We start from the raw sequence: 57,671 nt of genomic DNA, 5'->3' as shown, positions 1-57,671 counted from the left end.
CGTTTTGTCGAGCCATCAATTGCGGGAACCACCCAGTCGGCCAGCCTTGGCTTGTTGTTGGTGATGGTTTTCAGCCCCTCAGCGCCAGTGATAGTCAAAATGCTGGTCGCCACAGTATTTGCGATGGGCGGCACTGCGCTGTTTATGCTGCTACTGGCACGAATGAGGATGAAATCGGCGCTCATGGTGCCGCTAACCGGCATTATGCTGGGGGCGGTATTTAGTGCAGTAACCACCTTTTTGGCGATGGAGTTCGATCTCCTGCAATCGCTAGGTAGCTGGGAATCCGGTGATTTCTCTGGTGTGCTACAGGGCCGTTATGAGCTGCTGTGGATAGTGGGCGCTCTGACGTTGATTGCCTGCCTGATCGCGGATCGCTTTACCGTTGCCGGAATGGGCCGGGACTTCTCGGTCAATGTTGGCTTGAATTATCAACGCGTTATGATGGTCGGGATGTCCATTATTGCCATCATCAGCGGTGTGGTCGTGGTGGTCATTGGTGTGCTTCCTTTCCTCGGTTTGATTGTACCCAATATTGTCAGCATGGCGATGGGGGACAATCTACGCCGAACCATACCTTGGGTGGCGCTGTGCGGCGGTGGGCTGGTGGTTTTATGCGACATTATTGGCCGGTTGATCAGTTATCCATTTGAAATACCTGCCAGCGTTATTTTAGGGGCCATTGGCGCACTGGTTTTTCTGTTATTAATTGTTGGGACGAAACGCCATGCAGGCTAGTGAGTATTCTGCAAAAGAGGGCCAGCTTCAGGTAAATAGCCGGGCGCTAAGCATTCCTGCAAAAAGGTTAGTGTTACTGAGCCTAATTGCCCTTGCCGCTATTATCATCTTCATGACGATTAATCTTAAGGGCAATATTCAGTATATTTTGGTTCACCGTGGTCTTATTTTAGCCACTATGCTGTTGGTGGCATTTGCCGCAGGTATCGCCACCATATTATTCCAAACTGTCACCAATAATCGAATCTTAACGCCGTCAGTGATGGGGCTTGAGGCGCTATTTATCCTCATTCAGACAATGTTGATATTCTTTATCGATGCCAATGGTTTCAAAGTGTTGGGTGTCACCGGTAAGTTTCTTTGTGAATCGGCATTGCTGCTGCTGTTTTCGGTATTTCTTTACCGCTGGTTACTGAGCGGGGTGGGGATCAATCTGCACAAAGTGCTGCTGGTGGGATTGGTGTGCGGCACCTTATTCCGCAGTTTATCCAACTTGATGCAGCGCCTGCTCTCGCCGGGGGAATTTGCCATCTTACAGGGGAGGCTGTTCGCTACTTTTACGCGAGCTGCCCCGGAAATTATCGCCCTGTCCACTGGGATAATTGTGATGGTGGGTATTATCGTTTGGCGCATGCGCTATTGCCTCGATATTATCGCCCTTGGCAGAAATACCGCGATTAATTTGGGTGTCGCCTATCAGAAAAAAATAACCGCGATCCTCCTCTTGGTCTCGTTATTGGTGGCTATCTCGACGGCACTTGTTGGGCCGCTGACATTTTTAGGCTTGCTGATTGCTAATCTGGCTTATCCCATTGTGGGGTCATTCCGGCATCAATATTTGCTACCGGGTGTATTTCTGCTGGGGACCATTACCTTGGTCGGTGGCCAATTGATCCTCGAACGTCTACTGAACATGTCGGGAACACTGTCGGTGGTGATTGAGTTTATTGGTGGCGCGCTATTTATTTATCTTTTAATAAAAAAGGCTCCAGTGTGATTGAAATTAATGACATTAATAAAAAATACCAGGACACAGCGGTGCTCAATAATATCAATGAGAGCATTCCTTCTGGTGGAATTACCTCAATCATTGGGCCAAATGGTGCCGGTAAGTCTACGTTATTGTCGATCATGAGCCGTTTGCTGATGCCGGATCTGGGCCGCGTACTGTTTAATGGGCTAGATGTAGCGAAAACGTCCGGGGATAAGCTTGCAACTATCCTCTCTGTTTTGCGCCAAGAGAATCACTTCACTAGCCGCCTGACAGTGTCGGATTTAGTTGGATTTGGCCGCTACCCCTATTCGAAAGGGCGACTTAACGAGAGTGACCGCCAGCATATTGATGCCGCGATGGAGTTCCTCAATCTGATGGCGCTAAAAGATCGCTACCTTGACGAGCTTTCCGGCGGGCAGCGGCAACGGGCATATGTCGCCATGGTGCTTTGCCAGGATACAAAATATATCTTGCTGGATGAGCCATTAAATAATCTTGATATGAAGCATTGCGTGGCGATGATGAAGCAATTGCGGCGTGCTGCCGATGAGCTGCACAAAACCATCATACTGGTTATCCATGATATCAATTTCGCCTCAGCTTACTCCGACCATATGATCGCCATGAAAAACGGTGAGGTAATATATCGGGGCGCGCCTGAAGAGATGATGAAACCTGATATTCTGGAGGAGATTTTCGATATAAAAGTCAGCATAGAAAAAGTGCAAGAGCAGCATATTGCGGTGTATTACCGCTGAGTCATTAATAACCTAATTTATAGCTCGGTGACTGGCGGGGCGACTGCACCGATGGGCGCTCCGGCGGCTCACGCCGTTACGACCCATTCGGCACATTTCCCCGTTAATCAACTTTGTCCACAGTCTGAAGGCTTGAGTATTCTCTACTTAAGCCTTTTTGCTCTATTTGTGGCAAATAGATCCGCGGCAAATAAGCATCGCGTTATATTGCGGCGTACTCTCCGGTGCCTTCCGGCCACGGCGTTAGTAAGTCATATCCGGACTCGGTAACGGCAATAGTGTGCTCCCATTGTGCCGACAGAGAGCGGTCTTTGGTGACCACAGTCCAGCCATCAGACAGTACGCTGGTTGCGGCTTTGCCGGCATTAATCATCGGTTCAATGGTAAAAATCATGCCCGGTTTGAGGATCATGCCAGTCCCTGCAATCCCATAGTGCAGCACTTGTGGTGCCGTATGATACTCCTGACCCACGCCGTGACCACAATACTCCCTGACGACAGAGAAGCCCGCCCCCTCTGCGACATGCTGAATGGCAGCCCCAATATCACCGAGCGTCGCTCCTGGGCGCACAACTTTAATACCCTCGACCATAGATAAATAGGTGATATCAACCAGACGTTTGGCCCTGACTGATGGCTCACCGACAAAATACATTCTGCTGGTATCGCCATACCAACCCTCTTTAATAATGGCCACATCAATATTCACAATATCGCCATTCTTGAGTTTTTTATCTGAGGGAATGCCGTGACAGACCACATGATTGACGGAGGTGCAAACAGTATGAGCATAACCGTGATAACCAATGTTGGCGGGAGTGACCTTCAGCTCATTAATAATGTAATCGTGGCACAAGCGATCAATTTCATCCGTCGTAACGCCAGCAAGAACATAAGGGGTGATTATTTCTAATACCTTAGCCGCTGCGTGACCTGCGGCGCGGGCCATTTCAATCTCAGCGGCTGAGTGGATTTTTACTGCTGTCATTGTACTTCCTCTGCTTTATTCAGAAGAGCTTCATTTTGAATCATTCTGGTAATGTCAGCTCCCCCTTGTAATTCTGCCTGAACCAGTGCCCGGGCAAGCTCATGATGAGTCAATTGGGGATAAAGCTCAGCCAGCATCCCCATCTTGAGCCAGTGCTCAGCCTGTGAATTGATTGAGCGACTCATCGCATTACTGGCGATACGCAGGTTTTCATGCATCAAATCGGAGATTTTTACGATACCCATAACCATAAAATGCCTATACGAAACATACATGGAACATATATTGCCACAAGTGCGGGTAAAATACATCTCTCAAAGCATTCAAAATGAGATACCCAAAGCACGCATTAATATTAAATTAAATCTGCATACCGTCGGGGATTAAAAGAGAATAGAACTACATCATAAAGCCGTATCAAAACTAAAATGTATTTAATATTGTTCTTAGTTAAATTATAAGTATTTTATGGTGTAATTATTTTCAATTTGAAACTATTAACTTAATAGGGTGCTGTGTTAATCATCCCATCCTGACTCTGTTTTTTGTTATTGAATTTTACTATATTAATATGGTTCTCATTCAGGTGGTCGCACTCCATAACATGCCTTAAACTTTTCAATGATGAAGTAAATATTCAAAAATATAATTATTTGCGTTGGTATCTTTTGTTTTTTTAACTTATTTACTTACTCATTTGTTTTACTGATTTCTTTAAATTAAATGATATTTTATTGTTATAAATCAATATGGCTGTGGTTGTTTGGTTTTTCAGGGATATTTGGGCTATTGAGGAGAGGAGGATCTCATTATTTTTTATTGACGATAAAAATAAATTGTAAATGGCGTTTTTGTAGGCATAATTCTCGAAAATAATTTTATATCTTACATTCCATATATATTTGGGAAAGGAATTCCTTGTGTCTCGCATCTGCAATTCTATATTAATAGCCACTGTTCTATTGCTGGCGAGTGCTATTCCCTACGCCAGTTATGGCGCGGAATCCCCCCCGTTGAGCAAAGTATTCATCAACAAACCCGGCAACGAGCACTGGAAGAGCGCCTGGCACCCTCAACGCCAGATGTGCGCTTATCGGCCCCTGCGCCCTCTTTGGGGCGTATCTCCTTCCCCGCAGAAAAACCCTGCTTTGTTATTGAGCGCGTAAAAATCAGTGGCGCAGAGCCGCTCCCCCGCTGGTTGCCACTGCAACGCCTCGCCAGTCAGGCGCAAGGGCAGTGTCTGGGGGGGCAGGGCATTAATCTGCTGATGAGCCAGTTGCAAAACCGCCTGATCGATCACGGCTATGTCACCAGCCGAGTGTTGGCCCCGCAGCAGGACTTGAACAGCGGCACACTGGTGCTACAAGTGGTGCCCGGCACAATACGCCATGTGGCGCTGACCCCCGACAGTGACCGCCATGTCACGCTGTTCAGCGCCTTCCCCGCCCGCCCCGGTAACCTGTTGGATCTACGTGATATTGAGCAGGGGCTGGAGAATCTCCAGCGCGTGCCGACAGTGCAGACCAGCATGGAGTTGATCCCCGGCGATGCCCCCGGCGAGACCGATATTGCCCTGAGCTGGCAGCAGAGCAAAATGTGGCGGCTGGCGGCCTCACTGGATGACTCCGGCACCCGCAGCACCGGCCGCTATCAAGGCGGCGCAACCCTGTTTCTGGATAACCCGCTCTCCCTGAGTGACCTGTTTTATCTCTCTGCTGGCGGCTCAATCAAAAACCGTGGCGAAAAAGGCACCAACAACCTGACGGGCCACTACTCGCTGCCGTTCGGTTACTGGACCGTCGGCATGACCGCCAGCAGTTATGACTATCACCAGACAGTGGCGGGCCTCAATGGTGACTACCACTACAGTGGCGAAAGTGAAAATGTGACGCTGCAACTCAGCCGCCTGCTACACCGCAATGCCAGCCAAAAAACCACTTTTACTTACGATGTGCTGACCCGCGCGTCGAAAAACTACATCAATGATACCGAAGTGGAAGTGCAGCGCCGCCGCACCTCAGCCTGGCGTGTCGGGCTGCAACATCGCCACTTTATCTCGCAGGCCACGCTGGACGCGGGTATCAGTTATCAGCGCGGCACCCGCTGGTTCGGTGCCATGCCCGCGCAGGAAGAGTATGTCGGCGACGCCACTGCCCTGAGCAAAATCCTGCGGCTGAATGCGCAGCTGGATATTCCTTTCACCATCCAAAAACAGAACTTCCATTACAACCTGCAATATCAGCGCCAAAGCAGCAGCACGCCGCTGACGCCACAGGATCAATTCAGTATCGGTGGCCGCTGGTCAGTGCGCGGTTTTGATGACGAACGCACGCTGAATGCTGATCGTGGCTGGACGGTGCGCAATGATCTCGGCTGGTACACGCCACTGCCGGGGCATGAGCTGTATGTCGGCATGGATTACGGCGAAGTCGGCGGTCGCAGTGACCCTTATCTGCTCGGTCACCATCTGGCCGGTGGTGTGGTCGGGGTGCGCGGCAGTGTACTGAAGACCCGCTATGACCTGTTTGCTGGCCGCCCCTTCTCTAAACCCGATGGTTTCAAAACTGACGACGTGACGATGGGCTTTAGCCTGAACTGGCAGTACTGATGTGTCCGATCCCCCCATTCATCAAGGATGAACCATGAATAAGAACCTGTATCGTATCGTGTTCAACAAGGCGCGTGGGCTGTTGATGGTGGTGGCGGATATCGCCGCGTCCGGTCGGGCCGCCTCGTCGCCCTCGTCAGGTGTTGGTCATACTCAGCACCGCTGTGTCACTGCTTTATCGCGGCTGAGCTTTAGCCTGCTACTGGCACTGGGCTGCGTCTCGTTATCCGCTCAGGCCAATATTGTTGCCGACGGCAGTGCGCCGGGTAATCAACAGCCGACCATTATCAGCAGCGCCAACGGCACCCCACAGGTCAATATTCAGGCACCGAGCAGCGGCGGGGTGTCGCGCAACGTTTACAGCCAGTTTGATGTCGATAATCGCGGCGTGATCCTCAATAACGGCCAGGGGGTTAACCAGACCCAACTCGGCGGTTTTATCAATGGCAACCCGTCGCTGGCGCGGGGTGAGGCCAGTATTATCCTCAATGAAGTCAACAGCCGTGACCCCAGCAAGCTCAATGGCTATATCGAAGTGGCCGGACGCAAAGCGCAGGTGGTTATCGCCAATCCGGCGGGCATTACCTGTGAGGGCTGCGGCTTTATCAACGCCAACCGCGCCACCCTGACCACCGGTCAGGTACTGCTCAATAACGGCCAGCTCACCGGTTACGATGTGGATCGCGGTGAAATCATCATTCAGGGCAAAGGGCTGGACAGCAGCCGTCAGGATCATACCGACCTGATTGCCCGCTCGGTCAAAGTCAATGCCGGCATCTGGGCCAGTGATCTGAAAGTCACCGCCGGGCGCAATCAGGTGGATGCCGCGCACCAAAATATTAGCGCCAAAGCCGCCGATGGCAGCCCGCGCCCCACTGTGGCGGTGGATGTCGCCAATTTGGGTGGCATGTACGCCGATAAAATCCGCCTGATTGGCACTGAAAGCGGTGTTGGCGTGCGCAATGCCGGTGAGATAGGCGCGTCAGCCGGTGATATCACTATCACGGCGGATGGCATGCTGGTAAACAGCGGCCAGATTAACAGTGCTCAACATCTGGCAGTGAATACCGCCGTCGGCATAGAGAACGCGGGTGTGCTCTATGCGCAGGGCAATACCCAGCTCACCACCGCCGGTAAGCTCAGTAACAGCGGCACTATCGCGGCGGCGGGTGATACCTCACTGCGCGCGGCGGAGGTGAACAGCAGCCGCGACTCGGTACTGGGGGCGGGCGTCAAGTCCGACAACAGCACCATCACCAGTGGCACATTGCGTATCGACGCCAGCGGTAAGCTTACCGCGCAGGGGAAAAATGTGAGCGGCACGGCGCAGCTATTGAATGCGCACAGCATCGATCTGAGCGGCAGCCAAACTGAGAGCCGTGATCTCACACTCAGCGCGCAAGGCGGGCCAATTGATCTCAGCGGAGCCAAATTATCCGCCAGTCAGCGCCTGTCTGCCGCGACCGCTTCTCTGCTACGCACAGATAATGCCCGCCTGATTGGCGAGAAAATCACCCTCGACGCGCAATCGCTCTCCAATGTCGGCGGCGTGATAGCCCAAACCGGAACTACAGATTTAAATCTGAATCTGCCGGGTTATATTGATAACCGGGATGGCAAAATCCTCTCTAGCGGCACACTCGCGTTGCAAGCCGAGAGCTTGAACAGCAGCGGCAACAGCTTGCTGGGCGCAGGTGTGCAGAGCGATGGCAAGCTGGCCCAGAGTGGGGAGCTTAATGTCGCCACCCGTCAGGCATTGATTGCTCAAGGGCAAAATGTGGCCGCAGGTGCCATGGCATTAACAGGCAGCCGGGTTGATCTGACCGGTAGCCAGACTCAAGCTAGCAATATCACCATCACTGCCCGTGACGGCGATGTTTCTACTCAAGACGCGACCGTGATGACACCCGGAACTCTTGCGATCACCGCCGCAGCAGACCCGAAACAAACACTGAATAACAGCGGCGGTAAATTACATGCGGATAATATCCAGCTCAATCTCGCCAGGCTGGATAGCAGCAAAGGGGAAATAGCGGCCGCCACCGACATGTGGATTCGGCTGCAAAGTGATTTTACTCACCAAGCTGGCGCACGTTTAACGGCGGGGCGTGATCTGCACTTTAACACCAGTGGAGCACTGATTAACCAGTATAAACTGGAAGCCGGGCGAGATATGCAACTCACGGCGCTCAGTATCAGCAACAGCAATGCCGATAACAGCAGCGCCCTACTGGCCGGTCGGGATTTGTCATTGAACACCGATAGCCTGTTTAACAGCGGAACTCTTTATGCAACCGGAGTTGGGCAATTTACTGTTAACGGAAATGCCGAAAATCTGGGTGAGATCTACACCGAACAACAATTGACTTTAGTCTCTGCTGGCAATCTGGATAATCGCGGTGTGGTACAAACTCGCGGGAATATGCAGTTATCCACACAGGGCTATCTCAACAATAGCGGTACCCTGTACGGTGCGGGTGATCACATGGGGCTATCTGTCACCGGTAACCTGACCAATAAGGGCAGCCTGTATGCCGCCAAGGGGTACTTACACCTGTTAACTGAGGGCAATCTGGATAACAGCGGCAGCCTCTATGGCGCGGGGAACAGTGAGCTAACCGTGCAGGGTAATGCGGTTAACTCCGGCTCCGTTTATACCGCAGGCGCACTACAGTGGCAGTCTGGCGCAAGTGTACATAACAGCGGTTCCATTGCCGCACTTGGCAACCTCCAACTGAGTGCTAGCGACTTACTCAGCAGCACTCCGTCCCTGATAGCGGCGGGTTTGACAGCAGACGGTAGCCACGCCAACAGCGGTGATTTAACTATCACGACTGAACACGACTTGATTGCTCAAGGGCAAAATATCGCCGCAGGAACATTGGCGCTGTCAGGTAGCCAACTTGATTTAACTGGCAGCCAGACTCAGGCTAATGCAATCACCCTGGCGGCCAAATCGGCAGATATCACCTTAACTGAAGCGGTGGTTAAAGCGGCGACGCAGCTGTCGGCCAACACCAGCACATTGCTGCGCACCGATAAGGCTCACCTGATTGCCGAACAGATAACCCTCGCCGCGCAATCACTCTCCAATCTTGGCGGTGTGATAGCGCAAACCGGAGCGACAGATTTCAATCTGAATCTGCCGGGCTATCTGGATAACCGCGGTGGCACCCTGCTCTCTAAAGGCAATGTGGCGGTCAATGCACAGCGCCTTGATAGCAACAGCACCAGCCTATTGGCTGCTGGGGTGCAGAGTGATGGTCGCCTGACAGATGCCGGTGATCTGGCGGTAACCACCGGTCAGGACTTAATCGCGCAAGGGCAAACCCTCGCCGCGGGGGCTATGACGTTAACCGGTAGCCGGGTTAGTCTTGCCGATAGCCACACGCAAGCCCGTGAGATGAATATTATCGCCAACAGTGGTGATGTCAGCACGCAGCGCGCCAACATCATCTCCCTTGGCTCACTGACCATCAGCGCGGGCGCTAATGCAGGTCAAACCCTCAATAACCAAGGTGGTGCGCTGGCGGCGAATAACATCTCATTGAATCTTGGTCAGTTTGATGGCGGCGCAGGTAAAGTTACCGCCAGTCAGGATCTGACCATTGGTTTACTGAGTGATTTCAATAATCTGGCCGGCTCTACACTCAAGGCTGGTCGAGATTTAACCTTTACCACTCATGGTGCCTTAACCAATGATGGGCAGTTGTTGGCAGGCCGAAAACTCAGTACCGACTCCACCACTTTGTTCAACCGCGGCAGCATTATTGGCGCAGAAGCCACACTTAAAGCGCGGGAGCGCATCACCAACTCTGGCCCTAACGCCCTGATCGGGGCCACCGATGAGAACGGCACCTTAGCCTTACTGGCGCCAGTGATTGAAAACAGTGATACCGCCACCAACACAGACAGCGCCCCGAGCACCACCATTTTAGGGATGGGTAAGGTCATTCTGGCGGGCGGGCAAGATAATGGCGGAAATTACCAAACGGCGGCTCAGGTGCTCAATATTTCCGGTCTGATTGAATCTGGCAAAGATCTGCTGGTTTACGCCACGACACTGACCAATCGCCGCCATATTCTCACCGCCAATAGCAATTTCGTTGCGGCTGGAACGGAGAGTGGAACAGCTTACTGGACAGCAGCAAACCCCGACATCCCCGGCGGGCGCTATGCTGAACCACCCCATGGCGGCTCCATGAACAGCGACTATATTGGCACAAACTATACGTCGACTATTGCCAAAAACAGCATCGATAAAATCAGCCCTGAAGCGCAACTGTTAGCGGGAGGAAGCTTAACGCCTCATGTTGGTACACTGGAAAATTACTGGAGTAAAATCAGTGCGCAAGGCGAGATTGACCTCTCGAGTGTCACCCTAAACCAAGATGGTTGGGGGAGTGCACAACGGCTGATCGAAAGAACCACCTCCACCGGTGAGTGGCGCTACCGCACCTACAAAGGCAATTTGTGGGGCACCGGTTGGGGGCCAGAGGTAAGGGAGCACGCGACCAACCAATACGCCTCCACTCTTACGGCGAAAACCATTAGTGGCAGTGGGGCGACTATTCACAATGGGGCAAACTCCGGCGCAACCACCCCACCGGGTGATCGCGACAATACCGGCAAAGAGATTGCTGTCGAGTTTGACGGTATTTCGCTAACACTTCCCAGCGGTGGGCTGTATCAACTCAATACAGACAAAGGCCACTACGCGCCAAGCCCGGAAGGTGACCTCTCGCTTGGCAGTATCAATAACCCGTCGCCCCTTGATCCCAACTTGGGCGGCACCAACCTTGCTACCCCTGGTCGTGCAGTGAGTGGTGGCTACCTCATAGAGACCAACCCTGCGTTTGCCAACCTAAATAACTGGCGCGGCTCGGACTACGTGCTCCAGCAGCTGAATAACGACCCTTCAGTGATCCACAAACGTCTGGGGGACAATATTTATGAGCAGCGTCTGGTGCGGGATCAGGTGCTGGCGTTGACCGGGCAAACCGTCGCCACTGGCTACAGTGATGCGCAGGCGCAGTTCGAGCAACTCTTTGCGGCGGGCCTCGAGTACAGTAAGGCGTTCAATCTTGCCCTCGGCACTCACCTCAGTGCTGAGCAGATGGCGGCATTAACCGGCAATATTGTGCTGATGGAGACCCGTGAAGTGGCCGGGCAAACCGTGCTGGTGCCGGTGGTCTATCTGGCGGGGGTGAAACCGGGTGACCTACAGGCCAACGGCGCGTTGATTGCCGCCAATAATATCGAATTGACTGATATGCAGGGGTTAACCAATCAGGGGGCGATTAAAGCCACCAATAACCTGCAAATCAGCATGGCCAAAGATATCACTCTGACCAGCAATGGCGGCCTGCTTCAGGCGGGCGGCAATATGCAACTCAGCACACTGAACAGTGATATTGATCTGACCGGCGCGCGGCTAAATGCCACCAATCTGCAACTGGATAGCGGCCGTGATCTGATACTGCGCACTGATAGTGAACAACTCAGCAGCAATGGCGCAGTGCTGCGCAATCAAACCATCCTCGGGCCGCTGGCGAGTATTAATGTCACCAATAATGCGGTGATCAACAGTGATCGTGACTTTATCATGCAAGGCGCGGGCCTCAATGTCGGCAAGGATCTTCAGGTCAATACTGGTGGCGACTGGCTGCTGAATACCGTACAGACCCGCGACCAGATCAGTGCAAATTATGGTTATGGCCACGCCAGCAGTGAACATATTCGCCATCTGGGTAGTGAGGTGAATGTCGGCGGTGCGCTGACCGCCAAGGTTGATAATCTGACCGCCGTGGGGGCCAACATCAATGCCGGCACTATTGATGTGCAGGCGCAGAATATTAACCTCAGCGCGGCGACCGACAGCCTACAGGTCACCGGTAAAGCCACCACTAAGCGCCATAGCGACTCAGTGGATCTCTATGATGAAACCCTGCTGGGTAGCCAGTTAAATGCGAAGGGCGATATCAATTTACAGGCGGCAAAAGATATCACCCTCAGCGCCAGCGCGATACAAACTGACGGCGCGCTGAAGCTGGCGGCGGGCGGCGATGTCACCTTGACTACACAGACCGAACAGCATGATGAACTGCGCATTCATACCGGTAAGCACAAAGGTCTGGCTTCCAGCTCCACCACGCACACCGAAGACAGCCGGAGCCAGACACTGGCGGTCGGCTCGATGCTCTCGGCGGGTTCGCTTGATATCAGCGGCAAAAATATTGCGGTCAGCGGCAGCAATGTGGTGGCCGACAATGATGTTAGCCTGCGGGCGAAAGAGAACCTCACCATCGGCACCGCGCAACAGCGCGAGAGCGAATCTCACCTGTATGAGAAGAAAAAATCCGGCCTGATGAGCACCGGCGGCATTGGTGTTACGGTGGGCAGTAACCGTCAAAAAACCACCGATCAGGCGCAAACCCTAACGAATATCGGCAGCACGGTGGGCAGTCTGGGGGGCAATGTCACTCTTGAGGCCGGCGATCAGTTAACCCTCCACGGCAGCGAGGTGATCGCGGGCAAAGACATCGCCCTGAAAGGTGCGGATGTGGCGATCATCGCCGCAGAGAACAGTCTGTCACAACAGCACACCACCGAGAGCAAACAGAGCGGATTAACGGTGGCGCTGTCCGGCCCGGTCGGCAGTGCCGTCAACAGTGCGGTCACCACTGCGCAGCAAGTCACCAAAGAGACCGACGGGCGACTGGCCGCCTTGCAGGGCACCAAAGCAGCGCTATCGGGGGTGCAGGCAGTACAAGCAGGCCAACTGGTGCAGGCGCAAGGGGGCGATACTGCCAGCATGTTCGGCGTCAGTGCCTCATTAGGCTCACAAAAATCGGCCTCGCAGCAACATCAGGAACAGACCAGTGTCAGCGGATCGACAGTGACGGCGGGTAACAACCTGAGCGTGACGGCCACCGGTGAGGGGAACTCGGCGAACAGCGGCGATATTGTGGTGCAAGGCAGCCAGCTTAAAGCCGGCGGCGACACCACCCTGGATGCCGCACGAGATTTACTGCTACTCGGTGCCGCCAATACCCAGAAAACCGACGGCAGCAACAGCAGCAGCGGCGGCAACATTGGCGTCAGTCTGGGGTTCGGCAGCTCCGGCGGTGGCCTGAGCATCTTTGCCAACGCCAACAAGGGGCAGGGAAAAGAGCACGGCGACGGCACCTTCTGGAGTGAAACCCAGCTCGACAGTGGCGGCACGCTGTCGCTCAGCAGCGGGCGTGATACTTCGCTGATAGGCGCGCAAGCCAGCGGTGAAACCGTCAAGGTGGATGTCGGCCGTGACCTGTTACTGCAAAGCCAGCAGGACAGCGATAATTATGATGCGAAGCAGACCAGCACCAGCGGCGGTGTCAGCATGGCGGTGGTCGGCGGCGGTGGCTCTGCCAACCTGAGCATGAGTCGCGACAAACTGCACAGCAATTATGACTCGGTGCAGGAGCAGAGCGGTATCTACGCCGGTAAAGGTGGCTTTGATATCACCGTCGGCGAGCATACCCAGCTTGATGGCGCGGTGATTGCCAGCACCGCAGACAAGAGTAAAAACAGCCTCGACACCGGCACATTGGGCTTCAGTAATATTGAAAATAAAGCCGATTTCAAGGCCGAGCATCAGGGTGGCAGCCTGAGTTCAGGCGGCCCGGTGGGGTCTGACCTGCTGAGCAATCTGGGCAGTGTGGCGCTGTCAGGGCTGGGAGGGAGCGGTCATGCGGAAGGCACCACTCAGGCGGCGGTATCTGAGGGCAACATCACCATCCGTGATACCGATAAACAGCAGCAGAGTGTTGATGAGCTGAGCCGCGACACTGACAATGCTAACGGCAGCATCGGGCCGATATTTGATAAAGAGAAAGAGCAAAATCGGCTGAAGGCGGCGCAGCTGATAGGAGAAATTGGTGCGCAGGCGATGGATATTGCGCGCACACAGGGCGCGATAGTGGCGACCAAGGCGGCGAAAAAGCAACAGAACGACCCGGATGCACAGGCGGCGGCGAAAGCGAAACTGGAGAGAGAAGGCAAGCCGGTAACAGCAGACGCCATCCGGAAACAGGCGTATGACACGGCATACAATCAGGCGCTGAATGATTCCGGGTTCGGAACAGGAGGCTCGGTACAACGCGCCTTACAGGCAGCGACGGCGGCGGTACAGGGGCTGTCTGGCGGCAATATGGCGGCGGCACTGGCGGGGGGTGCTGCACCGTATATCACTAAACTTATCGCCGATACCCTGCCTGATGATCCGGTATCGCGCACACTGGCACATGCGGCGGTTAATGCCGCACTGGCAGCGGCACAGGGTAATAACGCGCTGGTTGGTGCGGGTGGCGCGGTGACAGGCGAACTGATAGGCATGATTGCAATAAATGCTTACGGCAAGCCGGTTAGCGAATTGAGCGAAACGGAAAAACAAACGGTCTCGGCGCTGGCGACACTGGCGGCAGGATTGGCGGGTGGATTGATTGGTGACAGTACAGCGGATACAGTAGCAGGGGCGCAGACCGGTAAAACGGTGGTGGAGAATAACTCCCTGAGTGGAGATCAAGCCCGTGAGTCTGTTAAGCAGGTTACGAGCAACCTGAAAGATCAGGTAAGAGACAAACTGGGTGAAGGCACACTCTCCGCTATCGTTAACAGTATAATTAATGCGACGGCTGACACAGGTGATGCGATATTAGGCGGAGCAGATTACGGCGCTGATGCAGCGATGGCGCTCACCTCATGTGCCATGGGAGACAGTTACTGCACTCAGGCATTAAACGATCTGGCGGGTAAAAATCAGGCTGCGGCAGATACGCTGAAAGCCCTGATGAAGAGTGAAACCTGGTCAGCGGTTGCAGGACAGGTGAAAGAAGCGGCTCAAGGTAACCAGCTTGCTCTTGAAGCAACAGGCGGAATGCTGGCAGGCCTTTTCCTGCCGGGTAAGAAATTGCCTGATGTTGGCGCTGTAATTGCCTCTGATAGCATCGTTTTCAGCACCAAACAGTTAGATAAAAAATTCAAACATGCAGTTGATTTTGATGTTGTTACCACAAAGAAAAACTCTGAAACACTTAAGCAGTATGAGACTGCAATTAAAAATCATATGGATGATACTACTACCTTTGAAAAGGGTACTTATGGTTTTGTGAAAGACTCTAAAGTATTTTTTAACCCTACTACAAATAACGCAGTTATTATTGATAAAACAGGTGAATTTATTACAGGTTTTAAAGTCATTCCTGGGACACCACAATATGATAACTTTATGAAAAATGGGGTTTTAAGATGAATTACTTACTTTTGGACTTTGCTAGATCTTTTGTTGCTGAAAGATTGTCAGCAACAGTATTTTCAGAAGCATATATAGAGCTTTGGCGTATAGAAAGAGATAACAAAAATATACTTAACTATGATGCGAAGATAAGTGAGTGTTTATCAAGTATATTTTGTCTGGCTGATATGTATAACCCAGATGAAGATCGTGAGGAGTATGAGTTTAATGATGATCAGCTACGAGATGAAATAAATAAACTCATAGTTAATTATATTTGATAGTAATAAATATCTCCCGGCATAGCCGGGGTTTTTTCATATGCGCCTATAAGGCTTTGTTACCTGCCGCGCCCTAACAGGCGCATAGCAATCTGACAATTGAAATCCCGCCCTTCACGGCGGGATTTTTACACCTAAGCCTCAAATCCTCCAACTCCCAACCGTTGCAACCGAATAACACCGGGAGCAGCGGTCACCTCCAGTTGTTCGGCATCAGTGATACTGCCAGCATGTTTGGCGTCAGCGCCTCATTAGGCTCACAAAAATCGGCCTCGCAGCAACATCAGGAACAGACCAGTGTCAGCGGCTCGACAGTGACGGCGGGCAACAACCTGACCATCAATGCGACCGGACAGGGCGGCGCGGCGAGCAGCGGCGATATCCTGATTGCGGGCAGCCAGCTTAAAGCTGGCGGCGATACCACCCTGGATGCCGCACGCGATTTACTGCTACTGGGTGCCGCCAATACCCAAAAAACCGACGGCAGCAACAGCAGCAGCGGCGGCAACATTGGCGTCAGTCTGGGGTTCGGCAGCTCCGGCGGTGGCCTGAGCATCTTTGCCAATGCCAACAAGGGGCAGGGAAAAGAGCACGGCGACGGCACCTTCTGGAGTGAAACTCAGCTCGACAGTGGCGGCACACTGTCGCTCAGCAGCGGGCGTGATACGGCGCTGATTGGCGCGCAGGCGAGCGGGGAAACCGTCAAGGTGGATGTCGGCCGCGACCTGCTGCTGCAAAGCCAGCAGGACAGCGATAATTATGACTCGAAACAGAGCAGTATCAGCGGCGGCGTCAGTGTCGCGGTGGTGGGCAGTGGCGGCTCTGCCAACCTGAGCATGAGTCGCGACAAACTGCACAGCAATTATGACTCGGTGCAGGAGCAGAGTGGTATCTACGCCGGTAAAGGTGGCTTTGATATCACCGTCGGCGAGCATACCCAGCTTGATGGCGCGGTGATTGCCAGCACCGCAGACAAGAGTAAAAACAGCCTCGACACCGGCACATTGGGCTTCAGTAATATTGAAAATAAAGCCGATTTCAAGGCCGAGCATCAGGGCGGCAGCCTGAGTTCAGGCGGCCCGGTGGGGTCTGACCTGCTGAGCAATCTGGGCAGTGTAGCGCTGTCAGGACTGGGAGGGAGCGGTCATGCGGAAGGCACCACTCAGGCGGCGGTATCTGAGGGCAACATCACCATCCGTGATACCGATAAACAGCAGCAGAGTGTCGATGACCTGAGCCGGGATACCGACAACGCCAATGGCAGCATCGGGCCAATATTTGATAAAGAGAAAGAGCAAAACCGGCTGAAGGCGGCGCAGCTGATAGGAGAAATTGGTGCGCAGGCGATGGATATTGCGCGCACGCAGGGGGATATCCTCGGGCTTGAGGAGGCTTTGAAACGCCATCCTGAGTTGAAAGGCGATGCGGAAGCCTTGCGTGAGACAAAAGAATACAAAGCCGAAATGCAGAAATACGGCACCGGTAGCGCACTGCAACAAGGGCTTCAGGCCGCGACAGCAGCCATACAGGGCTTGGCCGGAGGAAATATGGCGCAGGCACTGGCGGGAGCCTCAGCACCGTATCTTGCTGAAGTGATTAAGAAAAGCACCGGAGATAATCAGGCAGCCAACGCCATGGCGCACGCCGTATTGGGTGCAGTCACCGCCTATGCCAGTGGCAACAGTGCGCTGGCGGGTGCGGCTGGCGCGGTCACTGCCGAGTTAATGGCCCCGACGATTATCGCGGCAATGGGCTGGGACAAGGATAATCTCTCCGAAGATCAGAAGCAGACGGTCAGCGCGTTGGCGACACTGGCGGCCGGACTGGCCGGTGGCTTGACCGGTGATAGTACCGCTGATACGGTTGCCGGTGCACAGACAGGGAAGAATGCGGTGGAGAATAACTATCTGAGCAATCAACAGCGCTCAGATAGTGATAAAGAGTTTAATACTTGTAAAGGTAGTGTGTCCTGCCAATTGCAAGTGGGTGCTAAATGGGATGCTATCAGTCTGGGGCAAGATACCGCCTACAGTGCAGGCATGCTGGTTGGTGTTCCTCAAGGGCTTTACGACTCAGTCGAAAGTTTATCGAAATCCATCAGTGATCCTGCTGCGACTTATGATGCAATCAAGCAACTGATAGCGAGCGATGACATCTTTAGCACCATGTCAGATGCGGTTAGGCAAAGCTACATTGATCGCATCAACCTGATGGAGTCTGAGTATCAGAAAGCTGGCGCAAGTGGTGCGTACAATGCTGGAGTTGAAGCCGGTAAACTTGTGTCTGAGCTGATTGGTACTGTTGCAGGTGGCGTTAGTGTTGCAAAAGTGGGTACAGCACTCACAGAGAAAATTGCAGCGAAAGTGGTTGGCAAAATTGACTCACCAAACCTTAAAACACCATCTGGTAACCCTAACAGTTCAAGTGCTATTACCGATGTTGAGGCAGGCGGGTATTCTTACTATGACCAATTCAAGAATGCTAATGGGGGATGGGATTGGCCTAAGAATTTGGGGTTTGAAGGTGATCCTGTCAAAACTACAATCCCAGTAGGTGCTCGTTTGGATAGATATGGAGAGCCCAATGGTTCTTTCCTTGCACCGAAAGGGACACCTTACGAACAACGTGCCCTTGCGCCGGGCGCTAAAGCTGAAAAATATTATGAGTATGAGGTAATAAAACCCTTGCCTACTATACAAGGAGAAATTGCTCCTGCTTTTGGTCAGCCAGGTGGAGGTGTCCAAATATTACCTAATATGCAAGAGCGAGTGAATGTTGACTGGCTGGTGAAAAATGGATATCTACGGGAGATAAAGTAATATGTTGCTCTCTTTTTCTGAGATACAAAAAAAAGTCAACGACCTAGGGAAGAGTGTGGGGATTCCTGAAAGTGATTTGCACATTTTCTCATCATCACCTGGTGATGGTAGGCCACATATTTCCTATGATGGTGGGTTGTACAATTATATATATGCAGAGAGAGGGGTGGAGTTTTTTAGAAAAACAACGAGTTCAAAAGATGAGCTGTTTTATTGGATTATGTCTGACTTTATTTATAAGGTTGCCTTTCAATATGAACTGGAAAATCGTGTTGAGAACAGAGATGGACGGCAAATTGCATTTAATAAAGCACTTGATCTTATGGGGAGTATTAGTGACGAGTGGAGATTAAAGGCTCAGCATGAAATTGATGATATCCTCACTAAAAATCCGTATACAGATACTCTTAAATTAAAGTAACAAAATCCCGGCCAACTGGCCGGGGTTCGTATATCTAAGCCCTGAAAACGTCCACTTCCCACCGCTGCAACCGAATAACACCAAGCGCGGCGCTGACTTCCAGTTGTTCGGCGTCATTGATACCGGACTCGGTGAGCCTATCCCCACCAATAATCAACTCGCCGTTCTCCCGTACCACCGAGTAGCCGCCCGTGACTTGCTACTACTCGGTGCCGCCAATACCCAAAAAACCGACGGCAGTAACAGCAGCAGTGGCGGCAACATTGGCGTCAGTCTGGGGTTCGGCAGCTCCGGCGGTGGCCTGAGCATCTTTGCCAACGCCAACAAGGGGCAGGGAAAAGAGCACGGCGACGGCACCTTCTGGAGTGAAACCCAGATTGACACAGGCGGCACACTGTCGATCAGCAGCGGGCGTGATACTTCGCTGATAGGCGCGCAAGCCAGCGGTGAAACCGTCAAGGTGAATGTCGGCCGTGACCTGTTACTGCAAAGCCAGCAGGACAGTGATAATTATGACTCGAAACAGAGCAGTATCAGCGGCGGCGTCAGTGTCGCGGTGGTGGGCAGTGGCGGCTCGGCCAACCTGAGCATGAGTCGCGACAAACTGCACAGCAATTATGATTCGGTGCAGGAGCAGAGCGGTATCTACGCCGGTAAAGGTGGCTTTGATATCACCGTCGGCGAGCATACCCAGCTGGATGGCGCGGTGATTGCCAGCACCGCGGACAAGAGTAAAAACAGCCTCGACACCGGCACGCTGGGCTTCAGTAATATTGAAAATAAAGCCGATTTCAAGGCCGAGCATCAGGGCGGCAGCCTGAGTTCAGGCGGCCCGGTGGGGTCTGACCTGCTGAGCAATCTGGGCAGTGTAGCGCTGTCAGGACTGGGAGGGAGCGGTCATGCGGAAGGCACCACTCAGGCGGCGGTATCTGAGGGCAACATCACCATCCGTGATACCGATAAACAGCAGCAGAGTGTCGATGACCTGAGCCGGGATACCGACAACGCCAATGGCAGCATCGGGCCAATATTTGATAAAGAGAAAGAGCAAAACCGGCTGAAGGCGGCGCAGCTGATAGGAGAAATTGGTGCGCAGGCGATGGATATTGCGCGCACGCAGGGGGATATCCTCGGGCTTGAGGAGGCTTTGAAACGCCATCCTGAGTTGAAAGGCGATGCGGAAGCCTTGCGTGAGACAAAAGAATACAAAGCCGAAATGCAGAAATACGGCACCGGTAGCGCACTGCAACAAGGGCTTCAGGCCGCGACAGCAGCCATACAGGGCTTGGCCGGAGGAAATATGGCGCAGGCACTGGCGGGAGCCTCAGCACCGTATCTTGCTGAAGTGATTAAGAAAAGCACCGGAGATAATCAGGCAGCCAACGCCATGGCGCACGCCGTATTGGGTGCAGTCACCGCCTATGCCAGTGGCAACAGTGCGCTGGCGGGTGCGGCTGGCGCGGTCACTGCCGAGTTAATGGCCCCGACGATTATCGCGGCAATGGGCTGGGACAAGGATAATCTCTCCGAAGATCAGAAGCAGACGGTCAGCGCGTTGGCGACACTGGCGGCCGGACTGGCCGGTGGCTTGACCGGTGATAGTACCGCTGATACGGTTGCCGGTGCACAGACAGGGAAGAATGCGGTGGAGAATAATGCGCTGGGTGAGATCGTTGATCAGAAAGTCTCTGGTGTATCGCAGGCCGAGAAATACCAGAATGCACAAAAGCAAATCGAAGCAGCGGTGGAGGAATTCAAAGCTCAGAATTGTGCGGGAATAAGTGCCGATGCGTGTTCAGCCAAAATGCAGGCCAATAGCGACGAATTGCTGAAAGGTGCCGCCGGTTTTGGGATAGACTTCGTTCCCATCATCGGTGATATCAAGAGCATTGCGGAAGCCCAGAGTACGCTGGATTACCTGATTGCCGTGATAGGGTTTATTCCAGGTGCAGGTGATGTCGCGGGTAAAGCGATCAAGGCAGCAGAGACAGCACTGAAAAAAGGTGATATTGCTGAAGCGTCGAAATTACTCAATAAGGCCAGCGATGAAGTTAGTAGCGCCAAGTACTTCGGCCAGGAAAGAAAATATTGGTCTGATGAACCAATACAATTTAATGGTAATAAGGTCTATCAGCGGCATGATTTGTTCGATCCTCACTATGTGGATCCAAAGTCTGGAAAAACAAATCTCCAGCTAATGGATGCAGGTAGGGCACCAATAGGTACTGATGGTAACCCTGTGAATCTCCATCATATGTTGCAACGACAAGATGGGCCAATTGCTGAAGCCACTCAATCTTTCCATAAGGAAAATCATGAAGTTATCCATATCAACGATAACAGTATTCCTTCTGGCATTAACCGTGCTGAGTTTAATAAATGGCGTTCTAACTATTGGAAGGAAAGAGCTGCAGGACTTAAGTAGGAGAACATATGAATAGTGATATCGACAAAGTAATTAATGAGTTAAAGATTTTGTCAGGTGGTGAAATTCTTAATATAGAACTACCTGACGACGCATTAATAGCGAGCTATGAAAAAAATATTGGTTTTACTTTTCCAGAAGACTATAAAAAAGCTCTAAAAGAGGTCAGCAACGTCTTCTATGGAACAGTTGAGCTATTATCGGTTACTAAAGATGGGAATTACTACGGTGAGCTTGCTCAGGCGCTACGTGATGCGAAAGAGCAGGGGCTACCAGAAGGTTGGTTACCTATCTGTGAAGATAACGGTAGTTATTATTGCCTTGTTCCTGACGGCCAAATTAGATACTGGACGACAGATGGCTATAGTGATGAGAAATGGCCGGATTTGGCAAGCTGGATTAAACAAGTCTGGATAGAAAGTAACTAAGCAGTAACCCCGGCTTTTGCCGGGGTTACTGTATCTAAGTCCTAAAAACTCCAACTCTCGCCGCTGCAACCTGATCACATCGGGAGCGGCGGTGACGTCCAGTTGTCCCGCATCGGTGATTCCGGATTCGGTCAGGTATTGGGCAATGCCAGCATGATCGCCGGTAAAAACGTCACTATTCTGGCGGCGGAAAATCAAAGCAGCCAGACCCATAGTGTCGAGCAAAAAAGTAGCGGCCTGACACTGGCACTGTCCGGTGCAGTCGGCAGCGCGATGAATACCGCGGTCACCACCGCCAAAGAGGCCAGTGAAGAGAGCAATGGCCGACTGTCTGCGCTGCAAGGTGTTAAAGCGGCACTCAGTGGTGCGCAGGCGGTACTGCACTCAGGCATTAAACGATCTGGCGGGTAAAAATCAGGCTGCGGCAGATACGCTGAAAGCCCTGATGAAGAGTGAAACCTGGTCAGCGGTTGCAGGACAGGTGAAAGAAGCGGCTCAAGGTAACCAGCTTGTTCTTGAAGCAACAGGTGGAATGTTGGCGGGTATGTTCCTGCCGGGCAAAAAAATACCTGATATTGAGGCTGCTAAGTTACCAAGCGGACCGAGTAGCTCAATAGTTCCTAGTGGGGGATTAGCTGCTCATGAAGCGGCAGGTGGACACCTAATCGATAGGCATGTTGGAAAAACAGAAGCGGAGCTATTAAATAGAGTGTCAACGGGTAATGTTAAATCAGCGTCCTCATTCACAGATAGGGCTGCTGCTGAAGCAGTCACAAGCAAGGCAATTGATAGCAATCAGGCTAAAATCGATAGTTATCTTTCTGGTAGCCAGAAAGGATATTTAGAGATTGATTATCAATCCAATGTACCGATTGGTATTAGTGTCTCTCGTGGTTCTACAAATGTCTCTTCAGTGACGAATGCTAGAATTATCATTGCGAGAGATCCTTCAATGCCAACAGGGTATAAAATTATTACTGGATATCCAACGCCATGATTATTAACGAAAAATATCCTTCTTTGTCATATCTACTAAGGTGTTACTTTAACCAGGATTTTGAGGTGCTGTTTGGTAATGCAGATGAAACATTGGCAGCTTATAAAGCTACTGAGACTGCGGAAGAGCGGTTGCAGATGAAGGCTGAAATAGATTATCTGCTGGCACTTTCTCTGCCAGATGATGAATTACAGGACATCCTGCTTAACAAAATTGATTGTAGTTATTATTACCCTAATGAATGGTCTTCATCTGAGGAGTGGTTGAAACATATATATAAACAAATGAACTGAAAGATCCCGGCCAGTTGGCCGGGATCTTTGCTTCTAAACCTGACCATCAATGCGACCGGACAGGGCGGCGCGGCGAGCAGCGGCGATATCCTGATTGCGGGCAGCCAGCTTAAAGCTGGCGGCGATACCACCCTGGATGCCGCACGCGATTTACTGCTACTGGGTGCCGCCAATACCCAAAAAACCGACGGCAGCAACAGCAGCAGCGGCGGCAACATTGGCGTCAGTCTGGGGTTCGGCAGCTCCGGCGGTGGCCTGAGCATCTTTGCCAACGCCAACAAGGGGCAGGGAAAAGAGCACGGCGACGGCACCTTCTGGAGTGAAACGCAGATTGACACAGGCGGCACACTGTCGCTCAGCAGCGGGCGTGATACTTCGCTGATAGGCGCGCAGGCGAGCGGTGAAACCGTCAAGGTGGATGTCGGCCGCGACCTGCTGCTGCAAAGCCAGCAGGACAGTGATAATTATGACTCGAAACAGAGCAGTATCAGCGGCGGCGTCAGTGCCGCGGTGGTGGGCAGTGGCGGCTCGGCCAACCTGAGCATGAGTCGTGACAAACTGCACAGCAATTATGACTCGGTACAGGAGCAGACCGGTATTTTTGCAGGCTCTGGTGGTTTTGATATTACTGTCGGCGAGCACACGCAACTTGATGGCGCGGTGATTGCCAGCACCGCAGACAAGAGTAAAAACAGCCTCGACACCGGCACATTGGGCTTCAGTAATATTGAAAATAAAGCCGATTTCAAGGCTGAGCATCAGGGCGGCAGCCTGAGCAGCGGTGGCCCGGTGGGGTCTGACCTGCTGAGCAATCTGGGCAGTGTAGCGCTGTCAGGACTGGGCGGGAGCGGGCATGCCGAGGGCACGACTCAGGCGGCGGTATCTGAGGGCAACATCACCATCGGCGATATTAGTAAGGCTGAATATAGCAAATTGATCAAGGGAAAATAATGAATAGATTAAGAGTCAGTTTACTTAAAGGTTCATTGCAGGATGAATATCAATTAGTTGATATATCAATAAAAAATGAGACTAAGTCGACATCAGTTTTCTGTGGAAATATCAATTTATCCGTATTTATTGAATGGATATATGATAATGAATACGAAATTAAAACATCAGAATTACCGATAGATACCACAGATAGTGGCTCCTTGGCTTATAAAATTTGGCACTTCTACGAAAGTGAAGAAATAGAAAATGATATTATAGCTGATGCAATGTTTGACTATCGAGCAAGCCATTGTCTTCGATTTGCGGCACGAGGAACTGATTTCCCTGAAATTTATATTGGGAAATTAGGCTGTAAGCATGAAATATCCATGTTCACTAGTAATGACTCATGGCAATACTTTATTGATATATTGGATTTTTATGAAAGTATAGCCGTCCTTACTGATAAGAAGTAAAAATATCGATGACCTGAGCCGTAACGTCGATACCGGACTCGGTGAGCCTATCCCCACCAATAATCAACTCGCCGTTCTCCCGTACCACCGAGTAGCCGCCCGTGACTTGCTACTACTGGGTGCCGCCAATCCCCAAAAAACCGACGGCAGCAACAGCAGCAGCGGCGGCAACATTGGCGTCAGTCTGGGGTTCGGCAGCTCCGGCGGTGGCCTGAGCATCTTTGCCAACGCCAACAAGGGGCAGGGAAAAGAGCACGGCGACGGCACCTTCTGGAGTGAAACTCAACTCGACAGTGGCGGCACGCTGTCACTGCACAGTGGTCGTGATACGGCGCTGATTGGCGCGCAGGCGAGCGGGGAAACCGTCAAGGTGGATGCCGGCCGCGACCTGCTGCTGCAAAGCCTGCAGGACAGTGATAATTATGACTCGAAACAGAGCAGTATCAGCGGCGGCGTCAGCGTGGCTCAACTGATCGCCGGCCTCAAGAGTGACATTGCCCCCCAGACTGCCCACCGTGCTGCCAACATTCGTCAGGGTTTGCGCCTGATCGGTGGTTTTTTGACGGTTACTGCCCACCGTAACACCAATGCCGCCGGTGCTCATCAGGCCCGATTTTTTCTGCTCGAACAGGTGAGATTCGCTCTTGCTTTTCCGCGCAGTGCCGCATGAACATCACCTTTACCCCCGAACCGATCCCTGAACTGACACTGACAGGCGGCACGTTGGCCGCATTGGGATTTACCACTGGCACCCCGTTGCAACTGACACGCCAGCATCACATGCTCTGGATCACTGTCGTCACCGACGAAGCCACCTAGGAAGTGCTGTGCGAGGCCAGCCAAGACCGCCAAGATTTAGGGGCAGATTGGGTACGGGAGAACGGCGAGTTGGTGATTGCTGGCGACTGGCTTACTGAGTCTGGCATTACCGACGCGGAACAACTGGAAGTGACCGCCGCGCCCGATGTGCTCCGATTGCAGCGGCGTGAAGGGGAAGTTTTTAGGGTTTAGAAGCAAAGATCCCGGCCAACTGGCCGGGATCTTTCAGTTCATTTGTTTATATATATGCTTCAACCATTCCTCGGATGAAGACCATTCATTAGGGTAATAATAACTACAATCAATTTTGTTAAGCAGGATGTCCTGTAATTCATCATCTGGCAGAGAAAGTGCCAGCAGATAATCTATTTCAGCCTTCATCTGCAACCGCTCTTCCGCAGTCTCAGTAGCTTTATAAGCTGCCAATGTTTCATCTGCATTACCAAACAGCACCTCAAAATCCTGGTTAAAGTAACACCTTAGTAGATATGACAAAGAAGGATATTTTTCGTTAATAATCATGGCGTTGGATATCCAGTAATAATTTTATACCCTGTTGGCATTGAAGGATCTCTCGCAATGATAATTCTAGCATTCGTCACTGAAGAGACATTTGTAGAACCACGAGAGACACTAATACCAATCGGTACATTGGATTGATAATCAATCTCTAAATATCCTTTCTGGCTACCAGAAAGATAACTATCGATTTTAGCCTGATTGCTATCAATTGCCTTGCTTGTGACTGCTTCAGCAGTAGCCCTATCTGTGAATGAGGACGCTGATTTAACATTACCCGTTGACACTCTATTTAATAGCTCCGCTTCTGTTTTTCCAACATGCCTATCGATTAGGTGTCCACCTGCCGCTTCATGAGCAGCTAATCCCCCACTAGGAACTATTGAGCTACTCGGTCCGCTTGGTAACTTAGCAGCCTCAATATCAGGTATTTTTTTGCCCGGCAGGAACATACCCGCCAACATTCCGCCTGTTGCTTCAAGAGCAAGCTGGTTACCTTGAGCCGCTTCTTTCACCTGTCCTGCAACCGCTGACCAGGTTTCACTCTTCATCAGGGCTTTCAGCGTATCTGCCGCAGCCTGATTTTTACCCGCCAGATCGTTTAATGCCTGAGTGCAGTAACTGTCTCCCATGGCACATGAGGTGAGCGCCATCGCTGCATCAGCGCCGTAATCTGCTCCGCCTAATATCGCATCACCTGTGTCAGCCGTCGCATTAATTATACTGTTAACGATAGCGGAGAGTGTGCCTTCACCCAGTTTGTCTCTTACCTGATCTTTCAGGTTGCTCGTAACCTGCTTAACAGACTCACGGGCTTGATCTCCACTCAGGGAGTTACCGGTATCACCACCACCTACAGCGCCACACCACAAATGGATGTTATTGGTGGACTGGCTTACGAGTATGAGTTTGCTGGTGAGGCCAAAGGCACGATTGACGGTGACAACATCACCTCACCAAGTGTAAAAGGCAGCACTGGCATTGCAGAGGTTGGATTGCGCTTTACCCCAACGCAGCAAAAAAACCTGTCGGTAGATATTAAGCTGACGGGTTTCACCGGGAAGCGCGAAGGTGTGGCGGGCGGGTTAAACGTGAAGTATGCCTTCTAAATAAAATCAGGTGCGGGAGAGGATAGTTATTATCTCCTGCAATGAGTTACCTGCTGGATCTCATGCCGCCATTGATGACAATACTGGTTTTAGCCGTTAATCGGCCCCCTTCAAGTTAGCACTCACGTTGCGTGATACCCATTCTAAAATTTACCGCTAGAGCTTCTGCTAAATAAAGTGACTGACAGTTGTTATCACTATTTCTTTTATAAAAAATCTAATTATGCTGATACGACATAATAGCTTTCACGGATTTAATAGTGCTGCCACAAATGCTATTTAATTATAGTGCGCTGGTTCGCAACTATAGATAATCACTGATTTTTTTGTCATCAACAATCTACAGCTGTCGCCTAAATTTAATTTATTTATATTTGGTTTTAGCAACTATAATAGTGCTTTGCTCTATGATTGAGATCGCGCCTCTCTGATTATTGATTCGGCGAACTGTTCATACAGGAGAGATTTATGTCTCACAGGCCATTAATTCAGCTCCCCCACACTCATGGCGAAGGTTGCCTCTGTAATAGCCCTGTATTCGCGCGCATCAATACACTATTTTCCCAGAAAGCCGCGCAATCAGCACCCATTACTGCGGCGACTGTCACAGCGGCGGTGCCGGAAACATCACGACAAAAAAGAGATATCGCCGCCAATGCTGTGCCCGTCAAGGCTTTCATTAATGTTCGTGTTTTTGATGGTGTTTCGGACCAATTGCGGGATGGGTTACGAGTATTAGTGGAGGGTAACAAGATCAAGGCGGTAGAGCCTGCGGATGCACCGCTGTCGCCGGATGTGGAGCTGATTGATGGCGGTGGTGGTGTATTGATGCCGGGGCTGATTGATGCGCACTGGCACGCAATTATGGCTCGCCCGTCGATGATGACCGCCATGACGGCCGACTTTAACTATATCCAGGCACTGGCTATTGCTGAAGCCAATGCCACATTGATGCGGGGTTTCACCACCGTGCGTGATATGGGGGGGCCGGTTTTTGGATTGAAACGGGCAATCGACGAACAGGTGGCGACTGGCCCACGTATTTTCCCTTCGGGGGCATTCATCACGCAAACCGGCGGGCACGGCGATTTTCGCTTGATTGGCGAGTTGCCCCATACGCCGTCAGATCCGCTGAGTTATGCCGAGCGCGTGGGTATGACCGCCATTGCTGATGGTGTTGATCAGGTGTTATTGCGGGCCAGAGAGCAATTGATGCGCGGTGCATCGCAACTCAAATATATGGCGGGCGGTGGTGTGGCTTCCATGTATGACTCCATCAGTGTGACCGAGGGGTCAGTGCCAGAAATTCAGGCGGCGGTCACGGCCGCTGAAAACTGGGGTACTTATGTGACGGTCCACGCCTACACTGCCCGAGCGGTGACTATGGCTATCAAAGGCGGGGTTAAGTGCATTGAGCACGGCCAGTTGGTGGATGAGCAAACTGTCCAGTTAATGGCAGAAAAAGGCATCTGGTGGAGCCTGCAACCCTTCCTCGACGATGAGGATGCGGTGCCCATGGCCAGTCCGGCGTCGCGTGCCAAGCAACTCGAAATGGTTGCCGGTACAGATACGGCATACCGGTTGGCGAAAAAATATAACATCAAGACGGCATGGGGTACTGATACGCTGTTTGATGCTCGGCTGGCAACCCGGCAGGGCGCACAATTGGCTAAGCTGACTCGCTGGTATTCACCGCTTGAAATTCTCAAAATGGCGACCAGTGTTAATGCTGAACTTTGCGCCCTCTCTGGCCCAAGAAATCCCTATCCCGGTCAGTTGGGCGTGGTGGAGAATGGTGCGTTTGCTGACTTGATCCTGGTCGCGGGTAATCCACTCGATGATATCCAACTCATTGCCCAGCCAGAGAAAGCATTTCGGTTAATCATGAAAGATGGGCAAATTTTTAAAAATACCTTGGGAAACGAACAGTAGCGGCGGCTTAGGCTAATCAACCCGGTTTTCTGGTGGAGTGTCGCGTGTTAATTAAGGTTATTCAATGAATAATATGACTTCCCTCAGGAAGCCGCAGTGGTTTTTCGGCAAGTTATTAAGCACCATAAAACAGACGCCATGGTGTGGATCATGGGGTCTGTTCTCAGCTATCGCGCTGAGTGGATGCTCGGGTGCTGAGGCCCCCTCATTTTCATTAGTCGGCTCCTATTTCCCCTCCTGGATGGCATGCGCTTTTATCGGAATAATCACGGCGGTGATTGCTCGCGTTCTGTTTATTCGTGTTGGTATTGATGAGGTGCTGCCATGGCGGCTATTGGTGTATGTCTGCCTGGCGCTGGCAGTGGCATTTATCTGTTCCCTATTACTGTTTACGCGATGAATGATAATGATGAATAAACTACCAGGGAGTGGGGGCAAGCGGCAACTGGCGCTGATTGTTGCGGGCGTTATCATGGTCGCGGCCGTGATATCAGGATGGCTTTCAGTGCGGCAGACCACACTGAATCCGCTGTCTGAGGATGCTGAGCTGGGAGCAAGCGTGGTGCATATTGCCAGCTCGGTTCCTGGTCGTATTAGCGCCATTAATGTGGTGGAAAATAGCAAGGTTCGGCGTGGCGACCTGCTGTTCTCCATTGAGCCAGATCTCTATCGCCTGCAAGTCGAACAGGCGCAGGCTGAGTTGAAAATGGCACAGGCGGCCCGTGATACACAGCAACGGACTGTCGTCGCTGAACAATCCAATGCAGCGATTACCGATGAGCAGATTGTTCGGGCGCAAGCCAACCTCAAATTAGCGACGCAGACATTGGCACGGCTGCAACCTCTGCTACCCAAGGGCTATGTTACCGCTCAGCAAGTCGATGATGCCGCAACGGCAAAACACGATGCCGAGGTCAGCCTAAAACAGGCGTTGAAACAATCATTTGCGGCGCAAGCTTTGGTCAGCAGCACCGCCGCCGCTGAAGCGCTGGTCGTTGCGCGTCGCGCAGCATTGGCTATTGCCGAACGAGAACTGGCGAATACCCAAATCCGCGCGCCCCATGATGGTCGGGTTGTGGGGTTGACTGTCTCTGCTGGTGAGTTTGTGGTGCCGGATCAGGCTATTTTTACACTGATCAATACCGAACATTGGCATGCCTCAGCATTTTTCCGCGAAACGGAATTGAAGCATATCAAAGTGGGGGATTGCGCGACCGTGTATGTCATGGCGGATCGTCAGCGCGCAATTGAGGGGCGGGTTGAGGGGATTGGTTGGGGCGTTAGCTCCGAGGATATGCTGAATATCCCGCGTGGCCTGCCTTATGTGCCGAAATCCCTCAATTGGGTGCGTGTTGTCCAGCGTTTCCCAGTGAGAATCAGTCTGGAAAAACCACCGGAGGAGCTGATGCGTATTGGGGCGACTGCTGTGGTTATCGTGCGCAATGACGACGGTTGCTGACGGTACACTTGGCGGCATAATCCGTCAGGCAAAGGCGGATTTGGCCTATTTCCCCGGGCGAGTCGCGATGACCTGGCGGGTAGCTGCGCTCTGTGCATTGATGGCGATGGTTGCCATGGTGTACGGCATCCCGGAATCCGCGCTCAGTTGCTATCTTATTATTTTCGTTATGAAGCCGGATGGCGTAGAGAGCATGGTGATGGCCATCGCCATCACCCTACTGGTGTCGCTGGTTGTCGGGCTGGTATTTCTGCTTATCCACTTCACTTTGGAAGCCGCGCCGCTGCGCATGGCGGCCTTGATCGTCAGCTCGTTTTTGTTTCTCTATCTTGGCTCGGCCAGCAAACTCGGCCCGGTGGGCAGCATCATTGCGCTGGTGATCGCATTTGTGATGACGTTGCTCAGCAATATTCCGATGGGTGAAGTAGCAACGCGGGGGCTGTTGTATGCCTGGTTAATGGCGGTTTCCCCGATGTTACTGATTATTGGCTTTAACCTTCTCCTTGGCCGAGCGCCACAGCGGTTATTGCGCGCCAGTTTATCCGAGCGACTCCTCAGGGTCGCCGTGGCATTGCAGCAGCCGGACGTCACCAATATGGCGGGAGTGAGGCAACTGCTACAGGAAGGGCAAAAGGAGCATCAACAGCGGGCGCTTTTTGTCCGTATCTTTCATCTGCGGCCCTGTGCCGAGGCCATCTGGCTTGAGAGTGCCGTAACCAGCAGTTACCGATTGCTGCTGGCGACATCGGCTTTACCCCCCACCTCACCTGAGAGTGCGCGCCTTGAGCTTGCGGCCTACTGTCGTGATGTGGCGCAGGCGATTGCTGAGGGGCGGCTTGTTGTTCCCCCGCACTTTGCGCTTAAGAGTGCGAGCGCTGAAATCGATGAGATCAACAACGCGCTGATAGCACTGGCGAATGGTGATATTGGGCCAGATTTGGATGCCCCTAAATCCTCATTTTTTGCCGCAGACGCGCTGACTAACCCCGCCCATCAGCGTTTTGCACTGAAAACCACAGCAGCGGCGCTTATCTGCTATCTGATCTATAGCGCATTGGATTGGCAGGATATTCATACCGCCATGATCACCTGCTATGTTGCGGCGCTGGGGACGACCGGCGAGACCGTGCATAAACTGGTGTTACGGATTATTGGCTGCCTGATTGGGGCGCTGATAGGGGTGCTGGCGATCATGTTTATTATTCCCCACCTGAATGATATTGGGCAATTGATGGCACTGGTATTTGGCTGCACGCTATTGGCTGCTTGGGTCTCCTGTGGCAACGAACGTATTGCCTATGCCGGTGTGCAGATAGGGCTGGCTTTCCTGCTTACCGTGCTACAAGGCTTCGGGCCAAGCACGGATATGGGGGTAGCCCTCGACAGGGTGCTCGGCATCTTGCTGGGCAATCTGGTGGTGTATCTGATTTTTACTCGGTTATGGCCAGTGGCAATTGCTGACGCGGTACAAATACATATTCGTCATGCATTGACGGGGCTAACAAACTTGGCGGCACTATCAGCGGATGCACGACCTGCGGCGCTAAGAGAAGCTACCACCGTTGAGGCAGAGATTACCGATGCGCAAGAGGAGCTGGCGCTGATCCCCTTTGAGCCAGCACAGCTACGCCCCTCGCAGGAGGAGTGCGCGCGCTTACAGGCGATACTGTCAGAAATGAGTCAATTGTGCCCGGTGCTGTTTCTACCCATTGAAAAATCGGCGTCCGATGTAGCGCGATTGCGCCAGCTCTCAGCGGGTGGCGATGCCATGACATTATCGGCTGAACAACAACAGAGTAGCGCATCATCACGGCCAGAATTATCGCCAATTGATCTGACTATTCAACAACGTATAAAGCGGCTCGAGCAGCTTCTGGGAACTTGATGACATGATGACGCACACTGTACTGACGGCCCGGATAGCCAAAATAAGCCTAACTTATTCGGTGTTGAGTTTGAGCATGTTGATCGCCGGTTGTGCTACCGATCGCTTAGATCTGGCTCCTGCATCTTATTCCGAACCCTGGGCACCTGATGCGAATGCTGGGGCCACAGTGGCGGCTGGGAACTTTTCTGTACCGCCGAATCCGCTGGTGGCGGAACTTGCGCCACCACCCAGTATCAATCGCGACCACAGCTATTCGTTGCCGGAACTGATTGATATCGCTCAGAGTCAGAATCCTGACACTCGCATTGCCTGGCAACAGGCGCGGCAGGCCGCGCTGGCGGTAGGGATGGGGGAGGCTATATTTTTGCCGATCATTTCGGCGAGTGTGATTGGTGGCTATCAGAGTACCACCACGCCGCTGCCTTACGCGATCGGCAACGAAAAGGATCTGAAAACGAGTGGTAGCGCTGTCGTTCCTGCTTTGGCATTACAGTGGCTTATCTTTGATTTTGGGCAACGCAGCGCACTGCTTGATGCGGCGAAACAGACCTCCTATGCCGCCAATGTGACTTTTAATGGTATGCACCAGAAGCTCATTTACGACGTGACTCGCACTTACTTCCAATATGGCGCAGCACAAACTCAGCGCGAGATAGCAGAACAGACGCTAAAAAATAGCCTAAAGATTCAGGATGCTGCCGAACAACGCCGGAAAAATGGGATTGCTACGACGGTAGAAGTCGCGCTGGCACAACAGCAGGTTGCGCAATCTGAGCTGCGCCGGGTGATGACAAAAGGCACCGAACGCGATGCCTATCAAGCATTACTCGGGGCGATGGGGGTTTCCCCTTCGTTGGTCATTAAAGTCGGTTATGCCGAGGATCGTGCCTTGCCAGAGGTTGCCAGTCCACCGACAGAAAAGATGATTCGGCTGGCACTTTCCCAGCGGCCAGATGTCTTGGCTAGCTATGCGGCGGCAGAAGCGGCCAAGGCGGGTATCAAAGCGACTGAAGCGGATTTCCTGCCAAAAGTCTATCTTGCTGGGGCTGTCGCGGGTGGCGATGGGCACTTTGATATTCAGGGCTTGCCGGGTATCAGCCCGCAGACCTCATCCTCCAGTATTCTGATTGGCGTCAGTGTACCTCTTTACGATGGCGGGATCCGCGCAGCTCGGGTTAAAGAGGCACAATCGCGTGCGGCGGTTGCTACCGAAGGTTTTAAGAAAACACAAGATCTGGCTGTGCGTGAAATTGTGGTGGCGGCAGATACATTGCGCTCGGCGCTTGAATCCAATCAGGCGGCATTAAATCTCGTGAAAACATCATTTATTACCTATGACGCTGCGCTGGAATCCTATCGCAATGGGGTTGGCACTATCACAGTCGCCAACGAGGCGGCAAATGGTTTGCTGAATGCACAACAAATGAGTACAGATGCACATGCCGCTTCTTTGGTCGCCGCAGCCAATCTGGCTTTTGTGATGGGTAAAATGACTAACAGCCCAGAATAGGGATTACGCCAAGTATGGTAAAAGTCTCTTCTGTACTCTATAACGACGTATTTTTAGTGGAAACATGCGTCTTTAAATTAATAAAACTTAGAAATATATCGAAGTAGTCATGAAAATCAGCATTTAACTTTAAAAAGTAAATTGATATATACCCATTGAAATCCTAATTAGGATTGCTGACTTGTGATTATTTTTTAATTATATTTTTCATGTAATTAACATGATGTCTGTTTTTTATGTCAAGATTAATCTTGCCTTTTTATAGGCTCGGCAGGATAAATAACAAGAATAATCCTAACTTGGGGTGTGGCCACAAAATAATACAAATGTGATTTTGAACGCTATATTCATAGGTAAAAGAATAACTATATTAGAGTTATCAATGTGTTTATAAAAAGCTGACCGCCGATATGTGTTATTTTCTATGTGAGGCTCGCTGATATGGAAAGAGATACATCCATAAAAGAGCTAGCAGCGTTTGGTTTGGCAATAGGGGTATCCGCTGTAGGTAAAGCCTTCACCAGGGAGCATGGATTACCCGACAAAATGACCGCTATACAGGGCCGCTTGGGCGAAACTAACCGCCCCACTTTGCAACCATCATATTTAAGGAAATAAATATGTCACAGTCCCCAGCCAATCATTCAGATGTCAAACATTCCAAACAACGCCGCTCGTTATTAAAAACCGCGGTAGGGATGTCTATTCTTGGTATCGCCAGCGGATTAAGTTTAGCCACGCCGGGGATATCTTATGCAGCAGCACTAACACGTGAAGAGCGAGATAAATTAACGCCGGAGCAAATTATTGCTGGAATGAAAGAGGGTAATATCCGCTTTAGAACAGGCAAGATGCAACAGCATGATTATTTGGCTCAGAAACGTGCTAGTGCTGAGGGGCAATACCCTGCTGCGGTTATCTTAAGTTGCATTGATTCACGGGCACCGGCAGAAATTCTTTTTGATACCGGGATTGGCGAGACATTTAATGCCCGTATTGCCGGTAATATTGCAAATAATGATCTACTGGGCAGTATGGAGTTTGCCTGTGCAGCAGCCGGGGCAAAAGTGGTTCTGGTATTAGGACATACGGCCTGTGGCGCAGTACGTGGGGCTATCGATGGCGTAGAACTCGGTAATCTGACCGGACTGCTAAATCAAATTAAACCAGCCATTGAGGCCACGCAATTTAGTGGAGAAAGAACCGGTAAAAATGATCAATTTGTTGATGCTGTTGCTAAAAGCAATGTGCTGCATACGATCAATGAAATACGGAACCGGAGCAGCATTCTCAATGGATTAGAGAAGGATGGAAAAATTAAAATAGTTGGCGCTATGTATAATCTTAATGGCGGAGCAGTTGAGTTCTTTAGCTAATAGATGGCAAGCTCCGGGCTTTGTTGCTCGGAGCCTGTAATTAGGCATGATTCTGTTTTTTCTATTTTTTATCAGAGTAGTAATAATCTGATAGTACCCTGATTTGTCACTATAGCTAATCCGTGCCTCGTAAATACATTTTTTCTCCGGTGTGAAGCTAATATTCACATGCCGACTATGCTCTTGTACCCAGCCTCCAACAAACTTCCCATCGCATTTTTTGATATCCCATTGTTCCAAGATCCAAGACTCTATAGGTGATAATCGCTACATTCTCATTTGTAACAACATCCTAGAGGGTGACTTAACACTAATATATTTAATGTATGTTTATATGGCATTTAATTTTCGAATGATATGTTAATAAATAGTTGGCGTTGGTGATTTTTTTGTAAAATAGCAAAGGGAAATTGATGTGAAAATGAAACAATGGCTTGCTTTTATTGCCTTATTTGCAATTAGTTTTATCGCATCGGCCTCTGCCCTTGACTCGATAATGATTAATGCACAACAAGGTGCTCTGGGAACTATGACAATAGGTGAGAGGTTTATCTATACCAAACGATTTAATATTGAACTCAATAACGCAGGTAAAAAGACAATAGACCTGAACAATATTTGCTTTAACGTTTATGCGCCGGATGGGGAAAAGTTCAATTTTGATACTGTGGATGCATCACTGGTTGAGGGTTCACTGAAACCAAAGATGTCAGTAAAGGGATTTGTCGTGTTTTCCTCGCAGAATGATTCAGTTTATAAGGCAAAATTTGTGAAAATATCAACCAACTGCTAATGATATTGAATCACTGCGACTATATTAAAATAGCCTACCAATCTTTGTGGGTTTTATTTGTTAAGACCCTGTCTGAACAGTGATTTCATCATCTCTGCACTCAGTTAATTAAGGGGTAGGTTCACGTTTTATACGTTTTGCTAGAGAATGAATTCAGGTTTGTGAATATTAAAATGTGTGCTGGCTCACATTTATCCTACTGAAAAAATAAAGTGCCACAACTTGCATATTATTCTTGCCAGCTCAAAGTAGCCGTTTGTATTGTTAGGTTGTGCCTCACCAGGGAACAACACAGTTATGAAGTAAATAACTTAATATAGATAATATTAGCAGTTATGTCATAACAACAATAATTATAGAAGTACACCAATCAGGGTGAAAATTAATTTTCACGATTATGAAATGAAGAACAGGTCCAGTTAACGAGATTTTTAGATATGGAGAGCATGTTATGAATGAAGATGAATTGACTAGGAGTAAGGTAATGCCTTTGTAATCAAAGATATATTGAGGTGTGGCTTCTCCTTCTTATGCCCAACCAGTAGTCACGCCTCAATATAATTATATTTTCATGCCCGTTGATACATATTCAGAGATATAGCTCCCCAGCACCGTCTATCTGGTAAATGTTATATTTTTTCTCGTCATTAAATGAATCTAAATATACTTATTAATCAATAAGCTCTATGGTTATAGACCAAGGGGCTTGATCCTGTACATTATATTTTGAAACGCAAAGTCTACTACCATGGGCTATACCCAAATTACCGTTTGAGTCTTGCCCAATGCTAAGGGATATATCATCAAAAGTTAAACCGATCATCGACTTGACTCCATTTCCCCGCCAATTCATAGTAATTATTAATAATTCATTTTTTAATATAAGTATTGGTGGATCGCTATCTGGTTGACTAAGTCGATGGCCATTAATATACAAAATTTGATCGATAAATCTCGGCGAGTTATCAATAACTATATGATTTTGAGTAGAGTTTTTTACTGTTACAATGATTGTTTTCATGTTGTTTACCTATAAATCATTGTTAACTATATAAAATTGCAACAAGCCCCTCCTATTCAACTAAAACTGGATAAGAAAAGAATTTCTTACAATCTCCTTTTTAAGTATATAACCATAACCAATATTAAATATAATGAAAAAGAGTTATCGATTGGTGACATCCAGTAAAACTGACAGATTTATATAGGGTAATAATTCATTATAGAGAAATAAAATAATTGGCTCAATCAGGCGGTCATAAAAAAATCCCCACAGGGTTAGTGGGGAGCACTGTGCTTCAAATCGAAGCAAGATGGGTAGAACTGCAATGACAAAATAATTCTCTTAACGGTAGTGCATTATTGTCAACAGGTTTACCTGTGACTATTTATAAAAATTTAGTAGCCAAAATCACTGATAATGAGTCGATCAATAGGTCGACGTTTCTTGCTAGTAATAGCAGATTTCACTTGTGTATGTAGACGTGGTTTTTTTGTACTTAAGTTAGGTTATCAAATGATAACTTTTCTTCATTATTAATGAGGGTTTTACTCTGCTATGTTTGTACTTGTTCTTTGTCAACCATTTGTAATTTATAATAATAACACTATGATACTTGTTTTTTAATATTGCCAACACCAGGCTATTTAAGTAAGTTAAATAAATATAATTTATGATTCTATAAGATTTTAAAAGTTAAAGTGCCGTATTTTTGTTACATCAAATTTAATGCTTAATTCATGTAAGAATATTTTTCATTCATTTTTTTAATTTTTACTAATTAAGGAGTATCTCTCTATTCTGAGAGATAGATAATATTATGGATGTAGAAGGAAAGTGTCGTTTATCGGCTGAACATGGTGGATGTGTAGGATTCCTCGAGGGGACTTTTGTCCGTTTTTACCAACAAGGGCTATTTACATGGAACAGTTTTACAGATACCCCATTAAAAGTTTGTGGTCGACAGGTAAAAAAATTAAATGGCACCTGGCTATTAAGTGGTGGATTGCCTTTAGCATCGTTTTTGGCACAAAAAATTGATGCCAAAATATATAAATGGGGAGCTGTGCTGGATATGGCATGGGAGAATGAGAAGTATGAGTTTTGGTATCAGAAAGAAGTTAATCGGCTTAGTGTTCCAAGCTATCAGCCAACTATAACAACACAAATTTTGATGGAAGGTAATGATGAATCTCTGACGTTTCCATTAAATACTCTTTTTCATTGGGGGTTATTTACATCCACAAAAAAAGAACAGAAGATGCTTATTAGAAAAATCAGAAAAGAGATGTTAAATATCAGGTTGAAAGAGAGTAATGATATTTTCTAAATTGCGCGGGATGTTGATTCTTGCACTTTTTCCTGCATGGAGTTAGCTTTTTAGAGCCATGTCGATATTGTTTTTAGATTATTTATATGTGGTTTATCAATGAGAGATATTTCTTCTTTACATCATTTAACAAATGGCCAGAGATTCTCATTATATAAATATATGATAGCCGTTAGTAGGGCTGCTGTACTTCCACCAGAAAAAACTAATATTAGTGTTAGGCTAGCACTGTGCCAGCTATGATGAAATCGAGCTGCTATCCCCCATAATAGGATGATGAAAATGATGAGCTGTAGCCATAGATCTTGTGGCAGTAAGTAGATACTGAACTGGAGAAGAAATAACGTAATAAGATAAGCTGCCAGGCTATTTGCAGGAGAAATTCCTAATGAACGGCTCAGAAGAGTACCGATACCTGCGCCTAATCCAATTATGGTTAGCATTGATTTTCATCCTTATTTTTCACCGATATCTGCTGTTGTTATGATGTTATCGTTCAGGGTATTAGCATGGCGTTATTCTCTTCATAAATAAGCTATTTCCCAGTGTGAAAAATTTGACGTTATGAATGGTTGATTTTGACTGTCAAGCAGAATATGACCGGTCACTCGAATTTATTTTTAACAATAAGCTAGCTGGGGCTGTATAAGTATTTATCCTTTTAATCCTATTATCGAAAACGCTGATTTTTACCAGAACTTCGTGGCGAATATTTGACATAGTCGAGCTACCGTTCAAATGCTGGATAGATAGGCTCTTTCTATCAAGTAGTGATCAACTGCAACTTGCGTGCAGAGCCTTATGTCAACTGGTTGGTTTTCTTTGAAGACCAGCAATGCTTACAGGTTCTGGAGTATTTGATGATGAGAAAATTGACAGGTACACGTAAATTGTTCTTTTTTGTCTCAGCTGTTATTGCCGGTTTTTATTCATTGCAGATCGCAGAAGCTTGCACGCGTATTTTATGGAATGATAATAAATTGGGGGTGTTTGTTGCGCGATCAATGGATTGGCCGCAAAGTACAGAACCTATGTTATTTGTATTTCCCAAAGGTATAACACGTAATGGTGCTGATTTTGGTTCAGATACAGTTGTAAAGGACAACCCTGCGGTATGGACATCACAATATGGCAGTATGGTGACAGCAATTTATGGTAGGGGCACTGCCGATGGATTTAATGAAAAAGGTCTGGCAATCCATATGTTATACCTTAATGCGACGGATTATGGCCCAAGAGATAGTAGTAAACCTGGCTTACAGGTTGGAATATGGGGGCAGTATGCATTAGATAATGCTGCGACAGTGGCTGAAGCATTAGATAAACTGTCACAAATACAGCCCGTGATGGTGACAGTAAATGGATTTAAGGGGACAGTTCATTTGGTTTTGGAAGATGCGTCGGGGGATTCAGCTCTGATCGAATATATTGATGGTAAAGCTGTCATTCATCAGGACAAAAAAAATCGTGTTGTAACCAATGATCCTCCTTATACAGAACAACTGGCCATGTTGGGTAAATTGGATTTTAGTCACCCGCAAAGTACGACACCTTTACCGGGCAATATGACTTCAGCAGATAGACTTGAACGTGCCACCTATTTTCTTCAGTTACTGCCAGAACCTAATAATGAACGAGAGGCTGTCGCGAGCATAATGGCCGTTGCGCGAAATGTTTCCGTGCCCTTCGGTGCACCCTACAAAAATTTTGGTATTTATGACACAGAATATCGGACGGTCATTAATTTTAACGATCAACGGTATTATTTTGAGCTGACAACTAGCCCTAGTGTTATTTGGGTAGACTTGAAAAAGTTTAATTTATCAGCAGGAAGCAGTATTTTCGCTTTTGATCCACGCAAAACTTCCTTGTCAGGGGATATCTCTGATGCATTTGAAAAAATAGATAAGGCGCCATTTTAAATTAATTTTTTCATTACTTAATTAACGTTCTGGAGTATTTCCCGTTATAGCTTGCTTCTCAATAATCGGTTATATCACTTATTCGGAAGGTGTTATATGCCTATGATATTTTTGCGCATGTTAATGTTACTATGCTTATCTGGCTTAAATACAACTGTATTTGCAGCCACGTCTCCATTAGCGAATGATGATTGGACAATAACCGTTACACCCTATCTTTGGGCGCAGTCATCGAATGGTAATGTGTCGGCATTAGGGCACAGAGCGCCGTTGAATGTTCCTTTTGATAAGGCATTGCGTGATACTAATGCTGGCTTTATGGGGAACGTGAGCGTGACTCACGGACGACTGGGCGGGTTTATTGATGCACAATATCTTAGATTATCTGGCAGCCATAATATTGATGCCTATGGGGATCAGATAAGTGGGCGTGGTAGTTCAACAATGGTGAGTCTTGGGGCTTTTTATCGGGCCTATCAACTTCCATTGGGGGGAAATACTATCTTTAATGATCCCCGACTCTTTATTGTGGAACCTTTGGTGGGTGTTCGCTGGACTCGCTTATCTGCCCATATCGGTGCGCTGGGGCACGAGGTTAGTGACCATGCTCTTTGGCAAATTCCCTTCGTGGGGAGCCGGTTAATATATGATCTGTCGGATCGTTGGCGTTGGGGGATTGAGGGGGATATTGGTGGTTTGCACGACCAACTCGCTCTTCAAGGGCAAACCTGGCTCGGTTATCGTACCGTTATTTTGGGGGTCAATACAGAATTACGTGCCGGTTATCGAGCGTTGTACCAGAATTATAAAAAGGGTGACTTCGACTGGGATGTTACCCAGTATGGGCCTGTTGTGGGAGTGGCAATGCATTTTTAACGGGAGAGACCGGCGTATATATTCGCCGGTTTGATGCCGACTCATGAGTTGTTTCTCTCTTGGTGTGAGAAGCGTAAAGGTTATGTCGTGTTCGTTTATTACCTTGCTGCGAAGCGCCTCTTTTTAATTCCCCCGTTATAATTTTATATTTGTTATTCATCAATAATAACTTTACCGCAGCAATGTGGGCTACTGAGGGAAAGCCTATGAAAGGGTATAGATATGTGCGTGGTTTTATACTCCTTATTGGGGTGTTCTTGAGTTCGCCATTGTTGGGGAAAGGGGAAGTACATTTACTATTCCATATGGGGGCGGGCGGGGGCGGTCAATTTATTGTGGGCGGAACACTGGTTAATACCGGCGATACTGCAGTCGCCGGAGGTTATCTGGTTATCATTCCTGTCGGGGCTAACTGTCAATTGGCCACGCCGAAACTACAAACCTTTGGCCCTTTGGCCCCAGGGGAAAAAGTGGGATTTCGAGCCGCAGTGGATATACCTCTGACAGATTATCATTTAGCCAGTTTCGCGGCCTATGACGATATGGGGTTCCCGTTACCGGTCGTCGACGAAACCCGTGAAATAATAAAAGTCCGAGAGCCTGAGCAACGTAAGGCTTGCTCTGCTGCACGTCAGGCAAGTGATACGAAAAACAGTGGATGAGTGGCTACTGAAATTCAGCAGTGCGTTACATTTAAATAGGCACTTAGCTCAGGAGTTAATGCTAAGTACCCAGTTATCAGTGTGTTTCGTCGAGAGTATTATACTGATAGACAAATGTATTATTTTCCAGCGAGATGTGTAACTGGTGATAGCGCAACGCATTTGCTTTGGCCGTCAGCAAAGTGTGGCTGATCTGCGGCATAAGAGTATTCGTCAGAATAGTGTCGACCATTCTCGCCCCGGATTCTACTTCGGTGCATCGGGCCACAATCTGGCCGATTACCTCGTTGCTGAATGTACTGGTAATTCCATGATTTTCCAGTAATCGGTGTTGAATATTGCCCAATTGTAAGCGCACAATATTTTCCAGTATTACGTCGGTAAGCGGATAATAGGGTGTTATCAGTAGGCGGCCAAGTAGTGCCGCTGGGAACACTGAAAGCAGCTCTTGGCGCAACATTTGCTGCAGTGCCTTCGGCTCAGGGATCTGATCAGGCCTGCTACACAACCTGGTTATTAGTTCACTCCCTACATTGGACGTCAAGATGATGATAGTATTGCGGAAATCGATATAGCGCCCTTCGCCGTCCTCCATCCAACCCTTATCAAATACCTGGAAAAAGATCTCGTGTACATCCGGGTGTGCTTTCTCAATCTCATCCAGTAGCACCACGCTGTAGGGGCGGCGGCGTACGGCTTCAGTGAGCACTCCACCCTCACCATATCCAACATAACCTGGAGGTGCTCCTTTCAGAGTGGAAATAGTGTGTGGTTCCTGAAATTCACTCATGTTAATGGTAATAATGTTCTGTTTGCCCCCGTATAGGGTTTCCGCTAAAGCAAAAGCTGTTTCAGTTTTACCTACACCAGAAGGGCCAGCTAGCAGAAATACGCCAACGGGTTTATTGGGATCATCTAGTCTGGCGCGAGAAGTGTGAACCCGGCGGGCAATCAAATCCAATGCATGGTGCTGACCGAAGACTCGTTGATTCAATGTGTCAGAAAGTTGTAACACCGCTTCAATTTCATTTTTGACCATGCGGCCCAGTGGAATACCTGTCCAGTCGGCAACAACAGCTGCAACGACATTGGCATCAACGGCAGTGAAGATCAGCGGCGATTCACCCTGTAGCTCATCCAGTTGTTTATGACATTCACTAAGTTGTGAGCGCAATTCATCAATGGAGGGAGAGGGCGGTTCTGCTATTTTCGTGTTGGCTTTATCTGTTTCCTGTTGGTGCAATCTACCCCGTAACGCAATGATCTGTTTGGTTAGCTGCAGTTCCTGTTGCCAACGTAAAGTTAATTTTTCCAACTGCTGTTGCAGCACAACCAGTTGTGCTTCAATTTCTGCTGGACGCTGCGGGTTGCCAATACTCACCTTAATTTCACGGCGCGCGATATCAAGTTCAATCTGCAATGCTTCAATATTACGCCGGCAATGCTCGACGGAAGCGGGTTCTGCGTGTTGGCTGATGGCTACGCGAGCACATGCCGTGTCTAGCAAGGCTATTGCTTTGTCTGGTAATTGGCGAGCCGGGATGTAGCGATGAGAAAGGTGTACTGCAGCATCCACCGCTTCATCAAGTAGTAGTACATGGTGGTGCTGTTCCAAAGGTGATACAAAACTGCGAAGCATTAGCAGCGCCTTATCTTCGTTTGGCTCATAAACTTGTACTACCTGGAAACGACGGGTTAGCGCGGGATCTTTTTCGATATACTTTTTGTATTCAGCCCAGGTCGTTGCACCGATAGTGCGCAGTTGACCACGAGCCAGTGCAGGTTTCAGTAAATTAGCTGCATCGCCAGTACCTTGGTGACCACCAGCTCCCATTAGTGTGTGAATTTCATCAATAAAAAGAACTGTGGGTGTTTGGCTGGATTGCACTTCATCAATCACTGACTGTAATCGTTTTTCAAATTCACCTTTTACTCCAGCACCTGCTTGCAGCATATTGATATCAAGCAGATAGAGTTGTACATCACGCAGTTGTGGTGGAACATCCCCTGCGATAATACGCAGGGCCAGACCTTCCACTACTGCGGTCTTCCCCACACCTGCCTCGCCAGTCAGTAATGGGTTATTTTGTCGACGCCTCATGAGAATATCGATAACTTGACGTATCTCTTCATCGCGTCCGACGACCGGATCAATCTCCCCTTTGCGCGCACGCGCTGTGAGATCCAATCCATATTGTGCCAACACACTGCCGCTTGTCGTGGGCTCAGTAGTTTCTGCTATCAATGGTGCAGAAACATTTTCCGACGAGCGGGCCGTAATGACTGTGAATTGATCAACCAATTGGTCAACATTGATCTGGCTGAATAGCGCAGATATTTCGGTTAGTTGATAGCGCAAGCTATGTGTTTTCAGAAGAGCAATCACTAAATAACCACCACGGATCTTCTGTGAACCGAATTGCAGTGAGCTGTGTACCCATGCCCGTTCTACCGCATTATCAATGTGCTCAGAAAGATCGGATATGGCGCTGGCCCCACGGGGTAGACTATCAAGTGCGGCGATGATGTCTTGCGCCAATCGATCTCCATCAAGGCCGAAATGGCGAATAAGTTGCTGTAAGTCCCCTTCCGCTGACTGCATTAATTGATGCAACCAGTGTACCAATTCAACATATGGATTGCCGCGCAGCTTACAAAAAGCAGTGGCATTCTCTATGCCGGTAAATAAATGACTATTCAATTTTCTAAATAATGTCGAACGGTTAATTTCAGACATGCCTTTCCTTAATTTTCAAAATGATAGATTGGACCACTTATTGGGTTACCCCAATATGCATTGGCTAATGTGATGTTTTTGGATATGGAATACGTTTTAGATATGGAATGCGTTTTAGGGGATCACTCTTAATCCTGACGCACATCAGGCTCAGGGCTGAACGTCAAATCGCTGACATCATGCTGTGGTTTGGTGTTGCTCAGCCAACTGCTTAATCCCAGGCGCTGTGTGCCGCCAATTTGAGTGTTTTGTAATGCCTCTTTTGCCAGAATTAAGCGCAGTTCCCAAACCAACTCAATACCAAGATATTGCCGCACCCAGTCGCGTAGTTGCTCACAATATGCAGAGCCTGGTAGGAATTGGTCGTAATCTTGTTGCGACATCGGACCCAATTCGATACGAAATTTGTGCTGTATATCGCGTACCGCGACTCCGAGGAGTGTTGATACCCCTAAACGTGTGGCGTTGCGCCCTGCTCGTAGTCTGGCTCGTTCACAGGGTTCCACTCTTAACCAGTGAGGAACATTTTCCACAATATGTACTGGCACTTTAAAATAGTGGCGCAATATTTTGCCCAGACCTTCCGGATCGTGACTGTGGCGAATTAAGTGGCCAGCCATGAAGTGCTTAGCGTGAACGTTGATGCTATCGCGCGCTTGCAGTGCGGGCTGCCCGATACCAATCAGATTAGAGAAGTAGTTGTCGAAGCGTTTATGGTCTGCGCGATCCAGTGAGACGGTAGGCTGAGTATCTGCCCAGGCACGATAAAATAGTGCGATCAGCCGATGGTGAAATAGGTCGGCAAATGCAAGTAATGTGTCATCCTGATGGTGTTGTATTCTCTCGTGCACAAACTCGGTCAGGTGGAGAGGGAGTGGGCCATCGGGGCCAAATAGACCAAAGTTGAAAATAGAGACCTCATGCAGTTGTGTACCACTACGTGAGCTAACTTTTGTCAATATTGAGGGGGAGAAGGAGAGTTGGGGCTTCTGGCCCAAACGTAGTATTTCGTAGCGTGGTAGTGGTGCTTGCCCCAGCAAGAAGGGTTGACCCGATCGGGCATCAATGTGCCGTAATAGGTGAAATAGCCCATGGCGGCCAGGGCTTGTGATCAGATCCTGCCAAAAATCGAGTGACAAGCGGCATTTATTGTTGATATGAAAGGTTTTTTCCACCACAAATTCGCTCATATCAGCATCCTTTTACCTAGACGTGCTTGCCAATGGGCAATTTCGCCACACTGCGGACTGGAAAGTGTCATTTCGGTAAAGGTATTTATTGCCACCAGACGTGAAAATAGGTGCTCCAATACACTGCCAAGTAAGTAGGGGCTGCTGCCGGAGAATGCTTGATCGTCCACCGTGAGTTCAATGGCAATACCACGGGCGAATACAATTGGCCCTGGCTCGGGAATGCGGCGATAGACCGGGCGCAAGCGACAGTGACGTATTCCTTGAATTTGCTTGGCGACAGCCGGTTCGCTGAGATTACCGTATAGCCCAAGTAACTGACGTAGACTCTCTGCGCCCTGCTCGGGGTCACTATCCATGATGCTGAGGTAGTTGAGTTGTAGCTGGCTGATTAACCGCCATGTAACAACGCCCTCCGCTAACGCAGGCCGTGGCGGTGTTGGCCCTTTTCGCAATGAAACCTGCTTGATAGGGATCGAGTCCGGCATTTCAAAACTACCTTGTTGCTGCAGTAACATCAGCGGCAGATCACGATTGGTGCACAGCACGTCGGCTGTCAGGTATTTAAGATCACTATTCCAAGGCGACTGGTGCTCATCGACCAGTGAGACAAATAGTTCAGAACCCGAGTAGTTATTACGGCTACCATGTTGACGCGCATGTTTGGACAGCGTGCGTTGTTCGCGGCGTTGTGAAAAGTAGGCACCGTAATTGCCGCTGTCGGTACTTGCGGTACGGTAGAATGGGTTGAACTCTTGCGTGTAGTCCTGTTTGCTAGCCCTCAGTCGTTGAATAGAAAATATTTCATAATCAACCGGATGGATATTATCCACCACCAGATGGTATTCGTGGTTTTTATCATTAATTGTGATGCGTTCGGTCACTTTAGGGAATAGGTTGATAACCGGTGTGCAGTGCAGTGCCAAATGGTTGATGTCAACCACACGCTCCAGAAACTCACTCTGGCTATCCAATAACACCACTATCTCGAATTGGCGCAATGCGCTCTTATTGTTTAACTGCCTCGGTAGCCCGTTAACACTAAAAAACTGGAAACGTGCCGGAAAGGCAAAATATTCTTGCAGTAGGCGATAGCCCTCAAAATTGCGTTGATCACTTGGTAATAGCGCCTGCTCTGGTTCAAATCCCTCCTGGCGTAATGCCTCTTTTGCCAATAACCACCGCTGTGGCTGCTCTTCTACCGTTTGATACACAACCCCAATGTTGTGCTGCATGAGCAACTCCAACAGCTGTACTGCTTGTTGGTCAGGGCCTGCGAGAAAGAACACCAACTGGTCGAGTTTCATGTCGTTCAGCGTGACTGTCTCATCGCACTCAAGCCGGATACGCAGTGCGCTGACACAGTGCTTGAGATGTGGGTCAAGTGTTGAAAGGGGGATATCGGTTGGAATACCGGTCAGTTCAATCTGTTTCAGCCGTATGGGCTGTAAAGTGACATTATGCGCGGTGGTATAGCTACAGGTTATGCCGCTCTTTTTTAGTGAGCTGCTGTCTATCCGTGTTCCACGTGGCACCACAAAACCGCCACTGATGTCACCTTTGCTGATATCCGGCTGCAACTCTGCAATGGCTATTGATGGTGTAGGTGAAAGATAATTGGGATAGAGGATCTCCAATAAATGTTGGGAGAAATTCGGAAACTCATCATCCATCTTTAACTGTATGCGCGAGGTAAGAAAAGCAAAACCTTCCAGCAGGCGTTCGATATAGGGGTCTGCTACTTCAATTCCGTGCATACCAAGGCGGCCAGCAACTTTTGGGTAGCGTTCGCTGAACTCAGTACCCATCTCACGGAGGTAAGCCAGCTCACGGTTATAATAATTCAACAGTTTTGTATCCATCTGCTTACCCTATATCTTTTAGATCGAAGTGGCCGCTTTCCAGATCCATATCAGTACGAAACAGGAATTCGAGTGGGTGGGGTTTGCACCATAGACGGCCTTTAATTTCAATTGATAGTACATTGTAGAGTTCTAGTGAGCTGTTATTCGTCACACAACTAACCTGCAATCCATCGCGTAGAATGCGTGGCTCAAAGTTAAGGATCGACTGGGTTAGCGCATACTGAATATCTTTCCATTCGATGCCTGAGATACATTTGCCTGCCAGGGAGGCGATACCATAGTTAATAGTGGAGCGTTGCACCCAAGGAAGATCCCCTAAGGTATTATTCGACTCGCTATTGATGCAGTTGAATAGTCGTTGCAGATCGTGCAATACATGAAGTCGTAGTTCATGGTGTGATATTAAATTACTTAAGGGCGCTTCTTGTTTTTTTTGTGGTTCGTTATCGGTGAGCATGGTGAGTAGCATCGGCAGTATATTATTACGCGATGTCTGTCGTTGACTCTCTTTACGTTGAGGATAATTTGAGTTGTACAGTAGGTCGTTTTCTTGATAGGGAGTAAGTTGTTTAGCATCCATAGTTAATTATCCTGATTCAGCTAATCTTTATGATTCTTATATTTTTGTTAGATGGCGGTATCTATTCAGGTATCTGGCTACTCTTTAGATTTGGTCTGTCATGTTTTGCGTTGGTTGACTTGCTTGAATTAGCTCAGATAGATGCCCACTCTTCGTGTCGACAATAAGTTGATGATAAGATTTTACAAAGTGATCCCATAAAATTGCTTTACGATAATAGGGTAGAGGCCACCGTGATATGCTGCGTGTACTACGGACTTCTTCTATCAATGTTATTGGATTTAAGGATTGTAGAGCATGGGAAATAATTATGGGGGTTCTGTTCTGGTATATATCTTTATTGTTTAGTGCCACAGAAGGTTTTTTTTCTGGTTGTATGGTATCCATAATTTTCGGTATCATGTGCTCTTCAAAACTATTATTTTTTGGCGTATGCGGTGGGGCGATTGAGTGCTGTAGTTGTTGATTATCCTCAGCCAATAACACGCTTGGTGTCGTATCTGCCAGCAAGTTTTCATATTCAAAAACAGTACTGTTATCGAACAGTGCCATGGGGTCACTTGTTCTCTGTTGCACATGAATATGACCCGCCAGGTTCTCCCCTGGTTTATCCGTGGGTAGTTCGGGTGAGGGTTGCATAATCTTATTGCTTTCGCTGACATCCAGCAACGGTGAGGAGGCAGAAAATGGCATAGGAAACTCTTCTAATAGAGTATCCCAAATTTTATCTTCAATGAGGTTTTTATTGTATTTTTCGTCTTTGATATCGGTGAGTTCTGTCGCCTGAACTTCTCTTTCGCAAGACTGTGGTATTGCATTTGATTGTTGTAACTGACTGATTTGTAATTGGTAGTTATTGATGCAGAGGCGATCTCCGTGTAGCAATTCCATTTGTTTACTCTCTGCCAGAGGTGCATTATTTAATAATATGTTGGAAATATTGTCATAGTTTATGATATAGCATTTATCATCAGCAGATACTGTTACAATAAGCATGCGGTAAGGTGTTTTTTCATTTTTATTAAAAATATAGTTATTTCCACTGTTGTTAAGAGTGCTTCTTGAAAATAAATTATGACAGCAATTGACATGGCAGATCTTATTATTTTGTTTTTTTTCATTATGTGGTTGCATAAGTTATTCCTGCTAATTTTAGAGTAAATAAAATGTGACTAATGATTCAATTATTATATTTTATTTTTTAATGTAAAATAGAACCCCAGGTGTTACCCTGGGGAGTTTTTTATTAAACTTCAACGCCTTGTTTGATATTCCATCCAAAGTTTTTACCTACACCTTGACCCCCATCCTTTGTTTGCTCAGTATACTTTTGATCTACTATTGCAGCTTGGAAAGTATAAATCATACCAACTTGTCCGTTATGACCAGGCCCAGTATATTGCATGGCCGTAATCAAGGCTTCTTTTAAGGTGATAGTTAAATATTCAAATTTTGCTCCAGCATTCCCTGCTTTACAAGCAGATAACACAACTTGATCTATGTGTTTGCCCGTAGTGCAGAATCTCAGCATTGTTGGGCTTGCTATATCGATGAAAGCATTAACGTGCAAGTCGTGATAAACCACTTTACCAGCCCCTCCCCCACCACCACTGCCCATATTTCCCGGTTGTGTAGCTCCCCAGGAAAAAGAGTTAATAGCTATTGTTTCATTATATGATTTTTCTTTGGATTCACCTTTAACATGACTAATTTTTATAAACATATCGGTATTAAGTTCACTCATAGTGTTATCCTTTATCATGGTTGGATAGATCGATTTGGCAGTTAATTTCAGTAGTGTTAATAGGGTAGTAAATAGGATGGTCTATTCCCATTAACTCTCTGATATTACACGCCGATTTTGCCATAATCATGGCATATGAAACTGCATATTAATGTATCTATGCAGTCTTATTTTAATTAGAGTTATTAACATATATAAATATACGAGATATGAACATCTAATTAATAATAATCAATTAGAGATAGTACTTAAGCATTATTTTGTTTTAACGAAGGTAATTTTGATGTCAGGCGCAAGGATACCGTCAAACCTTCTAGCTGATAATGTGGACGCAGGAAAAATTTGGCACTGTAGTATCCGGGGTTATCTTCGTTTTCCTCGACGACGACTTCAGCTGCCGCCAGTGGTTTACGGCATTTGACTACCTGTGAGGAGTTAACTGGGTCACCATCAACATAATTCATGATCCAGTTATTGAGCCAACGTTCCATGTCTTCACGCTCTTGGAAAGAGCCAATTTTATCGCGCACAATGCACTTGAGGTAGTGCGCAAAGCGACAGCAGGCAAATAGATAGGGAAGGCGGGCTGAGAGGTGCGCATTGGCTGTGGCATCTGGGTCATGATACTCCGCTGACTTTTGTAATGATTGGGCGCCAATAAATGCAGCCACATCGGAGTTTTTGCGGTACACCAACGGCATAAAACCATTTTTCGCGAGTTCACTCTCTCGGCGATCACTGATGGCAACTTCTGTTGGGCACTGTACATTCATACTGCCATCATCACTTGAGAAAGTGTGGCATGGCAACTCCCCTATGGCACCGCCGGATTCCACACCACGTATTGCGCTACACCAACCAAACTCTTTGAATGATCGGTTGATATTGACAGCCATCGCGTAGGCAGCATTTGCCCAAACATAATTGCCCTGTGCCGCATCGTGACAATTCTCCTCAAAGTTGAAATCATCCACCGGGTTAGTGAGGATACCGTAGGGCAGCCGTGCCAGAAAACGTGGCATTACCATACCTAAATAGCGTGAGTCTTCAGACTCGCGCAAACTGCGCCAGGCGGCATATTCAGTATTCTGGAAGATTTTGCTCAGATCGCGCGGGTTGGCTAGCTCCTGCCAAGACTCCATCTGTATCACATTCGGCGACGTGCCAGTGATAAACGGGCAATGGGATGCGGCACCAATCTTCGCCATTTCGCCCAGCAGCTCCACATCGGGTGGGCTGTGGTCGAAATAGTAATCTCCCACCAGGCAACCAAAGGGTTCCCCACCAAACTGACCATACTCTTCCTCGTAGACTTTCTTGAATATCGGGCTCTGATCCCAGCCAGCACCCTTATGCCGTTTTAATGTACGACCTAACTCTTGCTTGGAAATACTCATAAAGCGTATTTTCAGCATATTATCAGTTTCGGAGTTGCGCACCAGGAAGTCTAGCCCAGTCCATGCCCCCTCTATTTTTTGAAAGTCTTCGTGATGAATTATCTGATTGATTTGTTGTGATAGTTTTTCATCAATCTCAGCAATTAATGCCTGAATGGTGTGATAAGCATCTGATGAAATTGAGACCGTTGTTTTCAGCGCCTGTTGAGCCAATATTTTCACCGCATTTTCTACTGACTCTTTAGCCTGATCAGTTTTTGGTCGGAATTGTTTACTCAACAGCGCGTTGAAATCATCACTGGATAGAATATCCGTCGCTTGCTGAAATGGCTGTTGCAACTGTAAATCGTTCATTAATTACTCCTCAGATTTATTGTCGTCACTATTGTTGTCTTCGGTTTCAGGTTTGGGAGCACTAACAAGGGACTTCAGCATCTCGGGATTTTGCAGTATTTGTGAGATCAGTTCCTCTGCTCCATTCTTGCCATCCATATAGGAGAGCAGATTGGATAATTCAGTCCGCGCATCAAGTAGGTGATTCAGTGCTGGAATTTTGCGGGCGATAGCAGCGGGAGAAAACGCGTCCATACTTTCGAAACTCAGATCGATATTCAGCTTACCTTCACCGCTTAAGGTATTGTCTACCTGGTAGGCGACTCTCGGTTTGAGTGATTTCATGCGCTCGTCAAAGTTGTCGATATCGATTTCGAGGAACTGGCGTTCACCAACACTTGACTGAGGTTCGGTAGATTTTCCGGCCAAATCGGCCATAACTCCCATGACGAATGGTAATTCAACTTTGCGCTCTGCACCGTATAGCTCAATATCGTATTCAATTTGTACACGTGGTGCACGATTACGGGCGATGAATTTTTGTCCGGACATAATTCACTCCATCTAACATCAGATAATGATTAAAAGTTTATCCCGCCGTCTGCTGGTCGGGGTTACGAGAATTGAGCATTTAGCTCGGGCACTGATAAGCCAAAAAGGATCATCATAAAAATGATGATTAGTGATGATCCTCGCCATAAGTTTGGCCCAGAATGGTCTCCAACTGGCTAAGGCCATTGGGGATCAGGTTTTGAATGATTTGTATGAAATCCAGGGCTATCAGTTTTTGCGCCCGATCGATCATCAATGGCGCCGGATGACTGGGTTCATAAAGGTAAAAATAGTTTTTTACCTTCTCGAGTAGCAGTTGCGCATCATCGCGTGATTGAACTTGCAAACCGTGCCAGTCGAATGCTGCTGGCGTGGCTTGTGGGGTTAATATGGATAGCTGCTGTGTTGCCATTGGCGGCTGTTGGCTGGTTGGAGGCGGATGGCAGGCTTGAGCAATAGTATTGAATTTTTTCAATAAATTATTAAATTCTGGTTGCGCCGCTTCCCCTAAATGTTGCGTTACCTGCTTGTGGATAGCGACAAGATATCGAGGGATGTCGGTAATCAGTTGAGTTACAGATTGCTGTTGGCGCATTAATTCGCTCTGTAGACGTGTGCGCCCCCCTGGGAAATTCGGATTATCTTGATTATTGCCATTAAGTAAGTCACTCGCGGCTAGCAATGAAATTTCACTGCCCGTCTCTTTTAATAGAGTGCTGTTATACACACAGGTTGCCAGGATGGATTTATCACCCAATTCTGCCAGCACATTGGTGCGTAATAGTGGGTCGATTTCCCCCCCAAACTCCAGTGATGGAAATAGAGAACTCCAATAGTTTTCCAGTGTTTGATAGATTAGCTCCAGCCCATCGGCATAACCCTCTAGGCCCCGTAATTGAGTCCAGGCTCGGGTGAGATATAACATGATGCGCAAGTCTTTAGTGCGTGTCAGTAGACTGCAGGCCAAACCTTCAACCAACATCCAATCTGGTGTTTGTGCGGGGATAATCGTATCGCCAAATTGTTGTTCGGCCTTGCCTATAAAAGCCTGCTCCAAGGCCAAAAAATCAGCATCATACTCTAAGTTTTCCCCACAAGGATTTGCTGTATTTATGGGGGATAGCAACTTATTGATTAATTCAGACGTCATGCTTTAAATCGCCTTTATCAGGTGGTTAGTCGGTTAGGTTTCATATGTTGTCGCAAGAGGCAAGTTGCTTTAAGGGCAGGAGAAAGCCGGTAATTGAAAGGGGCTATAGATACTGTTTGCGATGAATTCCAGTGTGACTCGATGACCGTCTATATTGAAGGTGGATTGTTTGCCATTGAAGGCCAATTGATTATTGCTGCCCTCAGAGGGTTGCGCCATATCAACCATACGGTTCAGCGCCCACGGACCGCTGGTGGTTAAATTAGCACTAGAGCCATTAGCCAGCGTTAATTGTAGAGATACCATGTCAGTATTACGTGTACCCGGCCAGGTCACTACCAGTGGCACCAGTGGGCCATGGCTATACTTGAACAGCTGCCCGTCAATATCCAATGTTAGCTTGAGAATGTCGCTATCCATCCGCACCGGGCGTACTGTTACGCGATAAGATGGTGCAGGAGTGCTGCCGGCAAAAAAAGTATTACGGATCTGTTGTGCCTGTTGGAATGATTGCAGGATATTGCCGCTGCTAGGGAGTATTTTGCCATCCACTCCTGGGGTAAAAGCCCAGTTATTTTGTCTGGTATCCACCTTCCCTTGTAAATTGTCGCGAAAGAATTTGTCCATCAGGCCAATATTGGGGGCGAATATATGGGCCAGATCGTCAGGCGTGATTTCCTGTTTGGCGTGAGGGGATAAAGGATAGCGTTTGGCTATTTCCTGTTGGCAGAAACTGCTCACTTCGAAGTTAATACGCTGCTTGAGATTTTCCATCTCTTTATGTTGAGTGTCGCTACTCGCGCCCACTGCTAGCGATAACAACATTGATTTGAGTGGCTCGGGTAAACGCCCTGAATCTGCCTGTAGACGTGAGATAATATCGCTTGGTGGAACTGCGATACCACTGTTGGTCGCCCCTTGCACCGCAGTCAGATAGTTATACAGTTCATCCACTTGTTTGAGTATATTATCGAACGGAATGGCTTTATTACCCTGCTCCTGACTGCGAGACAACTCTAACCATGGGGCGTAATGTGCCCTAATGGCCTGCACAGGCTGAGTCGCGATATCATCACCAATATTGGCTGTTGTGGAATTAAACAATACATCCAATGTTGGGTTGTTACTCTGGTTCAATTTGCTTTTGGTTTTATCGAGTAGTCCGTTGCGGGCGTCAGTGCGCAACAGGGTGTTTTTACTGACGTTCATCAGTAAATTAAGCAAAGGAGAGTGAGGGCTGGATAATAAGCGTGCGCTACTAATTCGTTGTTCCAGGTTGCTAATATTTGTCAATTGAATGTCGTTTAATAACTCATCCCAGTTTTTGATAAATTCCTGCATATACAGCTGTTGTATAGTGGTAATCAAAATAGCCCTTTTTTGCTCTATTGGGCCGCTGTCCAATACCCAAGTATCCTCTTCCCGCAGTGTATCGACGGCGCGGTCAATATCTTTGTTGAATGCAGACCAACCTTGTGGGGTAAATAGCTCCGACACACTATCCGTCAGAGGTTTACCGCTCTTGCGGGAGAAGACTAACTCGGCTTGCGGCCCCGCCAGAGTCAATAAGTTCACTAATTTGATCTCAGCCTGGCTGAGCCATTGGCGTTTAAGCTGGCGTTTTAGTCTGCTATAGACCCGTTGAGATAATGGAACCTGGTTGATAATCGCCTGGCTTCGCTCCACTAACAGTTGATTTTTGGTGTAGGGTGAAATCTGAGTCTGATTGTCAAGCAACTGGCTCAGGTGCCATTCAAGCCGCTGTAACAGTATTTGTGGAACCCCTTGCGGCAAGTTGCGCTGTAGGTTGAGTATCACCCAAGAGCGCAAATACTTACCGTCATACCGCTCCGATAGAAATAGCATTTGGTACGCTTTCAGTGCTTCATAGCTGAACTCCACATCATTTTGTGGGTCGTTACGCAGGGTATTGGTAATTTGTTGAACTAACAGGGGTAATAGCAGTTCTTTTAGCGCTTTTTGGTACAACTTATTACTGGCTGTACTCACTTCATCACCTGAATAGAGGCCCATATGATAAGTGAACGGCGGGTTCCTTAGCGGGAAATCCTGACTTTCTGGCAGGGACAGCACACTGTCAAGAAATGGCAGTATGGAGAGCATATCTTCTGGCTTCGGTGGTGAGAGTTTTTGCCCCTGGCGCTCGAGTGATGCCACCTTGGTTCTGACCTCTGTCAGGTAGGTTTTGCTGTCGATGTAATTACTGCTCCATAAAACAGTTAATGTTGTCGCTATTGCTGCTAACAGAATATAGCCCGCCCAGTGAAGTGCGCGGTTACGGTATTCCCACCATTTGTTACTGCTGGCCAGTCCCGCCTCTCGAAAAACAACGTATTCCAGCATTTTTTTCAGAAAAAAACTCTGTTTAGGGACGGGCGGCTCTAACGCTTTTGGGGGAGGCCCGCCGTAAGGGGCGAACTATCGCCGTGACTGCCCGCAGTAGAGAGCTGTAAATAGTGACTTAATTCGCCCATCACCTGGTCAATGGGTAAACCTTCTTGAGTCGCGCTGGTGAAGTAGATGCCGCGTGGGATAAAACGGGTTTCAAAGCTTGACGTAACGAATAAAGTGTCCAGATATTGACGAAGTAATGGGCGTAATGCAGAAAATTGTTGAGGAAAAAGATGACTTTCTGCACGTTGATTCATTGAGTGATTAGTCAGCAGAGTATCCGGTAATGCATCAATGAGTCGCTGTTCCAGCAGGGCATATTGGTGCTCAAACTCATGGCCGAGGTGGAAATCAGGCTGATTAGAAGCCTCATAAGGGAATACCAAGCCCCAGATTTGATCACGTTGTTTGTTATCGAAATTACCGAAATAAGCGGAGAAACCCTGCAGTAAATCACTCTTGCTGATGATGACATAGATCGGAAAGCGGATGCCCAGTTGTTCGTCAAGTGATAACAGTCGTTTGCGTAGCTCATTGGCCTGTTTAGCCAAGGATTCGGGGCTATCAGAGAGCAGATCCAAAATACTGATAGTGACGACTACGCCATTGATGGGCTGGCGAGGGCGATATTTTTTCAGTAAACCGACGAATCTTTTCCATTCGTCGGTATTTTCATCGTACTGACCATGGGGGATGCTGTAACGGCCCGCAGTATCCAGCAGTATGGCGTCGTTCGTAAACCACCAGTCACAATCACGGGTAGCGCCGGTATTGTGCAGGGATAAAGGGTTGATATGGTCCGCCAAAGGAAAATTCAGCCCCGAGTTGACCAACGCAGTAGTTTTCCCAGCACCTGGTGCGCCGATGACCATATACCAGGGTAGCTGGTACAAATAGTGTTGACTGAAACAGGATATCCAACGGAATTTACCGGTATGGTTTAAGAAATAGGCTTTTTTCAGCCGTTGTTTCACCTCGTTAAAACGCTGCGTCAAGTCACTCTCTTGCTGCGGTTCTTCCTGGTTTTTATTTTTCTCTGATGAAGCATCAGTGACATTCAAATTACGCGGGGAAGCGGCACGATTACGGCGTGAAATAGTGTACCAAAGCCCCCAGAGAAGATAGATGACACTGATGATAATGATGCGGTTCAATTCCAACTTCATGGGTTGGCTTTTACCGATAGTAACCTGTGGGCCGAATATCCAAATGGCTAATGCCAAAATAGAGATGCCGACAGTTCCCCATACCAAGCGATTGGTAAGGATAGAGAGTAATTTTTTTAACATTTTTGATTGTTCCTTTACTGCAATTTATTCAATTCCGTTTTCGTATTTTCCGGCGGAACTAATAATGTAATTTCAACCCGACGGTTTAATGCCCGATCCTTTTTGCTGTCATTGGGGGCTACCGGATTGGCTTCACCACGACCTTCAGTTTTTACCCGTTGTGCACTATCAAGGTATTTTTGCAATTGGCTTCCGACTGCATTTGCTCGGGCCAATGAAAGTGCTGAATTGGACGTGAAGGTTGATTTGCGAATAGGGACATTATCGCTATAACCCGTGACCATGATCTTACCGCTGACGCCGTTCAGTGCGTTGCCGATGTGATTAATGACCTGATTGTAGGCGGGGCGTATTGTGATCATACCGGAGTCGAACAGCCCGTCTCCTCTGAGAGCAATGACACTTTGTTTGTCATCGGTACGAACCACCACCATCCCACTGGCAATTTCTTCCTGCAGGAAGTTCGCCAGATTTAATACTGGGGAGACTGCTGGTATAGGTAAGGGAGTGAGCCACTGTGGTAAGGCTACCTGGTAAATTGATGCCAGCACTGGGCGAGTGGCATCATCCAACTTCCAGCTCAACACAATGAACAGTAGTGAGGCCAGGAATGCGGTGAGACTGGTGCTCGCCCACAATGGCATCTTAGGCTTCCTGCGTTTTTGTTGAACCGAAAACGTCTGGGCATCTGGAGAGAGTAGCTCGCTATAACCGCCACGCACCAAACGAATGCGCTGTTGCAGGCGCTGTTTCAGCGTTTCTAACAGTGAATGGCCGTTGTCCATGACTTTGTA

Annotated in this window: 36 protein-coding genes and 11 pseudogenes (2 of these 47 cut by a window edge); 29 read left to right on the top strand and 18 right to left on the bottom strand. The window is 48.6% G+C overall.

From position 1 onward, the window contains the following. The 3 genes in view from HRK25_RS02905 to HRK25_RS02895 are tightly spaced (each overlapping or abutting the next) and all read left to right on the top strand, a layout consistent with a single transcriptional unit that may run on beyond the window. A protein-coding gene (locus HRK25_RS02905; RefSeq protein ID WP_005275375.1) for an ABC transporter permease crosses the window boundary here: on the top strand, window positions 1-738 show its 3' portion. 222 nt of this gene lie to the left of the window's left edge; only the last 738 of its 960 coding nucleotides appear in the window; the start codon falls outside the window, past its left edge; its stop codon occupies window positions 736-738. Further along, window positions 728-1,735 (top strand): iron chelate uptake ABC transporter family permease subunit, encoded by a 1,008-nt coding sequence (locus HRK25_RS02900; protein ID WP_049601921.1) that lies wholly within the window; start codon window positions 728-730, stop codon window positions 1,733-1,735. The genes HRK25_RS02905 and HRK25_RS02900 overlap by 11 nt, the downstream gene beginning before the upstream one ends. Beyond that, window positions 1,732-2,490, top strand: a complete 759-nt coding sequence (locus tag HRK25_RS02895) for an iron ABC transporter ATP-binding protein (RefSeq protein ID WP_032898108.1) — start codon at window positions 1,732-1,734, stop codon at window positions 2,488-2,490. The genes HRK25_RS02900 and HRK25_RS02895 overlap by 4 nt, the downstream gene beginning before the upstream one ends. Window positions 2,491-2,692: 202 nt before the next feature. Here the strand turns inward: HRK25_RS02895 and map are convergent, their stop codons facing one another. Further along, on the bottom strand, window positions 2,693-3,478 hold the full coding sequence (map, locus tag HRK25_RS02890) for a type I methionyl aminopeptidase (protein ID WP_032898109.1): 786 nt from the start codon (window positions 3,476-3,478) through the stop codon (window positions 2,693-2,695). Then, the gene (locus HRK25_RS02885; protein ID WP_005275385.1) at window positions 3,475-3,723 is read right to left on the bottom strand and encodes a ParD-like family protein; all 249 of its coding nucleotides are present in this window, start codon (window positions 3,721-3,723) and stop codon (window positions 3,475-3,477) included. The genes map and HRK25_RS02885 overlap by 4 nt, the downstream gene beginning before the upstream one ends. 675 nt (window positions 3,724-4,398) lie before the next feature. Between HRK25_RS02885 and HRK25_RS02880 the strand changes: the two are divergent. The 13 genes and pseudogenes from HRK25_RS02880 to HRK25_RS20125 all read left to right on the top strand — a co-directional run. After that, window positions 4,399-6,086 (top strand): annotated as a pseudogene (locus HRK25_RS02880) (ShlB/FhaC/HecB family hemolysin secretion/activation protein). A gap of 34 nt (window positions 6,087-6,120) precedes the next feature. Then, entirely contained in the window at window positions 6,121-15,378 is a 9,258-nt protein-coding gene (locus HRK25_RS02875) for a two-partner secretion domain-containing protein (RefSeq protein ID WP_217364411.1), read from the top strand. Further along, on the top strand, window positions 15,375-15,641 hold the full coding sequence (locus HRK25_RS02865) for a colicin immunity domain-containing protein (RefSeq protein ID WP_032899259.1): 267 nt from the start codon (window positions 15,375-15,377) through the stop codon (window positions 15,639-15,641). The genes HRK25_RS02875 and HRK25_RS02865 overlap by 4 nt, the downstream gene beginning before the upstream one ends. Window positions 15,642-15,871: 230 nt before the next feature. Next, window positions 15,872-18,460: pseudogene (locus HRK25_RS20335) on the top strand (hemagglutinin repeat-containing protein); the annotation flags it as partial. Window position 18,461: 1 nt separating this feature from the next. Continuing rightward, on the top strand, window positions 18,462-18,881 hold the full coding sequence (locus HRK25_RS02855; RefSeq protein ID WP_032899229.1) for an Imm63 family immunity protein: 420 nt from the start codon (window positions 18,462-18,464) through the stop codon (window positions 18,879-18,881). A gap of 184 nt (window positions 18,882-19,065) precedes the next feature. After that, a pseudogene (locus tag HRK25_RS02850) lies at window positions 19,066-21,306 on the top strand (HNH/ENDO VII family nuclease); the annotation flags it as partial. An 8-nt stretch (window positions 21,307-21,314) separates the two neighbouring features. Continuing rightward, window positions 21,315-21,734 (top strand): SMI1/KNR4 family protein, encoded by a 420-nt coding sequence (locus tag HRK25_RS02845; protein WP_005279994.1) that lies wholly within the window; start codon window positions 21,315-21,317, stop codon window positions 21,732-21,734. Between the two features lie 102 nt (window positions 21,735-21,836). Continuing rightward, window positions 21,837-22,112: pseudogene (locus tag HRK25_RS02840) on the top strand (hypothetical protein); the annotation flags it as partial. Beyond that, window positions 22,111-22,731 (top strand): annotated as a pseudogene (locus HRK25_RS02835) (RNase A-like domain-containing protein); the annotation flags it as partial. The pseudogenes HRK25_RS02840 and HRK25_RS02835, both read left to right, overlap by 2 nt. Then, window positions 22,728-23,024, top strand: a complete 297-nt coding sequence (locus tag HRK25_RS02830) for a contact-dependent growth inhibition system immunity protein (protein ID WP_226714023.1) — start codon at window positions 22,728-22,730, stop codon at window positions 23,022-23,024. The pseudogene HRK25_RS02835 and the gene HRK25_RS02830, both read left to right, overlap by 4 nt. 36 nt (window positions 23,025-23,060) lie before the next feature. Beyond that, window positions 23,061-23,933, top strand: a pseudogene (locus HRK25_RS02825) (hemagglutinin repeat-containing protein); the annotation flags it as partial. Between the two features lie 41 nt (window positions 23,934-23,974). Next, the gene (locus HRK25_RS02820; RefSeq protein WP_005280229.1) at window positions 23,975-24,433 is read left to right on the top strand and encodes a hypothetical protein; all 459 of its coding nucleotides are present in this window, start codon (window positions 23,975-23,977) and stop codon (window positions 24,431-24,433) included. Window positions 24,434-24,527: 94 nt separating this feature from the next. Then, window positions 24,528-24,896 (top strand): annotated as a pseudogene (locus HRK25_RS20125) (hemagglutinin repeat-containing protein); the annotation flags it as partial. Here the strand turns inward: HRK25_RS20125 and HRK25_RS20120 are convergent. Then, window positions 24,897-25,094, bottom strand: a pseudogene (locus HRK25_RS20120) (hemagglutinin repeat-containing protein); the annotation flags it as partial. A gap of 5 nt (window positions 25,095-25,099) precedes the next feature. Between HRK25_RS20120 and HRK25_RS20330 the strand changes: the two are divergent. Then, window positions 25,100-25,444 (top strand): annotated as a pseudogene (locus HRK25_RS20330) (SymE family type I addiction module toxin). Between the two features lie 33 nt (window positions 25,445-25,477). On the opposite strand, the gene HRK25_RS02800 reads toward HRK25_RS20330, so the two are convergent. Next, window positions 25,478-25,774 (bottom strand): contact-dependent growth inhibition system immunity protein, encoded by a 297-nt coding sequence (locus tag HRK25_RS02800; protein ID WP_226714023.1) that lies wholly within the window; start codon window positions 25,772-25,774, stop codon window positions 25,478-25,480. Further along, window positions 25,771-26,631, bottom strand: a pseudogene (locus HRK25_RS02795) (RNase A-like domain-containing protein); the annotation flags it as partial. The gene HRK25_RS02800 and the pseudogene HRK25_RS02795, both read right to left, overlap by 4 nt. On the opposite strand from HRK25_RS02795, the gene HRK25_RS02790 reads away from it, so the two are divergent. The 8 genes from HRK25_RS02790 (at window position 26,587) to HRK25_RS02755 (ending at window position 35,838) form a co-directional block, all read left to right on the top strand. Further along, a complete protein-coding gene (locus HRK25_RS02790) occupies window positions 26,587-26,880 on the top strand; it encodes an autotransporter outer membrane beta-barrel domain-containing protein (protein ID WP_173361751.1) in 294 nt (97 codons plus the stop codon). The pseudogene HRK25_RS02795 and the gene HRK25_RS02790 overlap by 45 nt on opposite strands. A gap of 468 nt (window positions 26,881-27,348) precedes the next feature. Further along, complete coding sequence (locus HRK25_RS02785; protein WP_005272112.1) at window positions 27,349-28,812, top strand: metal-dependent hydrolase family protein; 1,464 nt, start codon at window positions 27,349-27,351, stop codon at window positions 28,810-28,812. A 64-nt stretch (window positions 28,813-28,876) separates the two neighbouring features. After that, entirely contained in the window at window positions 28,877-29,212 is a 336-nt protein-coding gene (locus HRK25_RS02780) for a YtcA family lipoprotein (RefSeq protein ID WP_005272121.1), read from the top strand. Window positions 29,213-29,221: 9 nt separating this feature from the next. Further along, window positions 29,222-30,271, top strand: a complete 1,050-nt coding sequence (mdtN, locus tag HRK25_RS02775; protein ID WP_032896960.1) for a multidrug transporter subunit MdtN — start codon at window positions 29,222-29,224, stop codon at window positions 30,269-30,271. Continuing rightward, window positions 30,255-32,156 (top strand): FUSC family protein, encoded by a 1,902-nt coding sequence (locus HRK25_RS02770; RefSeq protein ID WP_032896912.1) that lies wholly within the window; start codon window positions 30,255-30,257, stop codon window positions 32,154-32,156. Before mdtN ends, HRK25_RS02770 begins: the two co-directional genes overlap by 17 nt. A 4-nt stretch (window positions 32,157-32,160) precedes the next feature. Next, window positions 32,161-33,669, top strand: a complete 1,509-nt coding sequence (locus HRK25_RS02765; RefSeq protein WP_032896914.1) for a TolC family protein — start codon at window positions 32,161-32,163, stop codon at window positions 33,667-33,669. Window positions 33,670-34,289: 620 nt separating this feature from the next. Then, window positions 34,290-35,045 (top strand): carbonic anhydrase, encoded by a 756-nt coding sequence (locus HRK25_RS02760; RefSeq protein WP_005272130.1) that lies wholly within the window; start codon window positions 34,290-34,292, stop codon window positions 35,043-35,045. A 421-nt stretch (window positions 35,046-35,466) separates the two neighbouring features. Further along, window positions 35,467-35,838, top strand: a complete 372-nt coding sequence (locus tag HRK25_RS02755) for a DUF4354 family protein (protein WP_032896962.1) — start codon at window positions 35,467-35,469, stop codon at window positions 35,836-35,838. A 670-nt stretch (window positions 35,839-36,508) separates the two neighbouring features. On the opposite strand, the gene HRK25_RS02750 is transcribed toward HRK25_RS02755, so the two are convergent. Further along, window positions 36,509-36,859: a hypothetical protein gene (locus tag HRK25_RS02750; RefSeq protein WP_032896916.1), complete on the bottom strand. Its 351-nt coding sequence runs from the start codon at window positions 36,857-36,859 to the stop codon at window positions 36,509-36,511. 799 nt (window positions 36,860-37,658) lie between these two features. Between HRK25_RS02750 and HRK25_RS02745 the strand changes: the two genes are divergently transcribed. Continuing rightward, complete coding sequence (locus HRK25_RS02745; RefSeq protein ID WP_005272133.1) at window positions 37,659-38,168, top strand: hypothetical protein; 510 nt, start codon at window positions 37,659-37,661, stop codon at window positions 38,166-38,168. 122 nt (window positions 38,169-38,290) lie between these two features. On the opposite strand, the gene HRK25_RS02740 is transcribed toward HRK25_RS02745, so the two are convergent. Next, window positions 38,291-38,611: a hypothetical protein gene (locus tag HRK25_RS02740; protein ID WP_032896918.1), complete on the bottom strand. Its 321-nt coding sequence runs from the start codon at window positions 38,609-38,611 to the stop codon at window positions 38,291-38,293. Window positions 38,612-39,028: 417 nt separating this feature from the next. On the opposite strand from HRK25_RS02740, the gene HRK25_RS02735 reads away from it, so the two are divergent. The 3 genes from HRK25_RS02735 (at window position 39,029) to HRK25_RS02725 (ending at window position 41,628) form a co-directional block, all read left to right on the top strand. Further along, window positions 39,029-40,090: a linear amide C-N hydrolase gene (locus HRK25_RS02735; RefSeq protein WP_080375805.1), complete on the top strand. Its 1,062-nt coding sequence runs from the start codon at window positions 39,029-39,031 to the stop codon at window positions 40,088-40,090. Between the two features lie 117 nt (window positions 40,091-40,207). After that, window positions 40,208-40,966, top strand: coding sequence for a hypothetical protein (locus HRK25_RS02730; RefSeq protein WP_145519393.1), 759 nt, complete (start codon window positions 40,208-40,210; stop codon window positions 40,964-40,966). Between the two features lie 206 nt (window positions 40,967-41,172). Continuing rightward, a complete protein-coding gene (locus HRK25_RS02725; protein ID WP_049601897.1) occupies window positions 41,173-41,628 on the top strand; it encodes a hypothetical protein in 456 nt (151 codons plus the stop codon). 76 nt (window positions 41,629-41,704) lie between these two features. Here HRK25_RS02725 and tssH read toward each other — a convergent pair whose 3' ends face one another. From tssH to HRK25_RS02670, 11 genes and pseudogenes are all read right to left on the bottom strand, one after another. Then, the gene (tssH, locus tag HRK25_RS02720) at window positions 41,705-44,365 is read right to left on the bottom strand and encodes a type VI secretion system ATPase TssH (protein ID WP_005272137.1); all 2,661 of its coding nucleotides are present in this window, start codon (window positions 44,363-44,365) and stop codon (window positions 41,705-41,707) included. Between the two features lie 128 nt (window positions 44,366-44,493). Further along, window positions 44,494-45,555, bottom strand: coding sequence for a type VI secretion system baseplate subunit TssG (tssG, locus tag HRK25_RS02715; protein ID WP_032896921.1), 1,062 nt, complete (start codon window positions 45,553-45,555; stop codon window positions 44,494-44,496). After that, on the bottom strand, window positions 45,552-47,417 hold the full coding sequence (gene tssF / locus HRK25_RS02710; RefSeq protein WP_005272139.1) for a type VI secretion system baseplate subunit TssF: 1,866 nt from the start codon (window positions 47,415-47,417) through the stop codon (window positions 45,552-45,554). Before tssF ends, tssG begins: the two co-directional genes overlap by 4 nt. A gap of 4 nt (window positions 47,418-47,421) precedes the next feature. Then, the gene (locus HRK25_RS02705) at window positions 47,422-48,000 is read right to left on the bottom strand and encodes a type VI secretion system baseplate subunit TssE (protein WP_005272141.1); all 579 of its coding nucleotides are present in this window, start codon (window positions 47,998-48,000) and stop codon (window positions 47,422-47,424) included. An 84-nt stretch (window positions 48,001-48,084) separates the two neighbouring features. Next, entirely contained in the window at window positions 48,085-49,134 is a 1,050-nt protein-coding gene (locus HRK25_RS02700) for an FHA domain-containing protein (protein WP_099460643.1), read from the bottom strand. A gap of 112 nt (window positions 49,135-49,246) precedes the next feature. Then, entirely contained in the window at window positions 49,247-49,744 is a 498-nt protein-coding gene (locus HRK25_RS02695; protein ID WP_005272145.1) for an Hcp family type VI secretion system effector, read from the bottom strand. 248 nt (window positions 49,745-49,992) lie between these two features. Beyond that, window positions 49,993-51,495: a type VI secretion system contractile sheath large subunit gene (gene tssC, locus HRK25_RS02690; protein ID WP_005272148.1), complete on the bottom strand. Its 1,503-nt coding sequence runs from the start codon at window positions 51,493-51,495 to the stop codon at window positions 49,993-49,995. 3 nt (window positions 51,496-51,498) lie between these two features. Beyond that, window positions 51,499-52,026 carry a type VI secretion system contractile sheath small subunit gene (tssB, locus tag HRK25_RS02685; RefSeq protein WP_005272151.1) on the bottom strand — a complete coding sequence of 176 codons (528 nt, stop codon included), beginning with the start codon at window positions 52,024-52,026 and terminating at the stop codon, window positions 51,499-51,501. 127 nt (window positions 52,027-52,153) lie between these two features. After that, entirely contained in the window at window positions 52,154-53,176 is a 1,023-nt protein-coding gene (gene tssA / locus HRK25_RS02680) for a type VI secretion system protein TssA (protein WP_099460642.1), read from the bottom strand. Window positions 53,177-53,245: 69 nt separating this feature from the next. Then, window positions 53,246-56,877, bottom strand: a pseudogene (tssM, locus tag HRK25_RS02675) (type VI secretion system membrane subunit TssM). Window positions 56,878-56,891: 14 nt separating this feature from the next. Further along, window positions 56,892-57,671: the 3' portion of a DotU family type VI secretion system protein gene (locus HRK25_RS02670; RefSeq protein WP_005272163.1), read on the bottom strand. The gene runs 432 nt beyond the window's last position; the window shows 780 of its 1,212 coding nt (coding positions 433-1,212); the start codon falls outside the window, past its right edge — the gene reads right to left on this strand; its stop codon occupies window positions 56,892-56,894.

This window comes from Yersinia bercovieri ATCC 43970 (assembly GCF_013282745.1).
Taxonomy (GTDB): domain Bacteria; phylum Pseudomonadota; class Gammaproteobacteria; order Enterobacterales; family Enterobacteriaceae; genus Yersinia; species Yersinia bercovieri.
The sequence above is the reverse complement of the archived record's forward strand: the minus strand, read 5'-3'. Positions and strand labels throughout refer to the sequence as shown.

What these genes read in the sequence shown, in the direction of transcription:
- HRK25_RS02900 (WP_049601921.1), top strand. Translation starts at nt 728, where the DNA reads ATGCAGGCTAGTGAGTATTCTGCAAAAGAGGGCCAGCTTCAGGTAAAT.
- map (WP_032898109.1), bottom strand. Translation starts at nt 3,478, where the DNA reads ATGACAGCAGTAAAAATCCACTCAGCCGCTGAGATTGAAATGGCCCGC.
- HRK25_RS02885 (WP_005275385.1), bottom strand. Translation starts at nt 3,723, where the DNA reads ATGGGTATCGTAAAAATCTCCGATTTGATGCATGAAAACCTGCGTATC.
- HRK25_RS02875 (WP_217364411.1), top strand. Translation starts at nt 6,121, where the DNA reads ATGAATAAGAACCTGTATCGTATCGTGTTCAACAAGGCGCGTGGGCTG.
- HRK25_RS02865 (WP_032899259.1), top strand. Translation starts at nt 15,375, where the DNA reads ATGAATTACTTACTTTTGGACTTTGCTAGATCTTTTGTTGCTGAAAGA.
- HRK25_RS02855 (WP_032899229.1), top strand. Translation starts at nt 18,462, where the DNA reads ATGTTGCTCTCTTTTTCTGAGATACAAAAAAAAGTCAACGACCTAGGG.
- HRK25_RS02845 (WP_005279994.1), top strand. Translation starts at nt 21,315, where the DNA reads ATGAATAGTGATATCGACAAAGTAATTAATGAGTTAAAGATTTTGTCA.
- HRK25_RS02830 (WP_226714023.1), top strand. Translation starts at nt 22,728, where the DNA reads ATGATTATTAACGAAAAATATCCTTCTTTGTCATATCTACTAAGGTGT.
- HRK25_RS02820 (WP_005280229.1), top strand. Translation starts at nt 23,975, where the DNA reads ATGAATAGATTAAGAGTCAGTTTACTTAAAGGTTCATTGCAGGATGAA.
- HRK25_RS02800 (WP_226714023.1), bottom strand. Translation starts at nt 25,774, where the DNA reads ATGATTATTAACGAAAAATATCCTTCTTTGTCATATCTACTAAGGTGT.
- HRK25_RS02785 (WP_005272112.1), top strand. Translation starts at nt 27,349, where the DNA reads ATGTCTCACAGGCCATTAATTCAGCTCCCCCACACTCATGGCGAAGGT.
- HRK25_RS02780 (WP_005272121.1), top strand. Translation starts at nt 28,877, where the DNA reads ATGAATAATATGACTTCCCTCAGGAAGCCGCAGTGGTTTTTCGGCAAG.
- mdtN (WP_032896960.1), top strand. Translation starts at nt 29,222, where the DNA reads ATGAATAAACTACCAGGGAGTGGGGGCAAGCGGCAACTGGCGCTGATT.
- HRK25_RS02770 (WP_032896912.1), top strand. Translation starts at nt 30,255, where the DNA reads ATGACGACGGTTGCTGACGGTACACTTGGCGGCATAATCCGTCAGGCA.
- HRK25_RS02765 (WP_032896914.1), top strand. Translation starts at nt 32,161, where the DNA reads ATGATGACGCACACTGTACTGACGGCCCGGATAGCCAAAATAAGCCTA.
- HRK25_RS02760 (WP_005272130.1), top strand. Translation starts at nt 34,290, where the DNA reads ATGTCACAGTCCCCAGCCAATCATTCAGATGTCAAACATTCCAAACAA.
- HRK25_RS02755 (WP_032896962.1), top strand. Translation starts at nt 35,467, where the DNA reads ATGAAACAATGGCTTGCTTTTATTGCCTTATTTGCAATTAGTTTTATC.
- HRK25_RS02750 (WP_032896916.1), bottom strand. Translation starts at nt 36,859, where the DNA reads ATGAAAACAATCATTGTAACAGTAAAAAACTCTACTCAAAATCATATA.
- HRK25_RS02745 (WP_005272133.1), top strand. Translation starts at nt 37,659, where the DNA reads ATGGATGTAGAAGGAAAGTGTCGTTTATCGGCTGAACATGGTGGATGT.
- HRK25_RS02740 (WP_032896918.1), bottom strand. Translation starts at nt 38,611, where the DNA reads ATGCTAACCATAATTGGATTAGGCGCAGGTATCGGTACTCTTCTGAGC.
- HRK25_RS02735 (WP_080375805.1), top strand. Translation starts at nt 39,029, where the DNA reads ATGATGAGAAAATTGACAGGTACACGTAAATTGTTCTTTTTTGTCTCA.
- HRK25_RS02730 (WP_145519393.1), top strand. Translation starts at nt 40,208, where the DNA reads ATGTTAATGTTACTATGCTTATCTGGCTTAAATACAACTGTATTTGCA.
- HRK25_RS02725 (WP_049601897.1), top strand. Translation starts at nt 41,173, where the DNA reads ATGAAAGGGTATAGATATGTGCGTGGTTTTATACTCCTTATTGGGGTG.
- tssH (WP_005272137.1), bottom strand. Translation starts at nt 44,365, where the DNA reads ATGTCTGAAATTAACCGTTCGACATTATTTAGAAAATTGAATAGTCAT.
- tssG (WP_032896921.1), bottom strand. Translation starts at nt 45,555, where the DNA reads ATGAGCGAATTTGTGGTGGAAAAAACCTTTCATATCAACAATAAATGC.
- tssF (WP_005272139.1), bottom strand. Translation starts at nt 47,417, where the DNA reads ATGGATACAAAACTGTTGAATTATTATAACCGTGAGCTGGCTTACCTC.
- HRK25_RS02705 (WP_005272141.1), bottom strand. Translation starts at nt 48,000, where the DNA reads ATGGATGCTAAACAACTTACTCCCTATCAAGAAAACGACCTACTGTAC.
- HRK25_RS02700 (WP_099460643.1), bottom strand. Translation starts at nt 49,134, where the DNA reads ATGCAACCACATAATGAAAAAAAACAAAATAATAAGATCTGCCATGTC.
- HRK25_RS02695 (WP_005272145.1), bottom strand. Translation starts at nt 49,744, where the DNA reads ATGAGTGAACTTAATACCGATATGTTTATAAAAATTAGTCATGTTAAA.
- tssC (WP_005272148.1), bottom strand. Translation starts at nt 51,495, where the DNA reads ATGAACGATTTACAGTTGCAACAGCCATTTCAGCAAGCGACGGATATT.
- tssB (WP_005272151.1), bottom strand. Translation starts at nt 52,026, where the DNA reads ATGTCCGGACAAAAATTCATCGCCCGTAATCGTGCACCACGTGTACAA.
- tssA (WP_099460642.1), bottom strand. Translation starts at nt 53,176, where the DNA reads ATGACGTCTGAATTAATCAATAAGTTGCTATCCCCCATAAATACAGCA.